Origin of the sequence: Microbacter margulisiae, assembly GCF_014192515.1 — a bacterium.
In the GTDB taxonomy this organism is placed as follows: domain Bacteria; phylum Bacteroidota; class Bacteroidia; order Bacteroidales; family Paludibacteraceae; genus Microbacter; species Microbacter margulisiae.
The window spans coordinates 2,191,516-2,248,727 of record NZ_JACHYB010000001.1 but is presented as its reverse complement, the minus strand read 5'-3'; the positions used below and the strand labels follow the sequence as shown (position 1 = coordinate 2,248,727).

Annotated in this window: 46 protein-coding genes, 2 tRNA genes and 2 pseudogenes (1 of these 50 running past the window's edge); 40 read left to right on the top strand and 10 right to left on the bottom strand. The window is 40.3% G+C overall.

Going from position 1 to position 57,212, the window contains the following annotated elements; translation table 11 throughout:
• The first annotated feature begins 436 nt into the window (after positions 1-436).
• The 28 genes from miaB (at position 437) to FHX64_RS09080 (ending at position 37,687) form a co-directional block, all read left to right on the top strand.
• Entirely contained in the window at positions 437-1,810 is a 1,374-nt protein-coding gene (miaB, locus tag FHX64_RS09215) for a tRNA (N6-isopentenyl adenosine(37)-C2)-methylthiotransferase MiaB (RefSeq protein ID WP_183413474.1), read from the top strand.
• 63 nt (positions 1,811-1,873) lie between these two features.
• Complete coding sequence (locus FHX64_RS09210) at positions 1,874-4,354, top strand: YfhO family protein (protein ID WP_183413473.1); 2,481 nt, start codon at positions 1,874-1,876, stop codon at positions 4,352-4,354.
• Positions 4,355-4,484: 130 nt separating this feature from the next.
• The gene (locus FHX64_RS09205) at positions 4,485-5,363 is read left to right on the top strand and encodes a cell division protein FtsX (protein ID WP_183413472.1); all 879 of its coding nucleotides are present in this window, start codon (positions 4,485-4,487) and stop codon (positions 5,361-5,363) included.
• Positions 5,364-5,400: 37 nt separating this feature from the next.
• The gene (locus tag FHX64_RS09200) at positions 5,401-5,676 is read left to right on the top strand and encodes a DUF3098 domain-containing protein (RefSeq protein ID WP_183413471.1); all 276 of its coding nucleotides are present in this window, start codon (positions 5,401-5,403) and stop codon (positions 5,674-5,676) included.
• A complete protein-coding gene (locus FHX64_RS09195; protein ID WP_183413470.1) occupies positions 5,673-6,476 on the top strand; it encodes an undecaprenyl-diphosphate phosphatase in 804 nt (267 codons plus the stop codon). Before FHX64_RS09200 ends, FHX64_RS09195 begins: the two co-directional genes overlap by 4 nt.
• Positions 6,477-6,497: 21 nt before the next feature.
• A complete protein-coding gene (truB, locus tag FHX64_RS09190; RefSeq protein WP_183413469.1) occupies positions 6,498-7,193 on the top strand; it encodes a tRNA pseudouridine(55) synthase TruB in 696 nt (231 codons plus the stop codon).
• Between the two features lie 185 nt (positions 7,194-7,378).
• Complete coding sequence (gene queA / locus FHX64_RS09185) at positions 7,379-8,428, top strand: tRNA preQ1(34) S-adenosylmethionine ribosyltransferase-isomerase QueA (RefSeq protein WP_183413468.1); 1,050 nt, start codon at positions 7,379-7,381, stop codon at positions 8,426-8,428.
• Between the two features lie 51 nt (positions 8,429-8,479).
• The gene (locus FHX64_RS09180) at positions 8,480-10,381 is read left to right on the top strand and encodes a YgiQ family radical SAM protein (RefSeq protein ID WP_183413467.1); all 1,902 of its coding nucleotides are present in this window, start codon (positions 8,480-8,482) and stop codon (positions 10,379-10,381) included.
• Positions 10,382-10,519: 138 nt separating this feature from the next.
• Positions 10,520-11,257 (top strand): acyl-[acyl-carrier-protein] thioesterase, encoded by a 738-nt coding sequence (locus FHX64_RS09175; protein WP_183413466.1) that lies wholly within the window; start codon positions 10,520-10,522, stop codon positions 11,255-11,257.
• A 57-nt stretch (positions 11,258-11,314) separates the two neighbouring features.
• Entirely contained in the window at positions 11,315-12,361 is a 1,047-nt protein-coding gene (gene ilvC, locus FHX64_RS09170; protein WP_183413465.1) for a ketol-acid reductoisomerase, read from the top strand.
• Between the two features lie 100 nt (positions 12,362-12,461).
• The gene (locus FHX64_RS09165; RefSeq protein WP_183413464.1) at positions 12,462-13,589 is read left to right on the top strand and encodes a hypothetical protein; all 1,128 of its coding nucleotides are present in this window, start codon (positions 12,462-12,464) and stop codon (positions 13,587-13,589) included.
• A gap of 157 nt (positions 13,590-13,746) precedes the next feature.
• A complete protein-coding gene (locus FHX64_RS09160) occupies positions 13,747-15,030 on the top strand; it encodes a glycoside hydrolase family 57 protein (RefSeq protein ID WP_183413463.1) in 1,284 nt (427 codons plus the stop codon).
• 182 nt (positions 15,031-15,212) lie between these two features.
• Positions 15,213-15,283, top strand: a tRNA-Gln gene (locus FHX64_RS09155).
• Between the two features lie 137 nt (positions 15,284-15,420).
• The gene (locus FHX64_RS09150; RefSeq protein ID WP_183413462.1) at positions 15,421-15,945 is read left to right on the top strand and encodes a KdsC family phosphatase; all 525 of its coding nucleotides are present in this window, start codon (positions 15,421-15,423) and stop codon (positions 15,943-15,945) included.
• A gap of 29 nt (positions 15,946-15,974) precedes the next feature.
• Positions 15,975-16,862: a glucose-1-phosphate thymidylyltransferase RfbA gene (rfbA, locus tag FHX64_RS09145; RefSeq protein ID WP_183413461.1), complete on the top strand. Its 888-nt coding sequence runs from the start codon at positions 15,975-15,977 to the stop codon at positions 16,860-16,862.
• Positions 16,849-17,412 (top strand): dTDP-4-dehydrorhamnose 3,5-epimerase, encoded by a 564-nt coding sequence (rfbC, locus tag FHX64_RS09140; protein ID WP_183413460.1) that lies wholly within the window; start codon positions 16,849-16,851, stop codon positions 17,410-17,412. The genes rfbA and rfbC overlap by 14 nt, the downstream gene beginning before the upstream one ends.
• Before the next feature lie 24 nt (positions 17,413-17,436).
• Entirely contained in the window at positions 17,437-18,312 is an 876-nt protein-coding gene (rfbD, locus tag FHX64_RS09135; protein ID WP_183413459.1) for a dTDP-4-dehydrorhamnose reductase, read from the top strand.
• A gap of 24 nt (positions 18,313-18,336) precedes the next feature.
• Entirely contained in the window at positions 18,337-18,885 is a 549-nt protein-coding gene (locus FHX64_RS09130) for a helix-turn-helix domain-containing protein (RefSeq protein ID WP_183413458.1), read from the top strand.
• Positions 18,886-18,915: 30 nt separating this feature from the next.
• The gene (gene gldG, locus FHX64_RS09125) at positions 18,916-20,622 is read left to right on the top strand and encodes a gliding motility-associated ABC transporter substrate-binding protein GldG (protein WP_343053499.1); all 1,707 of its coding nucleotides are present in this window, start codon (positions 18,916-18,918) and stop codon (positions 20,620-20,622) included.
• Between the two features lie 86 nt (positions 20,623-20,708).
• Positions 20,709-21,593 carry an AraC family transcriptional regulator gene (locus tag FHX64_RS09120; RefSeq protein WP_183413456.1) on the top strand — a complete coding sequence of 295 codons (885 nt, stop codon included), beginning with the start codon at positions 20,709-20,711 and terminating at the stop codon, positions 21,591-21,593.
• 621 nt (positions 21,594-22,214) lie between these two features.
• Complete coding sequence (locus FHX64_RS09115) at positions 22,215-25,499, top strand: SusC/RagA family TonB-linked outer membrane protein (RefSeq protein ID WP_246392362.1); 3,285 nt, start codon at positions 22,215-22,217, stop codon at positions 25,497-25,499.
• 19 nt (positions 25,500-25,518) lie between these two features.
• Positions 25,519-27,306 (top strand): RagB/SusD family nutrient uptake outer membrane protein, encoded by a 1,788-nt coding sequence (locus FHX64_RS09110; protein WP_183413455.1) that lies wholly within the window; start codon positions 25,519-25,521, stop codon positions 27,304-27,306.
• A gap of 76 nt (positions 27,307-27,382) precedes the next feature.
• Positions 27,383-28,312: a hypothetical protein gene (locus tag FHX64_RS09105; protein ID WP_183413454.1), complete on the top strand. Its 930-nt coding sequence runs from the start codon at positions 27,383-27,385 to the stop codon at positions 28,310-28,312.
• Positions 28,313-28,655: 343 nt separating this feature from the next.
• The gene (locus tag FHX64_RS09100; protein WP_183413453.1) at positions 28,656-30,803 is read left to right on the top strand and encodes a glycoside hydrolase family 31 protein; all 2,148 of its coding nucleotides are present in this window, start codon (positions 28,656-28,658) and stop codon (positions 30,801-30,803) included.
• 60 nt (positions 30,804-30,863) lie between these two features.
• Complete coding sequence (locus tag FHX64_RS09095) at positions 30,864-31,940, top strand: glycoside hydrolase family 5 protein (RefSeq protein WP_183413452.1); 1,077 nt, start codon at positions 30,864-30,866, stop codon at positions 31,938-31,940.
• Positions 31,941-31,949: 9 nt separating this feature from the next.
• Positions 31,950-34,886, top strand: coding sequence for a beta-galactosidase GalA (gene galA, locus FHX64_RS09090; RefSeq protein ID WP_246392360.1), 2,937 nt, complete (start codon positions 31,950-31,952; stop codon positions 34,884-34,886).
• A 110-nt stretch (positions 34,887-34,996) separates the two neighbouring features.
• The gene (locus FHX64_RS09085) at positions 34,997-36,388 is read left to right on the top strand and encodes a sialate O-acetylesterase (protein ID WP_183413451.1); all 1,392 of its coding nucleotides are present in this window, start codon (positions 34,997-34,999) and stop codon (positions 36,386-36,388) included.
• A 15-nt stretch (positions 36,389-36,403) separates the two neighbouring features.
• Complete coding sequence (locus FHX64_RS09080; RefSeq protein ID WP_183413450.1) at positions 36,404-37,687, top strand: glycoside hydrolase 5 family protein; 1,284 nt, start codon at positions 36,404-36,406, stop codon at positions 37,685-37,687.
• Between the two features lie 593 nt (positions 37,688-38,280).
• Here FHX64_RS09080 and FHX64_RS09075 read toward each other — a convergent pair.
• Both FHX64_RS09075 and FHX64_RS14465 read right to left on the bottom strand, forming a co-directional pair.
• A pseudogene (locus FHX64_RS09075) lies at positions 38,281-38,925 on the bottom strand (IS4 family transposase); the annotation flags it as partial.
• A complete protein-coding gene (locus tag FHX64_RS14465) occupies positions 38,925-39,458 on the bottom strand; it encodes a DUF4372 domain-containing protein (RefSeq protein ID WP_425487954.1) in 534 nt (177 codons plus the stop codon). The gene FHX64_RS14465 and the pseudogene FHX64_RS09075, both read right to left, overlap by 1 nt.
• Positions 39,459-39,652: 194 nt before the next feature.
• On the opposite strand from FHX64_RS14465, the gene FHX64_RS09065 reads away from it, so the two are divergent.
• Positions 39,653-39,907 carry an ATP-binding cassette domain-containing protein gene (locus tag FHX64_RS09065; protein WP_183413449.1) on the top strand — a complete coding sequence of 85 codons (255 nt, stop codon included), beginning with the start codon at positions 39,653-39,655 and terminating at the stop codon, positions 39,905-39,907.
• Between the two features lie 135 nt (positions 39,908-40,042).
• Here FHX64_RS09065 and FHX64_RS09060 read toward each other — a convergent pair whose 3' ends face one another.
• From FHX64_RS09060 to FHX64_RS09035, 6 genes are all read right to left on the bottom strand, one after another.
• A complete protein-coding gene (locus FHX64_RS09060) occupies positions 40,043-41,131 on the bottom strand; it encodes a M20 family metallo-hydrolase (protein WP_183413448.1) in 1,089 nt (362 codons plus the stop codon).
• A 25-nt stretch (positions 41,132-41,156) separates the two neighbouring features.
• Positions 41,157-42,203, bottom strand: a complete 1,047-nt coding sequence (gene ribD / locus FHX64_RS09055) for a bifunctional diaminohydroxyphosphoribosylaminopyrimidine deaminase/5-amino-6-(5-phosphoribosylamino)uracil reductase RibD (protein WP_221202174.1) — start codon at positions 42,201-42,203, stop codon at positions 41,157-41,159.
• Between the two features lie 97 nt (positions 42,204-42,300).
• Positions 42,301-42,864: an aminoacyl-tRNA hydrolase gene (gene pth / locus FHX64_RS09050; RefSeq protein WP_183413447.1), complete on the bottom strand. Its 564-nt coding sequence runs from the start codon at positions 42,862-42,864 to the stop codon at positions 42,301-42,303.
• Positions 42,865-42,906: 42 nt separating this feature from the next.
• Positions 42,907-43,461 (bottom strand): 50S ribosomal protein L25/general stress protein Ctc, encoded by a 555-nt coding sequence (locus FHX64_RS09045; protein WP_183413446.1) that lies wholly within the window; start codon positions 43,459-43,461, stop codon positions 42,907-42,909.
• A 187-nt stretch (positions 43,462-43,648) separates the two neighbouring features.
• A complete protein-coding gene (locus tag FHX64_RS09040; RefSeq protein ID WP_183413445.1) occupies positions 43,649-44,074 on the bottom strand; it encodes an ACT domain-containing protein in 426 nt (141 codons plus the stop codon).
• Between the two features lie 33 nt (positions 44,075-44,107).
• On the bottom strand, positions 44,108-45,406 hold the full coding sequence (locus FHX64_RS09035) for a phenylacetate--CoA ligase family protein (RefSeq protein WP_183413444.1): 1,299 nt from the start codon (positions 45,404-45,406) through the stop codon (positions 44,108-44,110).
• 542 nt (positions 45,407-45,948) lie between these two features.
• Between FHX64_RS09035 and FHX64_RS09030 the strand changes: the two genes are divergently transcribed.
• Together FHX64_RS09030 and FHX64_RS09025 are read left to right on the top strand one after the other, a co-directional pair.
• Complete coding sequence (locus FHX64_RS09030) at positions 45,949-46,182, top strand: hypothetical protein (protein ID WP_183413443.1); 234 nt, start codon at positions 45,949-45,951, stop codon at positions 46,180-46,182.
• A gap of 87 nt (positions 46,183-46,269) precedes the next feature.
• A complete protein-coding gene (locus FHX64_RS09025) occupies positions 46,270-46,974 on the top strand; it encodes a M48 family metallopeptidase (RefSeq protein ID WP_183413442.1) in 705 nt (234 codons plus the stop codon).
• Here the strand turns inward: FHX64_RS09025 and mltG are convergent, their stop codons facing one another.
• Positions 46,975-48,015, bottom strand: coding sequence for an endolytic transglycosylase MltG (mltG, locus tag FHX64_RS09020; protein WP_183413441.1), 1,041 nt, complete (start codon positions 48,013-48,015; stop codon positions 46,975-46,977).
• 145 nt (positions 48,016-48,160) lie between these two features.
• Between mltG and FHX64_RS09015 the strand changes: the two genes are divergently transcribed.
• The 8 genes and pseudogenes from FHX64_RS09015 (at position 48,161) to FHX64_RS08985 (ending at position 56,084) form a co-directional block, all read left to right on the top strand.
• Positions 48,161-48,247, top strand: a tRNA-Ser gene (locus FHX64_RS09015).
• Positions 48,248-48,427: 180 nt separating this feature from the next.
• Entirely contained in the window at positions 48,428-48,850 is a 423-nt protein-coding gene (locus FHX64_RS09010; RefSeq protein ID WP_183413440.1) for a PaaI family thioesterase, read from the top strand.
• Complete coding sequence (locus FHX64_RS09005; protein WP_183413439.1) at positions 48,847-49,977, top strand: isochorismate synthase; 1,131 nt, start codon at positions 48,847-48,849, stop codon at positions 49,975-49,977. The genes FHX64_RS09010 and FHX64_RS09005 overlap by 4 nt, the downstream gene beginning before the upstream one ends.
• A gap of 15 nt (positions 49,978-49,992) precedes the next feature.
• Positions 49,993-51,681: a 2-succinyl-5-enolpyruvyl-6-hydroxy-3-cyclohexene-1-carboxylic-acid synthase gene (gene menD / locus FHX64_RS09000; protein WP_183413438.1), complete on the top strand. Its 1,689-nt coding sequence runs from the start codon at positions 49,993-49,995 to the stop codon at positions 51,679-51,681.
• Complete coding sequence (gene menB, locus FHX64_RS08995) at positions 51,678-52,502, top strand: 1,4-dihydroxy-2-naphthoyl-CoA synthase (protein ID WP_183413437.1); 825 nt, start codon at positions 51,678-51,680, stop codon at positions 52,500-52,502. The genes menD and menB overlap by 4 nt, the downstream gene beginning before the upstream one ends.
• Before the next feature lie 17 nt (positions 52,503-52,519).
• Positions 52,520-53,533 (top strand): annotated as a pseudogene (locus FHX64_RS14420) (o-succinylbenzoate synthase); the annotation flags it as partial.
• Positions 53,534-53,602: 69 nt separating this feature from the next.
• Positions 53,603-54,706, top strand: a complete 1,104-nt coding sequence (locus FHX64_RS14415; protein WP_343053509.1) for an AMP-binding protein — start codon at positions 53,603-53,605, stop codon at positions 54,704-54,706.
• A 130-nt stretch (positions 54,707-54,836) separates the two neighbouring features.
• Entirely contained in the window at positions 54,837-56,084 is a 1,248-nt protein-coding gene (locus FHX64_RS08985) for a nucleoside permease (protein WP_183413435.1), read from the top strand.
• Positions 56,085-56,092: 8 nt separating this feature from the next.
• Here FHX64_RS08985 and FHX64_RS08980 read toward each other — a convergent pair whose 3' ends face one another.
• Complete coding sequence (locus FHX64_RS08980) at positions 56,093-56,896, bottom strand: alpha/beta fold hydrolase (protein WP_183413434.1); 804 nt, start codon at positions 56,894-56,896, stop codon at positions 56,093-56,095.
• 283 nt (positions 56,897-57,179) lie between these two features.
• Here FHX64_RS08980 and FHX64_RS08975 point away from each other — a divergent pair, with 283 nt between their 5' ends.
• Positions 57,180-57,212, top strand: partial view of a metallophosphoesterase family protein gene (locus FHX64_RS08975; protein ID WP_183413433.1) — the start only. 783 nt of this gene lie beyond the right edge of the window; the window shows 33 of its 816 coding nt (coding positions 1-33); it begins with the start codon at positions 57,180-57,182; the stop codon falls past the right edge of the window.

The window sequence follows — 57,212 nt, the reverse complement described above, 5'->3', positions numbered from 1 at the left end:
TAGCGTGGAACTCCGGTATTATACTTCTACAAACTTTCTGGATAATTATATTAATTGGGACTCTAATTACAACAGAGTAGCCCTTATAGTTGGGATCCGGATATTCGGAACAAGGACAAAATATCAGAAATAACGTATTTATCCTTAGTGATTTAAGTAGGAAATAATATTGTAAATCTTCCCGATTGAAATCAATAAAGTTCCTCTCTTGTGTTAGAGGAATTTAGGGAACGGCTTTAATATTGGGATGCACATGTGCCTCAGTATCTATGTATTTTGGTCCATTCCAGGAAAGATTTCTGGAATATCATTGTTTCTTGGGCAGAGTTAAAGATTACCGGATGAAGAGAAACGATCCCTTTTCCTCCCTTTCCCGCGTCATGGAACAATATTCAAAAAATGCGTATCTTTGCCACAAATTAAGTGCTTACTATTCATGCAATCAACATACAACAAAGATACAGAAGAGACAGGAACGCCTGCTCTTCCTAAAAAATTATACATTGAAACTTATGGATGCCAGATGAATGCAGCAGATTCGGAGGTTGTGGCTTCCATCCTGAAAATGGATGACTACGAGCTAACCGATCAGCTGAACGAAGCGGACGCTATCCTGATGAACACCTGTTCCGTGAGGGACAATGCAGAGCAGCGTGTCATCCACCGTTTGCAGCAGTTTGACAGCCTGAAAAAGAAAAAGGAACGGTTGATCGTAGGCGTTATCGGCTGTATGGCCGAGAGGGCAAAAGAAGATCTCATCAATCATTATGGTGTTGATGTAGTTGCCGGCCCTGATGCCTATCTTGATCTTCCGCATCTGATGCAAAGCGCGTTGCAGGGCGAAAAAGCCATCAATGTGAATCTCTCCACAACAGAGACGTATAGCAAAGTGCTTCCGGCACGTATTGGGGCTTCTATTTCGGGATATGTTTCCATTACGCGGGGATGCAACAATTTTTGTTCTTACTGCATAGTGCCTTACACCCGGGGGCGCGAACGCAGCCGTGATGTGGAAAGTATTTTGCAGGAAGTGGCCGATTTGCAGCAAAAAGGATACCGCGAAGTGATCCTCCTGGGGCAAAACGTGAACTCTTATTTGTCGCGTCAACCCGATAGCAACATTGATTTCCCCGCATTGCTGAAACTCGTTGCCGAAGCAGCTCCCGGATTGCGTATCCGCTTTACAACATCACATCCCAAGGACATGAGCGATAAAACACTGGAAGTTATGGCGGCTTATCCGAATTTATGCAAAAATATCCACCTTCCCGTGCAGTCAGGAAGCAATCGCATATTGCACAAGATGAACCGCAAATACACACGCGAGTGGTATCTGGACCGTATTGCAGCTATCCGGCGGATCTTACCTGAAGCGAGCATCACGACGGACGTTTTTTGCGGATTCCCGACAGAGACGGATGAAGATCATGAACAGACCCTTTCATTGATGCGTGAGGTGGGTTTCGACGCCGCCTTTATGTTCAAATATTCGGAAAGGCCGGGCACTTTTGCCGCAAAACATTTGCCGGACGATATCTCCGAGCCGGTAAAAGTGAAACGGTTGCAGGAGATCATTGATTTGCAAAACCAACTCTCGGCCGAAAGCAACAAAGCAGCTATTGGCAAAACCTTTGAGGTGTTGGTGGAAGGATTTTCAAAAAGGTCGCGTGAACATTTCTTTGGAAGGACATCCCAGAACAAGGTGGTTGTTTTCCCCAAGGCGGGTTATCACATCGGCGACCGGGTTGAGGTACGCATTACCGATGCTTCGTCGGCAACCCTCCAGGGAGAACCCATAATGCATTCATAATTATTTCAAAACACTTGAAGAGTCATCAGATATTGCCGTAAAACATTAAAAAACACAGCACAAATGAACAAACAAATTTGGTCGAAATCAGTACCGCACCTTGTGGCAATTCTTTTTTTCATTATCGTTTCTTATATCTATTTCAGTCCGGTTATTGAAGGAAAGGTCGTGATTGGCCATGATAACCAGACATGGGCGGGCATGTCAAAAGAAACAATGGATTATAATGCCACCCATAAAACGCCTACGCTATGGACAAACAGTATGTTTGGCGGAATGCCGACCTATCAGATTGCAATGAAAACACCTGCCGACGCAGTGAGCTTCATTTATTCCTTTTTTACGGTTTTCCCACGTCCGGTTTACTACCTGATATTATATCTAATCGGTTTTTATATCCTAATGCTTGCTTTGCGCATCAATCCGTGGCTGAGCATGATAGGTGCGGCGGCGTTTGCTTTTGCTTCATATAATTTTATCATCATTGCCGCCGGACATAGCAGCAAGGCGATTACAATTGCCTACATGGCGCCTGTGATTGGCAGCGTGGTGATGGCTTTCAGGGAACGACGATGGCTCGGGGCAATATTGACTGCTATCTTCCTGGGACTGGGCATTAAAGCAGGACATTTCCAGATTGTCTATTATGTGCTGATTATTATTCTTATCCTGGGCATTTCGGAACTGATTTACAGCATAAAAGACAAACAGTTTGGTGACTTTCTGAAAACACTTGGCGCATTGGGCATCAGCCTGGTGCTGGCTGTAGGGATTAATGCCACAACGTTGCTTACCACTTATGAATATGGCCAGTATTCGATGCGGGGACAAGGATCATCGGCCTCTCAAAATCACCAGAGTAACAAAGGCGGACTGGATAAGGATTATATTACCCAATGGAGTTATGGGATTGGAGAAACATTAACATTGCTGATCCCCGATTTCCGTGGCGGTGCAAGCGATGGAACATTGACGGAGAATTCGGCAACGGGTCAGAAGCTCGACGCTTTGGGAGCGGATGCTTCACAGATAATGAGTACTCAAAAATGGCCGCTTTACTGGGGGAACCAACCAATGACCTCAGGCCCTGTTTATGTAGGGGCTATTGTTTGCTTCCTTTTTGTCCTTGGATTGTTTTTGGTGGAAGGACGTTATAAGTGGTGGCTTCTGGCAGCTACTATCCTGTCTGTTATGCTGGCATGGGGTAAAAACTTCGGACTGATGACAGACTTCTTTATCGATCATGTACCTATGTATAATAAGTTCCGAACGGTATCCATGATTCTGGTCATTGCCGGATATACCATGCCGATTTTGGCCGTGTTGGCCATACAGCGTATTGTGAAGGGCGAATATGATCAGGAAAAATTCAAAAAAGCGCTTTACTGGTCATTGGGCATCACGGGAGGTCTGAGTTTGCTTTTTGCGCTGATACCTTCGCTGGCCGGTAATTTTATGTCACCGTCAGATAACCAGTTTACCGGAAATTATGCTTTCCTGCAAAACACATTGCCAATAGACCGTGAATCGTTGCTTCGCTCTGACGCGTTCCGTTCGTTCATCTTCATCCTGTTGGCAGGAGCTGCCATCTGGTTGTTTACAAAAAAGAAAATCAATACCTCATGGCTTTACATCAGTCTTGGTGTTTTGATTTTACTTGACATGTATCCCGTCGCAAAACGCTATCTGAACGATAGCAACTTTGAATCGAAGACAGTTGCTGCAAGCATTAAACCCAGTGTTGCCGATAAAGCCATTTTGCAGGACACAACGTATTATCGTGTGCTGAATTTATCGGTAAGTCCGTTTAATGATGCCTCGACTTCCTATTTTCATAAGAGCATCGGAGGTTATCATGGCGCAAAATTGCGCGAATATCAGGATTTGATAGACGCACAACTGATTCCTGAAATTGAATCCATCTTTAGTTCGTTCAAACAGGCCAAAACAGCAGCAGACATACAACAGCCCCTGGCAGCACAGGTAGTGTTGAATATGCTTGATATGAAATACCTGATCTACGATCCGCAGGCTCCCCCGATCCTTAATCCATATGCTAACGGAAGCCAATGGCTGATCCGGAAAGTCGTTACGGTACCCGATCAGGCAGCTGCCCTTCAGAAAGTAGGACAGATTGATACCAAACATGAGGCAGTAGTGACACAATCTGTGGCAACTACTCTGCCATCGTCATTCGGGAGCGATACTACAGCTACAATTACCCTGCAGAAATATGAACCCAATAAACTGGTCTATGATTATCAGTCAAAGAGTCCCCAGATTGCTGTCTTCTCGGAAATTTATTATCCCAAAGGATGGAACGCTTATATTGACGGGAAGAAGGTGCCGTTTGTCAAAGCAGATTACCTGTTGCGCGCAATGGCGCTTAATGCAGGTCAGTATCAGATTATGTTCCGGTTTGATCCGAAATCATATTCACTTGGAAATGCCATTTCGATGATTTCTTCTATCCTGTTGATCCTCTTTGTGCTGGGTGGTCTGTTTTTGCTTTTCAGAAAATGCAGGAAAAAAAGAGAACAATAAACGATTGATTGGTTAGCTTCGGATAAATAACAGACATAAAACGCTATCTTTGCAGGCGTGAAACCAACCCGGTTTTCGGGAAGGATTATTCTGAAGCATTTACAGGAAACACGGTTAAAGCAGAAAGAGAATGTCACATCGTGCATCAAGGCAAAAAAAGCGGTTTTTTAACTTGCATGTTATCTCCACGATAAGTATTGCATTTGTACTTTTCCTCATAGGACTCATCTCCATACTGGTTATTATTGGGAATGATGTATCAAACTATGTGAAGGAAAACGTGAACATGTCAGTTGTCATCGAGGATAGCATTTCCCCGCATGATTTGCAGGTGGTGCAGCAATTGATTCAAACAATGCCTGGTGTAAAATCCTATGAATATATCAGCAAGGAGCAGGCCTTAAAAGATCATATCCGCGATTTGGGAGAAAATCCTGCCGATTTTCTGGGCTACAATCCTTTGCTGGCTTCTTTTGAAGTGAAACTGACCTCTTTTTATGCTAATACAGACAGTGTGTCCCATATCGAGAAACGGTTGAAAAAATATGCCGGCGTGAAGCAGGTTATTTACCAAAAAGATATTATCCAGCTGGTAAATGATAATTTAACCAAGACAGGCTATTTCCTGATGGGGATAGCGGCTATTCTGATCTTTATTTCGACGGTATTGCTGAATAATACGATCCGGTTGAGTATTTATTCCAAGCGGTTTGTGATTAATACCATGCGTTTGGTAGGCGCTAAGGCATGGTTTATCCGCCGGGCGTTTGTGTGGCGGTATTTGTGGAACGGACTCATTGCCGCTGTAATAGCGCTGGCGTTGCTTGGTGTTGCTGCCTATTATGTTCAGATTGCCCTTGGCGTCAACTTTAATCTGTACAACCTTCGTGTTGAGCTGATGGTTAGCGGGGTAGTAGTCCTGTTCGGATTGCTGATCAGCTTCTTTGCTGCCCTTTTTGCCGTAAACCGCTATATACGGATGCGAACTAATGATATGTATTTTATTTAGTCCATAGTATTTACCAAAACATTAATACTTTCTACTGATGAAACAGACAAAACAACCGGTAAAAACCGATGAAACGCAAAACCAGAGGGATTTTGCCCTGGGAAAGACCAATTGGATTTTAATAGGCGTTTCTGTGTTTATGATCATTTTAGGTTTTCTTCTCATGACAGGCGGTAAGTCAGGATCGGTATTTAATCCGGATATTTTTAGCACACGACGCATCACTGTTGGCCCAATGATTTCTTTATTTGGCTTCTTATCTATGTTCTTTTCTATCATGTGGCGTAACAAAAAGGAGGACGAGAATAAATGACCTGGTTACATACCCTCATCTTATCGGTTATAGAAGGCCTTACCGAATTTTTGCCCGTTTCATCAACTGGTCACATGGCTTTAGCCGGAGCTTTTATGGGCATTGATAAAAACGCTTTTACTAAATTATTTATTGAGAATATCCAGTTTGGAACCATTTTATCGGTGGTTGTTGTGTATTGGAGAAAATTTATTGACTTCAAAAGCTGGCATTTTTATCTCAAATTAATCCTGGCATTGATTCCTTCTGCTGTGGTTGGTTTGTTGTTGAAGAGTTATATCGACAACGCCCTGCAAACTCCGTTGATGATTGCGTTTACCATGTTCGGAGGTGGCTTTGTCCTTTTGTTCGTTGACAAATGGTTCCTGAATCCAACGATTCATTCCGAAGAAGAAATTCCTTATAAAAAAGCATGGATGATCGGTGTGTATCAGATATTATCGGTTGTGCTTCCCGGATTGAGCAGAAGCGCTTCGACAATTATCGGCGGGATGCAACAAAAACTGACGCGTAAAGCCGCTGCCGAGTTTTCGTTTTTTCTTGGAGTGCCTACCCTGGCAGGCGCATTTGTAGTAAGCTTTTGGGATGCTTATAAGAAAACTCCTGAATTGCTGACGCACCATAACCTTATGCTGCTCGCAGCAGGTAACTTTATCGGGTTTGTGGTAGCTATCTTTGCCATCAAAGGTTTTATTGCTTATTTAACCAAACACGGATTCAAATTTTTCGGCTATTACCGTATTATCTTCGGTTTTATCATTATTGTACTGTTACTATTGCACGTCCACGTTGACTTTTAATGCGATACGAAATTTTTTTACATGGATTTTATCGAAGGAGAAGTTCTTTATTTCAATAAACCCCTGCATTGGACTTCATTTAGCTTAGTCAACAAAATTCGTTGGTTAATCAGTAAACAGCTTAAAGTCAAAAAAATAAAGGTAGGCCACGCCGGAACGCTTGATCCTCTTGCAACCGGCGTGATGATTCTTTGTACCGGGCGGGCCACCAAACTGATTGAATCTTTTCAATATCAGACAAAAGAATATGTGGCAACGCTTTTTCTGGGCGCCACTACGCCTTCATTCGACCTTGAAAAACCAATTGATAAAGAATATCCCACAAGCCATATCACAAGAGAATTAGTAGAGACTAAATTGCAACAGTTTATTGGCTCTATAGAGCAGATTCCACCCGTTTACTCCGCCGTGAAAGTGGATGGGAAAAGAGCGTATGAATATGCACGTGAAGGTGCCGATGTAGAGCTGGCTTCAAAAACGCTGGTCATTGACGAGCTGGAAATCCTTGCTTTTGACCTGCCTGTCTTAAAACTTCGTATCGTGTGTAGCAAAGGAACTTATATCCGGGCTTTGGCAAGAGATATCGGGCAAGCACTCGACAGCGGAGCTCATCTTACCGAACTTACACGCACACGCATTGGAAATGTTACCATTGACCAGTGCATGACGCCGGAGGATTTTGAAAAGTTCCTTAAATTACCACAAAAGGAGCCCTAAAGTTTCCTTGTTAGCACATTCTCAGTCAAATGTTACGGTAATTTAACCGTTTGTCTATTGACATTGCCTATCTGCAAAGCGTACTTTTGCACACAATTTGCTGTTTTGTAATCTCATCTGTGATCTATTCTAATAAGCTTAATCAAATAATCGCGAGATTCTTTATTATCTAATTAATTCATATTATGAAGCTTTCCCAGTTCAAATTTAAATTACCTGACGAATTAATCGCCCTCTATCCTACTAAACACAGAGACGAATCACGCCTTTTAGTCTTACACCGAAAAACCGGAGAAATTGAACATCGCTATTTTACCGATATCCTTGCTTATTTCAACGATCAGGATGTATTTGTTTTTAATGATACACGGGTATTTCCTGCCCGTTTATACGGGACAAAAGATAATTCCGAGGCAAAAATCGAAGTTTTTTTGTTGCGGGAATTAAATCATAACCTGCGCATGTGGGATGTGCTGGTTGATCCTGCCCGTAAAATTCGTGTCGGGAACAAACTTTATTTTGGACAAAATAATGAGTTGGTTGCCGAAGTCATTGATAACACAACCTCACGTGGCCGGACTGTCCGTTTTCTGTATGATGGTGAATATGAAGACTTCCGAAAGACCCTTTATGCTTTGGGAGAGACTCCTCTTCCCCGTTTTATTCAACGGCAAGTTGAGCCGGAAGATGCGAGTCGCTATCAAACGATTTTTGCCCGAAACGAAGGTGCTGTCGTTGCTCCCACTGCAGGATTGCACTTTAGTCGCGAGTTGATGAAACGTCTTGAAATTTTAGGCGTAAACTTTGCTTTTCTAACGTTGCATGCCGGTTTGTGCAATTACCGTGAAATTGATGTTGAGGATCTGACCAAGAACAAGATGGATTCCGAGCAAATGTTGCTTACCCCGGATACTGCGCAAATTATTAATTTAGCAAAAGAATCAAACCGCAACGTTTGTGCTGTAGGTACAACTGTTTTACGGGCTATTGAAACATGCGCCTGTACTAACGGGACTGTGAAACCTTACGACGGATGGACGAATAAATTTATTTTTCCCCCTTATGATTTTGGTGTAACTGAAAGCCTGATCGCCAATCTTCATCTTCCTTATTCTCCCCTTTTAATGGCTACTTCAGCTTTTGGAGGATATGATAATGTAATGAAAGCTTACAGCGTAGCTGTGGAAGAAGGATATCGCTTCGGAATCTATGGTGATGCGATGTTGATTATATAACATTAAACAGAGTGCATATTGTTGCCTGATGTGCATTTAAAAAACATATTATTGCAAGAATCATTTCAAAATAACTGGCTTCCCACAACGAAAAAAGAAGTAGAACAACGTGGTTGGGATGCGTTGGATGTTATCCTTTTCTCCGGCGATGCATATATTGACCATCCCTCGTTCGGTGCGGCTGTAATCGGACGCACTTTAGAAGCGGAAGGTTTACGTGTGGCAATTGTTCCTCAACCGAATTGGCGGGATGATCTCCGGGATTTTAAAAAACTGGGAACGCCTCGTCTCTTTTTTGGTATTTCAGCAGGCTGCATGGATTCCATGGTAAATCATTATACTGCGAACAAACGACTGCGATCCAATGACGCATATACGGCCGGAGGTGTTTCAGGGTTTCGTCCCGATTACACAACGATCGTTTATTCAACAATTCTGAAAAATTTATTCCCGGACGTTCCGGTTATTATCGGGGGAATTGAAGCATCCATGCGCCGCTTTACGCATTATGACTATTGGTCGGATCAATTAAAGAAAAGTATTTTACTTGATAGCAAAGCCGACTTGCTGGTGTATGGCATGGGGGAGAAATCAATTATAGCAATTGCCCGTGCATTACAACAGAATCGTTCGGTTACCGGTTTGCAGACAATTCCACAAACGGCCTTTGTGGTTTCTTCAGATCATCAAAATGTGGAAGAATTGAACGCTGAAACAATCGCTCTTTTTTCTCATGAAGCATGTTTGGCAGATAAACATAAATCAGCGCAGAACTTTAGAATTATTGAAGAAGAATCCAATAAGATAAAGGCTGCGAGGCTGACACAACGTTGCAATAATGAGTTGGTGGTGGTGAACCCTCCTTACGAAACCTGGACACAAGAAGAAATTGATGCTACTTACGATTTACCTTACACCCGGCTGCCACATCCTAAATATAAAGATAAAAGAATTCCTGCCTACGATATGATCCGATTTTCTGTTAATACGCATCGTGGTTGTTTTGGTGGATGTTCTTTTTGTACCATTTCCATGCATCAGGGGAAACAGGTACTTTCCCGTTCCGAAAAATCTATTTTCAAAGAAATAGAACAACTGGGTAAATTGCCTGAATTTAAAGGCATTCTTACGGATTTGGGCGGACCATCGGCAAACATGTATGGCTTACGCGGCATAGACCAGTCAATTTGCGAAGCATGTAAACGGCCCTCGTGTATATTTCCTGCTATCTGCAGGAATCTGGACCGGAACCATTCAAGAATGATTCGTCTTTATAAAGCTGTCGATCAATTACCCTATATCAAGAAAGCTTTTATTGGCAGTGGCATTCGTTATGATTTGCTACTCCAGCCTTCAGGTAACAGTGAGGTTGATAAAAGCCTTACTGAATATACAAAGGAGGTTATTCAGCATCATGTTTCAGGCCGGTTGAAAGTGGCGCCTGAACATACATCTCCACAAGTTTTAAAACTGATGCGCAAACCTTCGTTTGAATTATTCAAACAGTTTCAGCAGAAATTTGAGCAATATAATCGCGATGCTAACCTAAAGCAACAGCTTATTCCCTATTTTATTTCAAGTCATCCCGGATGTAGTAATATGGATATGGCGGAACTTGCTGTAATAACCAAATCATTGCATTTCAAACTGGAACAGGTGCAGGATTTCACTCCCACACCCATGACCTTGTCCACCGAGATGTATTATTCAGGCATCAATCCCTACACGGGAGAATCGGTTGAAACGCCAAAACAGGCCAGCGATAAAATATCGCAACAACGATTCTTTTTCTGGTACAAACCGGAATACAGACAATCTATTTTGCATGATTTACGAAAAATGAATAGAAATGATTTGATAGATAAATTATTAGATTACCATTATACGGGTAAAAACGACATTGGCCGATCTTCGTCTACACATAAAAAACAAGTTGTGAAAAGAAGAAAATAGAAGTACGCGGAAAAACTGTATTGGAGAATTATGTGTTTTGCTTAAAAAAGTGTACCTTTGCAGGGATTTTAGCTTCCAATTTTAAATCAATATCAATGATATTTGATCGTATTGTAAGCAATCGATAATTAAGGAGGAATGGGTTTATTAGGGCGATATACATTTCAATTGCAGCCACAGGATGGTGACTTCATGGAGCAACTTTTTGCTTATTCCCTTGGAGATTATATCCTTCAGGCGGCAGGGAAAAATGCAGACGATAACGGATTTGGCGTTAGAGAGCTAAATCGTGAAAATTATACCTGGGTGTTGATCCGGATGGGAACTGAAATTCTTCAGATGCCAACCATTTATCAACAGATTACAATAGAAACCTGGATTGAAAGCATCCGGTTCGCTTCGACGACACGTAATTTTACGGTACGTAATGAGCAGAATGAACCTATTGGTTATGCTACGACAAATTGGGCAATGATTGATGTGGAAACCCGAAAACCTGTTGATTTGGCAAAGTTGCCAAGCCTGACGCATTATATTGGTGGAAATCCCATTCCTGTTGAATCGACAGTTAAGCTGCCGTCGGTAGATGGAACTCCAATCAACAGACATAAAGTTCAATATAGTGATATTGACTTTAACAGACACGTCAATAGTATGAAATATTTGCAATGGGTGCTCAATGAATATTCCATTGACTGGTTTGCTGAACATGCGATTAAAAGATTTGATATCAATTTCTTGCACGAAGCTTTATATGGTGAAGAAGTGATGCTGTTTCGCCATGCAAAAGAAGACAAAGATCAGTTTCAGATTAGCCGGTTCGTTGATGAAGAACCGCTTTGCAAAGTGCAGATTAAATGGAAGAAAAACGAATAAGAAACGCTCCGGAATTGCAAGGAGTGAAATACTTTTATCAACTTAATACTAAGTAATATGGCTGTAATGAATTTTGGGGGTGTAAACGAGAATGTTGTTACCCGCGAAGAATTTCCATTGGAAAAAGCACGTGAAATATTGAAGAATGAAGTGATTGCTATAATCGGATATGGAGTACAAGGCCCCGGTCAAAGCATGAATTTACGCGATAATGGATTCAATGTTATTGTCGGACAACGTAAAGATTCCAAAACATGGGATAAAGCTGTCGCTGATGGATGGGTTCCGGGTCAAACATTGTTTGAAATTGAAGAAGCATGCCAGCGTGCAACTATTATTCAATATCTGCTTTCAGATGCTGCCCAAATTGCTGTTTGGCCTCTGGTGAAGAAACATTTGACGGCTGGCAAAGCTCTTTATTTTTCACATGGGTTTGCTATTACGTACAAGGAACGTACAAATATTATTCCTCCGGCAGATGTTGATGTAATTCTTGTTGCTCCGAAAGGATCTGGTACTTCCCTTCGACGTATGTTCCTGCAAGGCCGTGGATTAAATTCATCCTATGCAATTTTCCAGGATGCCACCGGGCATGCTTATGAACGGGTTGTTTCTCTGGGTATTGGTGTAGGTTCAGGCTACTTGTTTGAAACTACGTTCCAACGTGAAGTATATTCTGATTTAACTGGTGAACGCGGAACCCTGATGGGAGCAATTCAGGGTATTTTTGCTGCACAATATGATGTGTTGCGTGCTCACGGACACACACCTTCCGAAGCATTTAATGAGACTATTGAAGAATTAACGCAATCTTTGATGCCTTTAGTTGCTGAAAACGGAATGGATTGGATGTATGCCAATTGCTCTACAACAGCTCAGCGTGGTGCACTTGACTGGTGGAAGCCGTTCCGTGATGCTGCAAAACCTGTATTTGAAAAACTTTATGCCGAAGTTGCCTGCGGAAATGAAGCACAGCGCTCCATCGACTCCAACAGCCAGACGGACTATCGTGTAAAATTGGAAGAAGAGTTAGCCGCTATGCGCAATAGTGAAATGTGGCAAGCTGGTGCTGTAGTTCGGAAGCTTCGTCCAGAAAACAATTAATGTGTTTTGAAACAACGTATTGCAATAGGCCGTTCTGTCCAGGAACGGCCTATTTGTTTAATAACTTTTTTGTATATTTGCAGCCACAAGAAAATCAACCATGTCAATAGAAATACGAGAAGTACAGACGAAAAAAGAATTAAAACAATTTGTCTTGTTTGGCATTCGCCTCTATTCAAACCATCCATATGCTGCACCTCCTTTGTTGATGGATGATATGACTGTGTTGAACAAAGAAAAAAATCCTTCCTTTGCTTTTTGTGAAGCCCGCTATTTTATGGCTTTTAGAGATAATAAAATGGTAGGGCGTGTAGCTGGGATCATTAATCATCGGGCTAATGAACGGTGGAGTTATCAACATGCGCGTTTTGGCTGGCTTGATATGATTGATGATTTGGAAGTGACGAAAGCACTTTTAGAGGCAGTTGAAACTTGGGCAAAAGAGAAAAAAATGACGGCGATTCATGGACCTGTAGGGTTTACCGATTTTGATCGCGAAGGTATGCTCGTTCATGGATTTGACAAACCGGGCACGATGGCAACCAATTATAATTTTCCTTATTATCCTGAACATTTGGCTGCATTAGGTTATCAAAAAGATATAGACTGGAAAGAATATAATATCCAGATACCAAAGGTATTTCCTGAAAAGCATTTTCGAATTGCTAAAATTGTAAAAGAAAAATACCAGTTAGAAGCGTTACATTTTCGCTCGACAAAAACGTTGGCAAAAAATTACGGAAAAAAAATCTTTGATTTGCTGAATGTTTGCTACAGTGATTTGTATGGTTTTTCTCTTCTTTCTGACGAACAGATACAATTCTATATTGGTCTTTATTTGTCATTAGCACGGCTTAATTTAGCCAGCATCATTGTGAACAAGGAAGATGAAGTTGTGGCTTTTGGTTTTTCCCTTCCTAGCATGACGAAAGCCTTGCAAAAAGCAAAAGGAAGACTTTTTCCCTTCGGATTTATTTACCTACTCAAAGCGCTTTATGGAAAAAGTAAAGTGGTTGACTTATATTTAATGGCAGTACGCCCTGATTACCAGGTAAAAGGAGCCAGTGCAATGTTATTTGCCGAACTTATGCCCGAATATGCGCGTGAAGGTTTTGAATATGCCGAAAGTAATCCTGAACTGGAAACGAACCAGAAGGTTTCTACTCTTTGGGATAGCTTTGAAACAAAGCATGTTAAAACCAGAAGAGCCTTCATAAAAGAGCTATAGCATTTTTTCTATTTCACACGATGGCACCCTTGTTATAAAAGAGGTGCTTTTTTTGTGTTTTGCTGAAAAATAACTTACTTTTGTGTGTGGCAATATTATTGGAATTGCCCATGCTAAAAGTTTTTCCGGAATTTTTTAATTACAAAACCTCTTCTTAATGAAAACCATCTGTTTCTACTTTCAACTGCATGTCCCGATGATGCTCCGCCGGTATCGTTTTTTGGAAATAGATCAAGATCATTATTATTACGATGATTTTGCCAATGAAGCTAATGTACAACGATTAGCAAAAACATCGATTTTGCCGCTCAATTTATTGCTGTTGGAACTGATCAGGACTTCGAGAGGAAAATTCAAAATTGCGCTTTCGATTTCCGGAGTAAGCATTGAACTTTTTGAGCAATTTGCGCCAGAGGTAATGGAGAGTTTTTCCGAATTAGCCAAAACCGGTAATGTGGAATTCATTGCAGAAACATATGCTCATTCGTTGTCGTCAATGTTTGATCCGGATGAATTTACGCAACAGGTTCAGCAACATAGCAATACTATTTTTGAGTTGTTTGGAATAAGGCCTACTACGTTTTGCAATACCGAAATGATTTATTCGGATGAAATAGGAGAGATGATTTATAATTTGGGATTTAAAACCATTTTAACTGAAGGTGCCAAGCAATTATTAGGCTGGAAAAGTCCAAATTTTCTTTATGGACATGCGGTCATTCCCGATTTGAAAATTTTGGTTCGTAACATGCGTCTAAGTGATGATATTGGTTTTCGTTTTTCCAATAACAGTTGGTCTGATTTTCCTCTGACTGCTGAAAAATTTATGGGATGGATTAAATCAACCGACGCTTCGGAGCAAATTTTCAATATTTGTATGGGATATCAGACTTTTGGAGAACGCCAGAAACCCGAAAGCGGCATTTTTGAATTTCTAAAAGCAATTCCATTTCATGCACTTGCCAATCGTATCACATTTTCAACTCCTTCCGAAATAGCTCAAAAGTTTAATCCAATTTCTCCTATAACTGTTATTTATCCTCATTCATGGAGCGGCGAAGAAAAAGATGTTAGTCACTGGACTGGAAATATCATGCAAACGGAAGCATTACAAAAGCTGTATGCTCTCGGGGAACGCGTTCGCCTTTGTTCTGACCGAAGCATAAAAAGGGATTGGCTGTGTCTTCAGGGATCTGAAAATTTTCATTTTATGACGACTAAACCATGGAATAGCTTTGTTATCTGGCCCCAGTATGAGTCACCATATGATGCCTTTACAAATTATATGAATATTCTATCTGATTTTATTCATCGGGTTAAAGAAGAATATCCGTCAAGTATCGACAATGAAGAATTGAACGCCCTTTTGACGACTATTTACAATCAGGAGATAAAAATTGCCAAGTTAGAAAGTCAGCTTGGATACAATAACAACGAATAAAGAATAATTGTATGCCGTATGTGTGTGTTTTGATGTAGCTTTTACATCGTTAGAACGGTGCGCCGTGCTAAGAATCAAATTAGAGAAGGCTTTGGTTTTATTGAGATAAAAAATTGTGCAAAAATTTTGTGGAAAGACATAATTCCATTAACTTTGCACCGCTTTTATAAGAAAAGCGAGCTTGTCCCGTGGTGTAATGGTAGCACAGCAGATTTTGGTTCTGTTAGTCTGAGTTCGAATCTTCGCGGGACAACTTAAAATAAGGCCGGTCGTTTGATTTTCAAACAATTGGCCTTATTTGTTTTATATAGTTCATTTTTCTCATTGGTTTTAATCAGCGATTTCGTTACAAGTAATAGATTTTAACTTCATATCTGCATCATTTAATGTATGGCAAATTTCAAAGAATTACTGGCTCAGGTCAAAGCATTTGTCTTTGATGTTGATGGAGTATTGTCACATTCAACAATACCTTTGCATCCTAATGGAGAACCGATGCGAATGGTTAATATTAAAGATGGCTATGCCATTCAGCATGCTGTAAAAAAAGGATTTCATGTTGCTATTATAACAGGTGGTAATACAGCAGCTGTGCGTTTACGTTTTGAACGGCTTGGCGTTTCGGATATTTATATGGCTTCTGATTTCAAAATGAAAGATTTATTGCATTTTATGCAACTTCATAATCTGGCGAAAGAGGAAATTATGTACATGGGAGATGATATCCCTGATTATAAAGTGATGAGCTATGTCGGCATTCCTGTTTGCCCTGCTGATGCTGCTCCTGAAATCAAAGCCCTGTCTTTGTATGTTTCTCCCTGTAATGGAGGTGAAGGTTGTGCCCGCGATGTTTTGGAACAGGTAATGAAAGTCCAGGGTAAATGGATGGATGATGATGTGGCTTTTGGGTGGTAGTTTAGGTGTTCAAACAAAATTATAAACTCATGAAAGGTATTATTTTAGCAGGAGGATCTGGTACCCGTCTTTATCCGGTTACCAAAACTATTTCGAAACAGATTATTCCAGTATATGATAAACCAATGATTTATTATCCGTTATCTGTTTTGATGTTAGCCGGAATTCGTGAAATATTAATTATTTCTACTCCACAAGATATTCATTTATACAAAGATTTGTTTGAAGATGGCTCTTCCTTTGGACTCAATATTACTTATGCCATTCAACCGTCACCCGACGGATTGGCTCAGGCTTTTTTGATAGGAGAAGAATTTATTGGGAGTAGTCCAGTCTGTATGATTTTGGGAGATAATATCTTTTACGGATACAACTTCTCTTCTCAACTGATGGATGCCGCAGCTTTAAAGGATGGAGCCATTGTTTTCGGATATTATGTCAACGATCCGGAGCGATATGGTGTGGCAGAGTTTGATGCTAACGGTCGTGTGCTGAGTCTGGAAGAAAAGCCGATAAATCCTAAATCAAATTATGCTGTGACAGGCTTGTATTTCTATGGAAACGATGTGGTTGAAAAAGCCAAAGCGTTGAGTCCGTCTGCTCGGGGAGAATTGGAAATTACCGATTTGAATCGTCTTTATTTGCAAGAAAATCGACTGTCGCTTAAAATGCTTGGACGTGGTATGGCATGGCTGGATACCGGAACGCACGATAGTTTGCTGGAAGCTTCAAACTACATTGCCACTATTGAAAACCGACAAGGTCTGAAAGTTGCTTGTATTGAAGAGATAGCATTCCGCATGGGATTTATTGACAAAGACCAATTGATTCAATTGGCCCAGCCATTGCTTAAAAACCATTACGGACAATATTTGCTTAAAATCGCTCATGAGCCTAAAGAATATGGAAATAATTAAAACACAAATTCCTGATTTGCTGATTGTTAAAAATCGCTTTTTCAAAGACGAACGTGGCTTCTTTATGGAGCACTATAATAAAAAACAATTGGCTGAACATAATATTCATATTGCTTTCTGTCAGGATAATTTGTCTCAATCGAGTTACGGTGTTATTCGTGGGTTGCATTATCAACTTGCTCCTCACGCGCAAACCAAGCTCGTGTCGGTAATTGTCGGAAGAGTATGGGATGTTGCTGTCGATTTACGTAAGGGATCGCCTACTTTCGGACAATGGGTTGGCATTGAACTTTCGGATGACAATAAAACACATTTTCTTATTCCGCAAGGATTTGCTCACGGTTTTTCGGTGTTAAGCGAGACAGCCATTTTTAGTTATAAATGTGATCAATATTATAATCAGCCGGCTGAAAGAGGTATTCGGTTTGATGATCCTGCTTTGGCTATTGATTGGCGTATTCCAACAGATCAAGCTATTGTTTCTCCAAAGGACAAGATTCATCCTGACTTCGCAGAGGCGGAAATGAATTTCAATTTTATATCCCATTAATTGTAATTATTTAATAATCAAATCATGGTGACGATTTTAGTAACCGGATCAAATGGACAGTTAGGGAACGAAATCCAACGATTGGCGCCGGAATTGGATGATATGAACTTTGTATTTACAGATGTTGATACACTGGATATTTGTAATAAAGAAGCTTTAGAACAATTTGGTTCCCGGTATTCTTTGGACTTTATCATTAATTGTGCAGCTTATACAGCTGTTGATAAAGCAGAAGATGATGTAGAACTGTGTTATGCAATTAATCGTGATGCTGTACGCAATATCGGAGAAGTAGCAGCTTCTGTTGGTTGTAAAGTTATTCATGTTTCGACTGACTATGTTTTTAGCGGAAAAACGTATCATCCGTATGTAGAAGATATGCAAACGGCTCCTGAAACAGTTTATGGTAAATCAAAAGCCGAAGGAGAAGAAGAATTGCTTCGTGTCTGCCTGGATGCTATTATCCTTCGCACATCATGGCTTTATTCCTCTTTTGGAAATAATTTTGTGAAGACCATGATCAGATTAGGCAAGGAAAAAGACACGATATCGGTTGTCTATGATCAGATTGGAACTCCAACATATGCTGCTGATCTGGCTGTTGCTATTGTACACATTGTGAAAGAAACCATTCGGGATGAGAATTATTTCAGAACTGGCACATACCATTTCTCAAATGAAGGCGTTTGTAGTTGGTATGATTTTGCTATAGCCATTCATCGCCTTGCGGGGATAAAATGCAATGTACAACCTATTGAATCTTCCGCTTATCCGGCTAAAGCTCCACGTCCTTTTTATAGTGTCCTGAATAAAACGAAATTCAAAAATACATTCCATATTCCTATTACACACTGGGAAGAAAGTCTGGGCCAATGTATTATCCGTCTTCAAACAGTGTGATGTTTTGTTGGTAAATTATTAATTATGAACGAATCAATTAAACAAATTGCTGCCCGGTTGCGCGGCTTGCGTGAAGCTTTGGCCATTGATATAGAAGAAATGGCTGCATCGTGTGAGTTGTCTGAGCAGGAATATCTGGCATATGAAAGTGGAGAAAAAGATATTCCAGTTGGATTGTTGCACACCATAGCTTCTCATTATGGCGTTGAGATGACTGCGTTGCTTTTTGGTGATGAACCACGTATGAATGCTTATTATGTAACCCGGAAAGGACAAGGGGTTGCTCTGGAACGTAGCAAAGCATACAAATATGAGTCATTGGCAGCCGGCTTTGCCAATAGGAAAGGCGATCCGTTTATTGTAACGGTTGAACCTTCGGATGCTCCATTTCCTTCAAATGCACATGCGGGTCAGGAATTCAATTATGTCATTGAAGGGAGCTTGTTGTTGCAGATCAATGGGAAACGAATCATTTTAGAAGAGGGCGATGCGATTTATTTCAATGCAGAACTGACGCATGGCATGCAGGCGCGTAATCATGTGCCAGTAAGATTTCTAGCTTTCATTTTGTAATTTACTAACTGTTTTTACACGAGTTCCCTCATGCAATGGTTCCGGTTTGGCGCGACAACGCGAAAGCTTATGTTTCAGTCTTTTTTGATCATAGCGTCTATTGTGGTTGTCAACATATTGTCTCGACATTATTTTTTTCGGATAGATTTAACATCGGATAAACGCTTTTCGTTATCTTCCAATACAAAGCATCTGATGAAATCATTGCAAGATCCTTTGAAAGTGAATGTATATCTGGATGGGGACTTAAATGTGGGCTTTTTAAGACTGAAAAATGCGACTGCCAATCTGTTGGATGAATTAAAAATTTATTCTAAAGAACCTATTGATATTCATTTTATTGACCCGACGAATCAATCTTCATCTGAAGCTCAGGCAAAAGCGTATGCAGCGCTTGAGAACAGAGGATTACATGCTACAACTGTGTATGAAAAGGATGGCAATGGGAAAGCTGTGGAAAAAGTTATTTTTCCCTGGGCGGAAATCATTGCCCATCATGATACGGTACCGGTGAATTTATTGGTTAACATTCCAGGAAATTCAGGAGATGAAAACCTGAATGCATCTGTTGAAGAGCTGGAATATCAAATTACGGATGCTATTCGTCGGTTAGAATCAAAAGAGATAGAGAAGATTGCTTTTCTGGAAGGCAACGGCGAGCTTTCAGAAGCAGAAGTGTATGATGCATCGACAGCGTTGAGCCGCTATTTTGAAATCGATCGTGGCAGCTTGGGTACTGATCCTAAAGCGCTGGATCCGTTTAAAGTTGTTATTATTGCAAAACCCAAAACACCTTTCACCGAGCAGGAAAAATTTATTATTGATCAATATATTATGCACGGAGGTCGTGTGTTGTGGCTTGTGGATGGAGCAAATATTGACACGCAGAATCTTACACGGAATGGACAAGCCACCATTTTGCCTCTGGATGTAAATCTGAGCGACCAACTTTTTTGTTATGGTGTGCGTATCAATCCGGACGTTGTGGAGGATGTTCAGTGTATAAATGTTCCGGTGAATGTTGCCCGCCAGAATGATCCACCACAGTTTAAACCCATGCCTTGGTTTTTCTCTCCGCTATTACTTACTTCTCCATATAATCCTGTTACGCGAAATCTTGGTGCAGTAAAGGCGGATTTTGCATCATCCATTGATTTGGTGGGAGACTCGGTTCATGCTAAGGCAGATATATTGCTGGTTACCTCTAATGCATCACATATTTTAGCACCACCTGCCTTTATTGATTTAAAGCATTTGCCTGATCCGGAAGATCAACATTATTTTAATATTCAAAATGTACCTGTTGCTGTGGCTCTTTCTGGAATTTTTACGTCCGATTTTGCTAATCAGATGGTTCCTGAAGGGATTGATCCTCATACACCCATTGCTCGCTTTAGTAAACCTACGCGCATGATTGTTGTGTCGGATGGCGATATAATTCGTAATGATGTTCAGGATAACCAGGGAAAATTACAGGCTTTGCCTTTGGGATATGACCGGTATTCTAATCGCCAATACAGTAACCGGGCTTTTATTGTCAATGCTGTACAATATCTGAGTGATCAGGATGGCTGGATGAATCTTCGTTCACGCCAATTTAAACTTAGGCTGCTTAACCGGCTGGCCAGCACCGAAGGAAAATTAACCTGGCAACTAATCAATGTGTTGGCCCCTGTGCTCTTATTGTTAGTTTTTGCTGCTCTTTATCTTTTTATCCGAAAGAAACGATTTCAATAAATGGCTATTGTTGTCGTGTTGGCGAAGTTCCATAGTCAAGAATTTACATTATCTTTGTCATCACCTTAAGATGATAAAAAAGTATCATGTTCAATAATACCATACTTCAGGAACTTACTCCGCTATCTGAGAAAGATTGTTTTTACATTGTCGATCGTACTAAATCAACATTTACTTTTCCATTGCACAAACATGCTGATTGTGAAATCAATTATGTGGAAAATGCAAGGGGGACGAGACGTATTGTCGGTGATTCTTTAGAGGTGATTGGCGATTATGATTTAGTTCTTATTACAGGTAAAGAACTGGAGCATACGTGGGAGAATTATCAGTGTTCCTCAAATGAAATTCATGAAATTACGATTCAATTTTCTCCAGAACTCTTTTCTCAGGGATTATTAAATAAAAACCAGTTCAAGAGCATCAAGAAGATGCTTGAATTAGCAGAAAAAGGATTAGTTTTTCCGTTAAACACAATTTTGGTTGTCAGACCTTTGCTTACCTCCCTTGCCCATGAGAAGCAGGGTTTTTATGCTGTTATTAGCTTTTTTACATTGCTGTACGAACTGTCATTAAGTAATGATGTGAGGACGTTGTCCAGTACTACATTTGCAAGATCTACCATCACAAATGAAAGTCGTCGTGTGCAAAAAGTGCATGATTATCTTACTTCCCATTTTGCTGAGGAGATTCGTCTGGCTCAGTTGGCCGAAAGTGTCAATATGACAGAGGCCTCTTTCAGTCGTTTTTTTAAACAGCGGACAGGTAAAAGTGTAACGGATTACTTATTAGATATTCGCATTGGGAATGCTATTCGTTTATTAGTTGATTCTTCACAAACCATAGGCGAAATTTGTTTCAGTAGCGGTTTTAATAATCTTTCTAATTTTAATCGTATTTTCCGTAAACGCAAAGGGTGCTCACCCAAAGAATTTAGAGATAACTATCATAAAAAGAAAGTGATAGTGTGACTTCGTCGAATGCTTGTTTGTTAAAAACGCTCCTTTTTTAACAAATATAGGAAAAGTATCATTTTTCGATAAAATTGTACTTGAAATTTGCGTCAAAGGCTTCTAACTTTGCGCAGTTCAGTTTCTTGTTTTCTTACCAAGATAAGAGAGCAGTTATAATCATATGTTTATTAGTGTGTTTTTTTTAGACAAGCCATTAGCTATTCACACTAGGGATGACAAATGATATGTATATAGCAAGATTTTATTACCATGTTAATTTAAACACTTAAAACCATGACATAACACGAAAAACTACACTTACACCACACAAAATCAACTAACACATCTGCAAAAACTCCAATTCAATTTGCTCTTTGTTTGTTTAGGGTAAATAGTATTTTGAGTAATGATCCTTACATCAGATAAGTAGAGAATAACAAATCGAAGTTGTCTGAGGTCACGTTAAGTCGGGTATCCGATGGTAATTATGCAAAAAATAGCGCGTTGCAAAATCAATATGTCTTGTCTTTTATAGCTCAATATTGGTTTTGGTACATTAAAATCACAATTTGCATTCATTATTAATTAACCATCACCTGTTGATGCAGGTGAGTATTCATTTAAAACATGAACAAATTTATGAAAAGAACCACAAAAGGTGGGAGAGGCACAACGATCCCTCTACCCAAACAGATGAAACGAGCTTTGATGCTATTATTGTTTATAGCGTTTGGTACCGGAGCTGGTGTTTATGCAGTAAATACTAATGCAGCTTCGGCACAAACAGATCAAAGTCAAGCAGAAAAAACGGTGAGCGGCAAAGTAGTTGACAAATCAGGTAATCCACTTCCAGGTGTCACTGTTGTTGTAAAAGGAACAACAAAAGGAACGATTACTGATGCAAACGGTGTGTTCAGACTCAATCAGGTACCTGAAAACGGTACTTTGCAGTTTTCTTTTGTAGGGATGAAAACGCAGGATGTGAGTGTTCATAACCGTTTGTCAGTAAATATAACTATGGAAGATGAAGCGATTGGCCTGAATGAAGTAGTCGCTATCGGGTATGGCGTTCAACAAAAGAAAGTAATGACAGGTGCGACTGTTCAGGTAACGGGTAATGATATTCAGAAGCTGAATACTGTTTCAACACTGGGTGCTTTGCAAGGTAGCACGCCTGGGGTTCAACTTACCAAGTCAGATGGCCAGCCTGGTGATAGCTATAAGATTGATATCCGTGGTATGGGAACAATTGGGAATGCTATCCCTTTATATGTGGTTGATGGAGTTGTTGTAGGAAGTATCGACAATTTATCTCCTTCAGATATTCAAAGCGTTGATGTATTGAAAGATGCTACAGCAGCCATTTATGGATCCCGCGCTGCAAATGGAGTAATACTTATCACAACAAAACAAGGAAAAACAGATGAGAAACCGACGATCACTTATGATGGTTATTATGGGTGGCAAAATGTTTATAAAACGGCTAACACCTTAAATGCTCAACAATATTTGACTATTATTAACGAAGGAATGGTTAATAGTGGCCAAATGCCGTATGATATAACCAAACTGGCAACAAGTTTGAATGGGAATGATTATGGAGCGCAAGTGCCACTTGTACCCAATGCAGCTGCTATTTTAGCAGGAACGAATAAAGGTACGAACTGGATGCAAGCTATTACCAATGACAATGCGCCGATTCAAAATCATTCATTGAACTTAACAGGTGGTAGTGCAAAATCAACTTATTCATTTGGATTGTCGTATATGTCTCAGGACGGGATTTTAGGTAAGCCGGTCGCTTCGCATTTTGATCGTTACAATCTCCGGATGAACAGTGATCATAAAATCATAACAAACAGTAATAGAGCTATTTGGAAAATAGGCGAAAATATCAACTATTCATTTAATGAAAAGAGTGGTATTGCTGTGAGCAATGGTTATTGGAATGATATTTATGACATGGAATCAGCTAATCCATTTTTGCCAATTTATGGAGCAAAAGGCTTGTACAGCTATCCTATTCCATGGGATCACCTTCAGAATAATCCTATTGCAACAATGATTTATACTCGTGGATTGAATAGTTCCAAGAATCATAATCTGACAGCAAGTTTTTATACCACGGTCTCTCCCATTAAAGGCCTTGAATTAACATCTCGTTTTAGTACCAATGTTTCTGCTGGAAGTTACCGCTCTTTTCAGCCAACATATGATTTAGGGTCTGTATCTACATCAACCACTGCTGTAGGCAATTCTGTGAACAATACCTCCCAAAGTATGTATGTGGGTTTAAACTGGATGTGGGATAATACGATCACCTATAACTTTAAGATTAATCAGGAACACAACTTTACTATTTTAGCCGGTGAATCGGCAGAGCGGGATAATCTTGGAGAATCAATGAATGCATCGAATCAGAATAATATTTTCAATAGTTTTGAATATGCTTATTTATCTAATACTCCTACCATTTCTTCGACTGGAGGTACTGTTGTTGGCGGTTCATCATGGGGCGGAGGAGGAATCCTTTCTTATTTTGGTCGTTTGAATTATGATTATAAAGGTACTTATTTGTTTTCTGCGGTAGTTCGAGACGATGGCTCTTCTAATTTTGCAGCAGGACACCGTTGGGGAACGTTCCCTGCATTTTCTGCAGGGTGGATTATTACTAATGAATCCTTTATGAAAAATACCCAATCGTGGTTGGATTTCTTGAAAATACGTGCAAGCTGGGGTAAAAACGGGAATCAGGCAATTCCTAATTTCAATTATTTATCAACGATTCAAACAGGAGGAGTTGGTGCAGGTAATTACTATACCTTTGGAGATAAGACAGCCCAAAGTGCAGGGGCTTATCCTAATATTATCCCAAATCCGAATGTGACGTGGGAAACATCAACCCAGACAGACATAGGATTTGATGCCAATTTATTTAATAGTCGCTTAACATTAAATTTTGACTGGTATAATAAGGCTACTGATAATTGGTTAGTACAAGCTCCTGTTCAGGCCGTTTATGGAACTAATGCTCCTTATATTAATGGTGGCAATATTTTGAATAGAGGTTATGAAATTAATTTAGGCTGGAAAGACCATATTGGTCAGTTCCAGTATAATATCAGTGGAAATATCTCCTTTAATCACAATGAAGTAACTAAGATTGAAGGTGGCGTTCCTATTTATGGACAAAAAGGTTTCTATGGGAACAATAGTTATTGGTATGTGGCAAAAGTAGGTATGCCGGCAGGATGTTTCTATGGATATAAAACTAATGGTATATTCCAGACGGAAGCTGATGTGCTTGCCTACAAAAATAAAAACGGAGGCTTAATTATGCCTAACGCTGTGCCAGGTGATATCCGCTTCGTTGATATTAATGGTGATGGCAAGATTGATAACAGCGATATGACAAATATTGGGAATCCACACGCTCCTTATACTTATGGAGTAACGATTGCTTTAAGTTATCAAGGATTTGATTTCTCATTTTTAGGTACTGGTGTTTCCGGTAATAAGATTATTCAGGCTACCGACTGGAATTCATTAAATGATCCGCTCGCTAATTATACAACGGGGATATTAAACCGGTGGCATGGACCTGGCACTTCGAATACAATGCCACGTGTTTCATTAAACGGGAACAATAACAATAATTATCTTTCTGATATGTGGTTGCAATCAGGTGATTATTTCCGGATTTCCAACTTAACATTAGGATATGATTTCAAACATATCTGGAAATCTATGCCACTCCAGCAAGCACGATTGTATGCAACCATACAAAACGCTTATACTTTTACCAAATATCGTGGAATGGATCCAGAAGTCGGATATGCTCCGGATAGTTGGTCTCAAGGAATTGATATAGGATATTATCCTTCACCAAGGACAGTTATGATTGGTGTTGATCTTAAATTCTAATCTATAAAATAATATTCGTATGAAAAAGATAGCAATATATTTATCTGCAGTCCTGATATTGACTTTATCAGGATGTTCCCAAAGTTTTCTGGATACGCAGGATTTGACAACAAAAACAACTGCCAATTTTTATCAAACACCTTCGGATGCTGCACAAGCACTGACCGCTATTTATTCATCCTATTGTTCGGCCATAGACCCTAATAATGGAGGTTCTATCTTTTTACTTTCCGAACAAATGTCAGATGAGTGTTTTAGTGGTGGTGGACAACATGACAATCAAGGAGCCATGGATCAATGGCAAGAATCAAAGACAGATCAATATGGAAGTACATGGGCTAATTATTATCAAGGCATTTTCAGGGCAAACAATCTGATTAAGTATATTGGTCAAGTAACTGGATGGTCGAATGAAGCGCAAAAGAATCAAATTGCAGGAGAAGCTCATTTTATGAGAGCCATGAATTATTTTGATCTGATGCGTTTGTTTGGTGGCCCGGTTAGCGGAACGATGACGGGAGTCCCTTTAATCACCGATCCGGCTTATCCTACAGCTAAAAGAGCTTCAGTAGATAGTTGTTATGCACAAATCGCTTCTGATCTTAAATTTGCCATTGACAGCATGCCTGGTGTTGCTTATAATTCATTAGATCCGGGGCATGCTACAAAGTGGGCGGCAGAGGCTTTGATGGCTCGTGTGTTTTTATTTTATAATGGAGAAGCTTATGGTCGAAACTACAGTCAACTTGGTTCGAATGCAACCATGCCTTTGGTTGGCGGCGGTAAAGTTACTAATGCTGAGGTTGTGGGCTGGATTGATGATTGTATTGCCAATAGTGGGTATGCTGTTGTGTCTACTTTCGGGGATTTATGGCCATATTCGTACAAAAGCGCTAACAACACCTATCCATATGCTATCAACAATGATTTGTCATGGGTTGGTGATGATGGTTCAAACGGTGGCAACAATCATGAAGCTGTATTCCAGATTGTATATTCAACTTTTGGAGGTTGGAACAACAATCAAAGTACCTCGTTTTGCAATAGCATAGATCTATTCCAGGGATGGAGATTGCAAGGAACTTTGCCTTTTGGTTACGGTTGGGGCTGGTGTACTGTTAGCCCGACGGTGTTCAACACTACTAGCTGGTTCTTGCCGGGGGATCTGCGTAAGGTTGGTTCGGTTTGTGATGTTACCGATCCCAATGAAGGGATTACACCTTCATATACTTGGGGTGGAGATTTATGGGAGGAAACCGGATATTGGCAAAAGAAATATGTTCCAATCAATGTAAAAGCTCCGGCTAGCGCAGGTGCCACTGGCAATATCTGGAACTATAGCCATGAAATTTATCCTACTTTAACGTATAATACATCTACAGATAACACTCAAAATTTGATTTTGATTCGTTTCTCTGATGTATTATTAATGGGTGCTGAGTTAGGCAGTTCAAAGGCTTTGACCTATTTGAATGATGTCCATGAACATTCTGGATTGCCTGCTTTAACCGCAGTTTCATTAGCAGCAATACAGCAAGAAAGAAAGGCAGAATTGGCTTTCGAAGGCGTACGTTACTGGGATGAACTTCGTTGGGGAACAATGGCTACTGATCTTGCTGCTGAAAGCGGAGCTACTATTTGGAATGCCGGAACTAAAACAACCTATACTCCTAATGTGACCCGTTTCAACGAAACAAAAGGGTTCTTACCTATCCCTGAAACACAAATCTCTCTTTCCAGCGGAGAACTCCAACAAAATGACGGATGGAATTCTACTGATGGAGACAGAACTTATCAGGGAAATTAAAATGATTATGGAGGATAGACTCATCACGGAATAATGAGTCTATCCTCTGAATAGTAACCATTAAAATGATATAACAATGAAATACAATAAATTATGGTATGGTATCGCAGCGTTCATGCTGTTGTTGCTTACTGCATGTAATCCAATACAAAGTAATGACGGTTCTCTTGGCGCTCTTATTCCTGCATCTCAATTTAAATTAGATGTACATGCTACAACAACTGGCGGGAATCAGATAGTAATGATAAATAACACACCTGATGTTGCAGGAATGTGGGTATCCGGGATTGGAACGTCTACTAGTCAGACTGATACAATTTTGCTTCCGTTTCTTGGTAAAAATACGATCTATTTTTATGGAACAACTGCTGGTGGTATCGTTAAGGATTCTGTGTCGATCACTATTTCTACTATAGATCATGCTCTCTCTCCAACTTGGACTTATTTGGCTGGCACAGGTTCAAAAACATGGGTGTGGGCTACTGATATTCCTGCTAATTGGGTTCCGGGCGGCAATGCAGCAGGCATGTGCTATGGCAATGGTGGATATCTTGCTAGTAATGCTGCTGCGTGGTGGACAAATGGTCTTTCTGCTTTACAAGGCTGGGGAGTCGCAACTGATCAAATGACTTTTGATTTGAATGGAGGAGCTAATTTTACGTTAATAACAGGGAATAATCAAATTCTTTCCGGTACTACTCCAAAAGGTTTACCAGCAGGAACTTATAAGGGTACATTTAAATTTGATATGTCTCAAACATTAACGACCTCGAATCCTCCTTCAGCTACGAATGATAATAACTGGTCTATAGGGACTTTAACATTATCAGGGGCAACTGTTAGTTTAGGGTATCAACCTAACTACAATGCTACTCCGATCTATACATATGATATTCTTTATCTTGATAATAATGTGATGATCTTGGGTGCTCCTGAACCAGGAGCCGGAGCTTGGGGAGTTGCCTGGTTCTGGATATTCAAACGTCAGGGATATACTTTTAGTTAATATGGCTTGTCCTTCATAGTTTAATAGTTAATCATGTAGTGTAAAGTAGAGATCCGTAAGTACATTTAAAAACAATGTGCTTACGGATACTATTTTCTTTGTCAGGCTTTTGGTTTGTATATTTGTTTTTGATTTTTCTCATCTTATGTGCATGTTGAAGAGCCATATTAAAAATTGTATTACAAATAACATCTTTGTCAGATTAAAGCAGGATGTTAGTAGGGTATTATTTGTACTATTATTTATTGTTGCTCCTGTTTCTAATAGTTTTTCGAAGGAATATAAGGAGGCCGGGGATGTTTTGGTGTTTAAGAATGTTTGTATTCAAATTCTTTCACCAACCATGTTCAGAATCTGGAAAGGAGATAAATTAAACCCTTCTGCACATGATTTAAGCATCATCAATTATCGATTCCCGAAAGTCTTTTTCAGTATTAAACAACACGGTGCAACCTATGTAATTCTGACTGACTCTCTACTTATCTGGTACAATCCGCACGAAGATTTTACGCAAGGTGGGATTCAAGTATCCTTAAGACGAAATCCTGTAATGATTCTTAAAAGGTTGGATGCACAAGATACCTTGAACTTAGGAGGTGTAATTCCATCTTTGGATAATTGCAATGGAGACCTGAAATATGCTGAGCAAAATAATATTCATTCCAAAAGCCATTTGCATCTCATTCCTGACGGAATACTTAGCAGAAGAGGTTTTTCTGTGTTCAGACATACGCAGGATACGCTTGCTTTGTATAACCCGGGAGATAGATACGAAGATCTGTATGTAATGGGTTATGGAGATGATTTTAGAGAGGCCTTTCACGATTTCTATCGTTTGTCTGGGAAAATTCCCATGCTACCAAAATGGTCGCTTGGCCTTATTTATTCTCGTTGGGCGGATTATACGGCAAACGACTATAAGCATATTGTCAATAAATTTCGCCAGGAAAGAATTCCTATTGATGCTATTGTTTTAGACATGTGCTGGCATACCAATGAATGGTATGGTTATCAGATTGATACTTGTAATTTTCCTGATCTAAAGGTATTTAATCTGTGGGCTGATAGCGTACATGTAGAAACCGGATTTAATCATCATTCCGGGGCAATTTATGCCAAAGATCCTCATATCATGGAGTTTTGTCGAAAGGCAGGCATTGATTATGCGAAATCTTTAATCCCGGGCATGTCATGGGAGCCGGATAAGCCGGATATTCATTATGATGTAAAGAACAAAAAACAATTCAAAGCCTTTTATGATATCTATATTTCTCCTCTGATTAAAGATGGGTTTGATTTTCTTTGGGTGGATGGCGAAAACTCCATCTATTCGTCTGAGTGGTATCAAAAGTACCTTGCTCAGGAGACTCATAAAAGAACTTTTATATTGAACCGGTTACATGCCGGCGTCCTTTGTAACCATCGCTATCCGGTAGGATTTTCCGGTGATACGTATATTAGTTGGAACACAATGGCTTATTGCTTGGAAAATAATATTGCTGGGAGTAATAATGGAGTCTATTGGTCTCATGATATCGGAGGCTATATGCCGCAAGGCTTGTCGGGATATATCCCAACAGGAGAGCTATTTGCCCGATGGCTTCAATTGGGAGCGATGTCTCCTGTTTTCAGGGTGCATGCCAAAAAAGCAGCATATTGGACTCCACCATGCAAGCCTGGGGAATTTGACTTTGGGTCAAGACTGCCTTGGCAATGGGGAGATACCGTTCTTCGTTCTGCAAGAGTTTCTATTCAGTTAAGATATAAGTTATTGCCCTATATATACACTATGACAAGGATTGCCCATGATACCGGGATGCCTTTGTGCAGGGGGTTGTATCTTGAATATCCCCAGTCAGGTCAAGCATATCGATATGATGAATATATGTTTGGAAATGATTTTCTGGTTGCTCCTATTTTACAGGCATCTTCTGATAAAAACGATTATACAACAAGAAATGTATGGCTCCCTCAAGGCAACTGGTATGATTTTTTCAACCAAACATTGTATAGCGGAAATCAACAAATATCCGTATCCAAGTCGTTATTTCAGTTTCCATTATTTGTCAAGGCAGGGGCTATTATTCCTATGTCTCCTTATTATAGTTATTCCGGTGTACCGTTGGATACATTGCTCATTTATGTATATACCCCTGTGAAGACAGGGAAAACCGTTTTTCGCCTTTATGAAGATGATGGCATTAGTTTTTCATATAAAAAGGGAGCATATAGATGGACTAACCTGGATTATATATATACAAATAAGGTGTCGCAGGAGATCCTGATTCACCCTGCAAAAGGAAATTTCAAAGGGAGTGTGAAGCAAAGGGCATATAAAATATTTGTGATAAATACACCACACCCAAAAAGCTTGCGTCTGAATGGGAAGCCCTGTACAAGTTGGAGTTGGGATGCTGCAACAAAAATGCTTTCAATCGATATTAAGCAACAGGATGTCCATGCCGATTTAATTGTAGAAGCGAACCTATAGCCTGATCCACTTAAAAATCGACAAAACAGTACACATTATTTTAGACCTAAACAGATACACATGAGAAAAAAAATTATCCTCTTATCCATGTTTATAGGGCTGATGGTAAATATTTCGCAGTCCGTGAGTTCGCAGACCGTACAACCTGCTTTTCATCACTGGTGGGAAGATAATACGGTTTATAATAGTACTCCCGCTCCCAATGCGAAATTGTTGCCCAGAATCAGTGTCAAAGGAAATCGCTTCGTAAACCCTCAAGGCATACCGGTTCTCTTTCGCGGTCTTTCCATTGCCGATCCTGATAAGATTGAACATCAGGGACAATGGAATAAAGCTCTGTTTGTTAGGATTAAACAACTTGGAGCTATGGTGGTGCGTATTCCAGTACATCCTATAGCATGGAGGGAAAGAACGCCGGCTAACTATCTGAAACTACTTGATCAGGCTGTTGAATGGTGCACCGAAACAGGGTTGTATGTGGACATCGATTGGCATTCCATCGGAAATTTGGATGAAGGTTTATTTCAAGACCCGATGTATGTGACCACAAAAGCCGAAACGTTTAATTTTTGGCGCACTATTGCACAACATTTCAGTGGTAATCATACTGTTGCATTTCTGGAACTTTTCAACGAACCGACCGATTATAATGGTAAACTTGGAAATCTGTCATGGGAGCAATGGAAGACCCTCAATGAAGAGTTGATTCAATTAATCCGTTCTTATGATAATCACAGCATTCCCTTGGTTGCCGGCTTCGATTGGGCCTATGATTTAACGCCGTTGCATTATGCTCCTGTCCATGCAGAGGGAATTGGCTATGTCACCCATCCTTATCCGCACAAACGTACTCCACCGTATGTCCCGAAATGGGAAGAAGATTTTGGATTTGCCGCCAATAAATATCCGGTAATTGCAACTGAAATCGGTTTTACATTGGGAGATGGAAGTATAAAAGATAATGGCGATTATGGAAAGGCAATTATTCAATACCTTGAAGGGAAAGGCATAAGTTGGATGTGGTGGGTGTATGATCCTCAATGGACTCCCGGCATGATTGAATCGTGGAACACATTTAAATTGACGGATTGCGGCAAATTCTTTGAAAAAGCAGCAAAAGGAGAAATTAATAAATAGAGCAGTTATATGATGTATAAAATCCACTCGTTCAAAGGCATTGTCTGCTTTGTGGGTATGTTGTTTTTGGCAACAGCTTCCTTTGGGAAAAACCAGGCAAAAGAAGGCAAATCCTCTTCTATTAGGGAGCATTTGCTTATGGACTTTGGTTGGCGATTTGCATTTGGGAATGCCATAGATGCAAAGAAAGATTTCAATTTTGGAACAGGTTATTTTTCATATCTGGCCAAAGCCGGCTATGGAGATGGGCCTGCATCTTCTGGTTTTGATGACCGTTGCTGGCGGTTATTAAATCTTCCGCATGACTGGGCAGTAGAAATGCCTTTTAGTCCTAAGGCAAGCTCAAGCCATGGGTACAAAACAGTTGGGAGAGGTTTTCCGGAAACCAGCATAGGATGGTATCGCAAAACTTTTTTTATCCCGGAAACTGATCTTGGCAAACGTATTTCTATCCAGTTCGATGGAGTTTTCCGTGATGCAAAGGTATTTGTAAATGGCTTTTATCTTGGGCATCATAGTTCCGGATATTTACCTTTTACCTATGATATTACCGATTATCTCAATTATGATGGGAACAATGTGGTTGTGGTTCGTGTGAATGCAACCAGGGAAGAGGGTTGGTTTTATGAGGGGGCAGGTATTTATCGCCATGTCTGGTTGGATATCACGTCACCCCTGCACGTGGCTCAATATGGTACTTTTATTACCTCTACCCTTACTAAAAATCATTCTGCCGATGTTATGGCGCGGGCTACACTTGCAAACGATGGACGGAAGAAGAGTGTGTTTGAAATCAGCCAGACGATCATTGATGCTAAAAGCAATCTCATTGCAACAAGAAAAATTGCTAACCTGAATTTAAAACCTGGTGAACATAAAGAATTTTATTGTGTTTTACCCGTCAAAAACCCTGAATTGTGGGATGTTAATTCTCCTTATCTGTACAAGCTGATTACAAAGGTTGTCTCGGATGATACACTTACAGATCGTTACACAACAACATTTGGGATACGCACTGTGAGATTTGACCCGGATAAGGGATTCTTTCTCAATGGCAAGCGTTTAGAGATTAAAGGAACCAACAACCATCAGGATGCTGCCGGGGTAGGCATTGCAGTTCCAGATGCCATGCAGGTTTTCCGAATCAAACGATTAAAAGAGATGGGTGATAATGCCATTCGTTGTTCCCATAACCCTCCTTCACCGGCTTTATTGAATGCTTGTGACAGTTTGGGAATGCTTGTGATTGACGAAAACAGGGAAGTAGGGACGAATCCACAACAACTTCATCAACTAAGGGAGATGATCTGCCATGATCGCAATCATCCTTGTGTATTTCTCTGGTCATTAGGTAATGAAGAATGGGCTATTGAGGGTAATATAAAGGGAGCCCGAGTTATCAGAACCATGCAGGACTATGCAGGACGATTGGATTCTTCACGGGCTTTTACCGCTGCTGTAAGCGGCGGCTGGGATAATGGGATTGGAATGGTCACTCAGGTAATGGGTTACAATTATATTGTACAAGGCAATATAGACGAACATCATGCTAAATTTCCATGGCAGTCGGGCATTGGAACGGAAGAAAGCAATACGATTGGGACACGGGGCGTTTATATTACGAATGATTCAACAGCACATATGGCACCGACAAACCGGATGCCGCAAAATGTCGGAACAGAATCAGGATGGAAATTTTATGCTGCACGGCCTTTCCTGGCTGGTTTATGCTATTGGACGGGATTTGATTACCGGGGAGAACCTACTCCCTATGGCTGGCCTCAGGTCTCTTCGCAATTTGGTATTTTGGATATGTGTGGATTTCCCAAAGATATTTTTTATTATCTAAAATCGTGGTGGGGAAAACAACCTGTTTTACATATTTCTCCTTATTGGAATTGGAATGTGAAAGAAGGTACGTCGATTCAGGTCATTGCCTACAGCAACTGTGATTCGGTAGAACTGTTTCTGAATCATAAGAGTTTGGGGAGTAAAATAATGCCTGTAAATTCACATCTGGAATGGCAAGTCCCGTATGAACGGGGGACTTTGTTAGCGCTTGGGTTTAAAAATGGAAAACAAATTATTGCCGACAGTGTACAAACGTCCGGACCTCCGGCGGCTATTCAGCTTATTCCGGATCGGTCTGTCATTAAAGCCGATGGAGCGGATGTCTCAGTAATTACGGTTCGGATGAATGATGCAAAAGCCCGATTCGTACCTGATGCTGATAATGAAATCTATTTTCATCTGGCCGGGCCGGGTAAAATTATTGGCGTTGGCAATGGAGATCCTTCTTCACACGAAAAAGACCGGTTTGTTGAAAACAATCAGATGGTGGCCATCGACAGCCTTACATTCCAATTAGTTAAATCACAACAAGATTATCCTGATGCTATCAAGACTTGGAATGATCGATATTGGCCTTCATTGACTACGGCTCAGGGTGACTACAACGTACAGCCGCACGACTCTCTCAAAGCATGCATTATTTGTGGTCAATTTTATTTGTCTTCGTATGAATCAAATACAACCATTGCTTTGTGGCCAAAAAGTCTTGGAGAAACAGAGAATGTTTATATCAACGGGCATCTTATCGCTAGCCATATAAAAAGGAATGATCCGGTTGTACGCTATGAGATTAATCATGCGATTCTTCATAAGGGAAAAAACATCTATACGGTTGTGGCAATTCCTTTAGAGAAAAAGTATCAGTATGAAAATTTGAATACTGATCCGGGTACTATTCAGGTATGTACGCCGGCTTCAACATGGCGGCGAAAAGCATTTAACGGCTTGGCGCAAGTGATTGTACAGTCAGGCAAGACGCCTGGAACTTTAACTTTGTCGGCAACATCCGATGACCTATCAACAGCAAAGATTATGATCCAGACAAAACCTTGTAAGTCATATCCTGAGATACAGTCTGCAATTCAAACAAAATAGTGTATATTTAGAAACTCACAAGGGGAAGGATGATTGTATTTATATATTATTGATTTGTAGTTATTTAATTGTGCTACCTTTATATTTGAACTAACTAAATAGATTTAACAATGAAAAAAGTATTATTTATTGCTTTGCTTGTTTTTCCTATGCTGGCAGTAGCACAGGCTCAGTTGCGGTTACCAGCTATTTTAAGTGATCATGCAGTGATGCAAGCTAATGCCAAGGAGAAATTATGGGGCTGGGGATCCTGCACTATTCCGGTAAAGATTATTTGTAGCTGGAGTCCGAGTGATACTATCTCGGTGATGCCGGCTAAAGATTGTTCTTGGGAGACATCAGTTAATACCCCGCAAACAGCAGGAGGCCCATATTCGATTACATTTATCAATGGACGGCAACGGATTGTGATCAGTGATCTTTTAATGGGGCAGACATGGCTTTGTTCAGGACAATCCAATATGCAGTTTAATTATACCTGGGGCGATCTGGATGCAGGGAATGTATTGCAAACGTGTAAGAATAATTCGATTCGGTTTTTTGAATTAGAAAGAAACTTTGGGGATTATCCGGATGAAGATTGCCAGGGAAAATGGGAAATCTGTGATTCGACTACCATGAAGAGTTTTAGCCTCATCGGATATTTCTTTGGAAAGGATTTGTTCGACCATCTTCATCAACCTGTCGGTTTGATTGGTTCTTATTGGGGAGGAACCTGTGTTCAGGCATGGACGCCCCGCCAGGCATTCCGCGATACAACATTGCGTCGAATGGCAGAAGATATATCGCCTGTCAGTTGGGCTCCGGTGGCTTATTCGACAATTTATAATGCCATGATTCACCCGATTATCAATTATACGATTGCCGGTACTATCTGGTATCAGGGAGAAAACAATACCGAGCGTCCGCTTTATTATGGGGATTTGTTTAAGGCTCTTATTACAAATTGGCGGAAAGCGTTTCATGATATTTTCCCGTTCTATTATGTACAAATAGCTCCATTTAACGGTTATCCGGGCATCAACGGGGCATTGTTGAGAGAACAGCAGGCGACTGCACTAACTCTCCCAAAAACAGGGATGATTACGATAGGTGATCTGGTGAACGATACGACCAATATCCATCCAAAACTGAAACAAGCAGTAGCAAATCGTCTGGCGAATCTGGTAATCAAAGAAATGTACGAAGGCTATGGGCTTCTTCCCTATCAACCTCATCTTGCTACGATGAAGATTGACAAACACAAAGCTATTCTAACCATTGCTTCCTATGGGAAACTTTCTGTGAAAGGTAAAACCATCCAAAGTTTTCAGATTGCAGGGGCGGATAAGGTATTTTATAATGCGCAAGCCAAATTGGAGAAAAATGGTTCGATTGTAGTGACATCTCCTTATGTGAAAGATCCGGTGGCTGTACGTTATTGTTTTACAAATGCTGCTGTCCCTAATCTGTTTGATACGAATGGATTGCCGTTAGTTCCTTTCAGAACGGATCGCTGGTAATGAAACGGTTTGATTATGCGTAAATTATTGCAGATTATTTTTTTGTTTATTCCAATAATGGCTATGGCTTCCGGAAATGACTTTGTTAGCATCCGGCATGGAGAATTGATGCGGAACGGGATTCCATATCGTTTTATCGGGGTTAATTATTGGTATGGTCCTTTGATTGCTGTTCCAAAAGGAGGCGATCGGGCACGAATGGAACGCGAACTGGATCAATTGAAGCAAGATGGCGTAACTAATGTGCGTGCTATGGTGGGGGTTGATGGCGTTTCAACGAATATTGCCCAATTGCCAGATGCTTTACAAAAGACGCCGGGTGCTTATGATAAAAATGTTTTAGCCGGTCTTGATTATTTTTTAGCTGCTTTGGCTAAGAGACACATGACTGTTGTATTATTTCTGAACAACAATTGGGAATGGACAGGTGGATTTGCCCAATATCTTGCCTGGACAAAGAATGTCCCAATGGAATATCCTGAAGTTGCCGGATGGAATAAATTTGAACATTTCATAAGTCAGTTTTATGGTTGTGAAGAGTGCCAGAAGCTTTTTAATGCGCATATTCATTTTATTGTTAATCATGTGAATGAATATACGCATGTGGCTTATCGAAATGACCCGACCATCATGGCTTGGGAGCTTGCCAACGAACCGCGCCCGGATGGAGTAGGGAATAAAACTGTTTACAAGAACTGGATCTATTCTGAATCAAAATACATAAAATCAGTGGATCATAATCATTTGGTGACAACCGGCACGGAAGGAGAGATGGGGACGGAAAATGATATCAATTTGTGGAAGGTCATTCACGAAAGTCCCGATATTGATTATGCAACGATTCATGTATGGGCTAAAAATTGGGGATGGATCAATTTTGATCATTTTGATTCAACTTATGTAAAAACAATGGCTAACATGAAGCAGTATGTCCGCGAACATGCTAAAATTGCACAGGAAATTCATAAACCGCTGGTAATTGAAGAAATAGGTTTCCCTCGGGATACGCAAAGTTTTAATCCTGCAACTCCTGCGACATACCGGAACGAATATTTTAAGGCATTGTTTGATATAATGCTGAAATGTCCAACGATACAAGGGATTAACTTATGGGCATTTGGTGGCGAAGGAAAAGCTTCCAATGACAAATATCAATGGCGAAAAGGAGATGAATTTACCGGTGATCCTCCCATGGAACAACAAGGCTTAAACTCTGTGTTCAGTAAGGATCAATCCACATTACAGCTAGTTAAAACATATAATCAGAAACTATCCAATATTGAAATATCAAACCCGTAAAAACGGAGTTTTTTAATTTTGAACAATCTTGTTATGTGTAGACATTGCTAATGGGTTATAAGGAAGATTGTGAAAAAACTCCCGAAGCGTACCAAAACAGGGATGTGGCGGTACGCTTTTTTTGTGAGAATGCTTACTTCCCGATTATGCAATATTCCTCCGAAAATTGACGATGAAACTGGGAAGTTCGGCAGGAATCAAATAACAGAATAACAGAGTAACCGATTTAATTGACAATGGACAGTTGACAATGGAAATCAACATATAGCGATTAGCTGTCAATGATTAAAGAATTCTTCGTTTTAGACTTTAGACCTTTGTTTTTCGTTTGTTGTTTCCCTATAAACTTTACACCTCAAAGCCATTCAATTAGTTTGGTTTTTATCCTGCAATTTTCACGAGTTTTTCTCCTGTTTTTGATGCTCCAAAATAGCCGATTCCACTGTCATACTTTTTTTACTAAGATATCCGGCTTGCTAATTTTGAGATAAATAACAGTATGTTAGTTGTTTGTTTTTGAATATTTATAAAACTAAGGTGCATTCCATCGCTTATTTGATGGTGTTGTTATTCTTTTTATCATTATTGTCCCATTAAACTTGGGACGTATTACAATCAAACAAACTTGGCTCATTAAGCCTAAAACGATCTTTGTCATTTTGAAATTTAGTTCTCTCGAAGAGGTCCCGAAGATGAGTTTTATCAGTTAATGACATACTCAATATCTGCAAGACCTCATAGGTACTTCTATCAAGTTGTATGTCTTTTTGGACAATTGCAACCAGACAGTAAGTACATATAGCCACGTAGATTTGAATCCGAACTGCGTTTTCAGTTGTACCCCAGAATTTCTTTATTTTCAGATGTTGTTTCAACCATTTGAAGAACAGCTCGATTTGCCAGCGGTTCTTGTAAAGTTCGGCAACATGAAGAGCTGAAATATGCATCGCATTGGTTAAGAAAACAAACTCACGTTCTTGTTCTTCATCCCAGTATCTGACCAAACGAAGAGTTCCCGGATAGTATTGACTTGGATAAAATCCCGTCAATTCAATCATCACATCTGAAAGCACATTTTTCGGTACTCTGCGTCTCCATTTGATGGATTTGTATTGCAGGTTCTTCTTGGCTCTAACAACAAAGAAAGCTTCTATCTGATGAATCTTATACAGCATTTTGAAGCTGTTGTATGCTCTGTCAAATATATAATATGATCCTGATTCATACGGAATTTCTTTCATTGCCTTTGAGTCATGTACCGACGCCTCGGTAATATGAAAGAAAGCTGGACCTGTGTTTCTACATCATACAATGTATGCACTTTGATTCCGCCTTTTTTCTTGCGAAACTTCGCCCACCAGAATACGGAAAGGCGCAAGTCAATCGTTGTTGAATCGAAAGCGTAGACATTACCACCAAGTTGGAAGATATCAGAAACTCGTTTCTCTCTGGCTTGTGTTATCAGGTAGTAAGCATACTCTTCAAAAATGTGATAATCTCTGTCTTGATTGGCTCTTGCCAGAGATGATTTTGAAACATTTTTGCCAAAACCCAAATGGTAAGATTTGGAGTGATGAGCATCAAGTGCGACGATCAAATCTCTCAGACTTTCTCGGTTGGACAGTTGTCCGAACATCAGAGCAAGCAGTTGATTCCAGCACGTGAAATGCTTTACATATTTGTCACCATCGAACTTGCGAACAATGCAGTTGAACTTATTCCGATCCAAGAAAGAGGCTAACTGGGCGAAAACGTATTTTTCCTTATGCATTTGCAAATCTGTTTAAGTATTGCAAAAGTGCAAACTGAAATCCGTTTAATCGAAAAAACCCAGTAATGAACTAAATTTCAAATATTTCAAATGTTTCAAAGAGCTTCCTTAGATTTTAATGGGACAGCAATGAGAAGAAATATATCCGTCACTTTTCATCAGAGAACAGGCAGAAAATAGGGATTATAGCCGCGATGATACATCCTGAAATCTTAATTCTGGACGAGCCTTTTAATTTCCTCGATCCTTCCTCGCAAATTGAGACGAAACATTTGCTTCAATCGTTGAATGCCCAATGTGGAACAACGATCATACTATCCAGCCATAATTTGAATTATGTAAGCGATGTCTCATCGCGTATTCTTTTAATGGAGAAAGGAAACATCATTCAAGATGTTAAGAATAACAGCCCGGAGAATATAGCTGCTATTTTCCGGTATTTTGATTGATCCTCCTGTAATTCGTTATGGGAAAAATTTACAGGGTAAAAAAATTACTGAATATCTCAGATTGGAGCTGTTCACTCAAGAGAGCAAAATTTGAGTATAACTCTTGTGTATAGAGGACAATTTAGCAACGACAATTTATTTGATAACCAATTGGTCTAGAAGCTGTATGTAAATTGCAATAGCTTCTTCTATTTCTGAGCGTTGGATAAATTCGTCTGCTTGATGTGAACGGGATGATTTTCCCGGGCCGATCTTGAGAGCGGGAAAATTCATTTTTGTCATATCCGATAATGTAGGCGATCCGTAACAAGTCCGTCCTATCCTGATAGATCGTTGAACAGCCGGATGGAGTATATCAATGTGGGATGAGCCAAGTTTTAAAGAGCGGGGATTTACTTCGCATGAGACGGAGTTTCTGATTTCTTCCAATAATCCCTGATTTGTATAGCGCTCATTACTGCGGACGTCAACTACAAACGTACATCGATCGGGAATGACATTATGTTGCGTGCCGGCCTGGATCATGGTAACGGTCATTTTGACCTCTCCCAGCCATTGGGATGTTTTTTCGAAACGATGTGATCGAAACCATTCTATTTCAGGGATTGCTTTGTAGATGGCATTGTCTCCAATGGCATGGGCGGCATGCCCGGATTGTCCGGTAACAGTACAATCGAGGACAAGTAATCCTTTCTCTGCAATGGCAGCGTTCATCTCGGTTGGTTCCCCAACAATAGCAAAATGAACGGGAGGAAGAATGGGTAGCAGTTTTGCAATCCCATTGTCTCCTGAAATTTCTTCTTCTGCCGTTGCTGCAAAAATCAAATTATAGGGTTGATTCTTTTCTATAAGGTGAAGATAGGCATGCAATAAACTTACAACTGAAGCTCCCGCGTCGTTGCTCCCTAATCCATAAAGGCGATCGCCTTCAAAAACTGCCCGAAAAGGATTCCGTTGCCATCCATTATTAGGTTTTACGGTATCTATGTGTGAATTAAGTAATATGGTGGGTTTTGACGCATCGAATCCCGGCGAAAGCATCCAAACATTATCGCCGGAACGATTTGCGACATACCCATGTTCTTCGATCCATTTTTCAAGAAAATCCGCTACTGCTTTTTCTTCGCGACTGATGGATGGGATGGCAATCATTTTGGATAAAAGGTCGATTGCTGATTGAGGTCCCAACTGTTCGGGAAAATCCAAAATACCATTTGTTGCCATACGAATGCTGTTTTAGTTGTATTGTTTATTCTTTTATGGGGGCAAACGTAAGAATTTGTGATGAATCAATGATCTCTTTTGCAATAATATTTCCTTGTAATGAGGGAACTTTTACTCCTTCATTCAACCAGACTGAGGCAATTTCCACACGGGCTTCATCCCAAATACCAGCCTGAATAAATGACTGGAGTATTTGTTGTCCGCCTTCTACGATGACAGAAAGAACATGTCTCCGAAACAGATCATCCATGATTTGCCGGATAACATTTTCTCCAAATGTGATGGAAACAAAGGTCACATTATGCCGATTTTCCTGAACCTGCTCTGTATACACAATTGTAGGAACAGTCTGATCGAAAATATGATAATCTTGTGGAATGCGCAATTGCCGATCGACAACAATCCGTAAAGGATTTTTTCCAATCCATTGATGGGAAGTCAATTTAGGATTATCTTTTATTGCGGTGGTAGTCCCAACCATGATTGCCGTTTCTTCCGTACGGGTTTTATGAACCAACATTTTTGTAAAGTCGGATGAAAGTTGTACGGGCGGAATGTTGCAATTGTCTGCACGTGGTCGGTCTAAATATCCATCTGCGCTTTGAGCCCATTTCAATATAACAAAAGGGCGCTTGTCGCGTTGGTACGTAAAGAAGCGTCTGTTAAGCCATTCTCCTTCTTTCGCTAATATTCCTGTGAGCACTTCAACTCCGGCATCTTTCAACATGTTTATGCCTTTCCCAGCTACCTTAGGGTTCGGGTCAATATTGGCAATCACGACGCGGGGAATCTTCTTCTCAATAATTAATGCTGCACAGGGTGGTGTTTGTCCATAATGTGAGCATGGTTCAAGATTTACATAAATGGTCGATTTTGAAAGAAGTTCCGGGCTTTTTACACTTGCAATGGCATTAACTTCAGCATGCGGACCTCCATAATGTCTGTGGTAGCCTTCGCCTATGACCTGATCATTGTAAACAATAACTGATCCTACCAATGGATTGGGAGCTACACGCCCCATACCATTTTTAGCCAATTGCAAACAACGTTGCATGTAGTGCATGTCGTTCATTCTCAAATCTCAATTAAGTGCAAAACTATAACAAAAAGCTGCAAATTGGGATGAATCAACGGTATTCTTGATTAAAAGAACGAAAATCAACGGATGCTTATTTATTATTATATTGATTCATCGTGTTTTGTATTCCGCTTAGACAGAAACTTTTAATGATTTCAATGGCCATTGAAATCTTGGGTTTGATCACGTTCCAATCATCGTTACTCCATTTTCCTAAAACAAAATTTATCTGCGCTCCACGAGCAAAATCGTTGCCAATTCCAAAGCGTAAGCGGGCATAATTTTGTGTATTGAGAACAGATTCAATGTGTTTCAATCCATTGTGTCCCGCATCACTTCCCTTTGGTTTAAGCCTTAAAGTGCCTAAAGGCAGAGCGATATCATCTACTACAACTAAAAGATTTTCCTGGAGAATATGCTCTTGTGCAAGCCAATAACGAATGGCATTGCCACTTAAGTTCATGTATGTGGAAGGCTTGAGTAAAATCAGTTTATGCCCTTTGAGGGATATCTCGCCAATTGCTCCATATCGGCGATCCGTAAAAACAATATTGGACGCTTCGGCAAAAGCGTCCAATACATTAAATCCTATGTTGTGGCGTGTATTTTGATATTCATCGCCAATATTTCCAAGTCCTGCAATTAAATATTTCACAAGAACAAAAATGTAAATAACGCGTTGGGCGTTATGTGATCTTTATTTCTTTGTTGCACGTGTTGCATTGACAGTGGCAACAATTGCTGTTTTCGGAGTAGTTAAAATCAAGTTAGGGAATGAAAGATCAATAATCTGGATTGTCTTTCCTAAGCCTAAATCTTCGACATTGATTTTGAGTTGTTCCGGGATATGATTTACCAAACCTTTTACCTTGATTAATCGTAAATTTTGTTGTAATTTACCTCCAGCTTTTACCCCTTCGGCTAATCCTTCAAGACGTACAGGCACTGCTATTTCAACAGGTTTTTCATTAGAAACTTCGTAAAAGTCAATGTGTAATAATTTGTCAGAAACAGGATGAAACTGAAGATCTTTCATGATTGCCGAATATTGCTTGCCATCAATGGTAAGTTCGACTAAAAAGATTTCAGGTGTGTAAACTAATTTACGAACATCTCCTGAAGTGACTTGAAAAGTAATGTTTGTTGATCCACCGTAAAGAACGCAAGGGATATTTCCGTTGTTTCTTACTGCATTAGTAGCCTTTTTGCCTACCCCTTCGCGGAGAGTACCGCCTAATTGAAAAGTTTTCATTGTTAAAATTGTTTGTGTTACTCAAAATTAAAGCTGTTGAGATTCAAGCTTTTGTGGCTAAATTTTCCCATCACACTTATGCCTTTTTTAGGCTGCACAAAGGTAATACTTTTTTTTGTTTTTACATAATCTGGGGAAACCTCTTATTCAATTAATGATCAATCTGTTACCAAAGTGGATCTTGAATTTAGGAATGGAGTTGGCTTCCTTGTCCCAATAGTTGATAGCCAAACTCGGCTAAGATTTTTGCAACCAAGGTGTTGTCGTTTGTTTTTATGACAGTTGCTGCATTTCCGTTGTGGGCAAATGCATACAGATATTCTATCTCAATATCAATACTATCAAGATGTTGTAAGGCCTGATACAAATTTCCAGGCTCATTTGGAATGACAAATCCAACCACCTGTGTGGTATGAACAGCAAATCCCTGTTCTTTTAATGCGATAAGCGCTATTTCCGTTTGGTCAACGATCATGCGGAGTATACCATAATCAGCAGTGTCAGCAATGCTAAACGCTGCAATATTGATGCCATTCTCGGAAAGTACCCGCGTAACCTCTGTAAGTCTTCCCTTTTTGTTTTCTAAAAAAAGCGATAATTGTTGCAAAAGCATAAGCGTTGATTTTGAAATGAATAAATGAGTTTATTAGTGAGGTCGTTTGTCGATCACACGTTTCGCTTTCCCTTCGGAACGCTCAATCGTTTTGGGTTCTACCAGTTTGATTTTGGCGCTAATACCCAGCGTGCTTTCGATATTGGCTTTGATTTTGTGCGTTAAAGCTTCGAGTTGGCGTATCTCATCGGAGAAAAACGTTTCGTTTACCTCAACTAAAATTTCCAATACATCCAGATTGTTCATTCTGTCAACAATGAGCTGGTAATGAGGTTCTGTCTCGCTCATTTCCAATAAAACAGATTCTACCTGCGAAGGAAATACGTTTACTCCCCTGATAATCAACATGTCATCAGTACGCCCCATAAATTTATGCAGACGGGCGGTTGTGCGTCCACAACTACATGTCTCAATTGTCATGGAGGTTAAGTCCCGTGTGCGATAGCGTAACAGAGGCATTCCTTCTTTGGTAATTGTTGTAAAGACCAACTCGCCAATTTCGCCATAAGGAACCGGCTGCAAAGTTTGCGGATCAAGAATTTCGGGGATGAAATGATCTTCAAAAACATGAAGCCCATTCTGATGTTCACATTCCATCGCTACTCCAGGGCCGATGATTTCTGTCAATCCATATATATCTAATGCTTTAAGATGCAATTTGTTCTCAATTTCTTTGCGCATCTCTTCCGTCCAGGGTTCTGCTCCAAAAATTCCACGACGCAACTTTAGTTCGGAAGGATCCATGCCGATTTCTTTCATGGTGTCAGCCAAATAAAGTGCATAAGAAGGAGTGCAGGCTAATACCGTTGATCCAAAATCATGCATGATTTGTAATTGCTTCTTTGTATTGCCTCCGGAAGCCGGGATCACTGTAGCGCCAATCTTTTGCGCTCCCTGATGAATTCCTAATCCTCCGGTAAATAAACCATATCCATATGAAACATGCACAACGTCATTATGGTCAACACCTGCTGCGTATAAACTGCGGGCTACCACTTCTGACCATATTTCAAGATCGTGACGCGTGTATCCACCTACAGTCGGTTTCCCTGTAGTACCGCTCGAAGCATGGAGCCTTATGATTTCCTGTTGTGGTACGGAGAAAAGGCCAAAAGGGTAATTATCACGTAAGTCTTGTTTAGTGGTTAACGGCAGGTATTTTAATTGATCAATGCTTTGAATGTCATCGGCTCCGATACCTTGTTCCTGAAATTTTTTGCGATAAAACGGTACGTTATAATACAACCGATTAATCATCGAATGTAATCGTTCGCTTTGGAGCCTGACAAGTTGCTCCCTGTTCATACATTCTGCATGTTCGTTCCAAATCATGATGAAGTTGTGGGAAGATAAATGAATTAATAAATAGTCGGTAAAAATGGACTTTTGATGTCAATTTTGCTGTTTTTGTGCTTGCAAACTTACATTTTTTCTTTTGATTTGCCAAGTGATATTGTGTGTTCCTGATCTATTTCAAGTATTGAATTAAGTGGTGTGAGGAATAGAAACCCGATAAATCGGTCCATGTTGATGTAATTATATTTTTCTGTAAATTAGATATATGCTTAATTGTTTTCTTGAATAGATGTTTTAAATAATTCGATGAATATGGTTTGTCAGATTTTTATTGATATGAATTTGCTATGATTTTTGATGCGATGTTGAAATCTTAAAATCTGATATCTTTTATGTAAATTACAAGCTTCTTTTCTGGATTAATATTCAGTATATCAATGATATGGATAAGATGTATTATAATGACAAATATCTTTAAGAATATTTAATCATTGTGGTGCGATAAAAATACAAATCGCCTCTTGCGATCTTAGAAACATGGCGTAATTTTGCATCGTCTAATTAAAAATTTATCCGTTATGAAAAAACAAGTTGTAACTGTTATGATGGCTTTAGCCATGATCGTTTCCGCATCAGCTTTTGCTCAGGAAGCTAAAAAAGAAATGAAGAAAGAAGTTAAAGCTAAAACCGAACAAGTAGCTAAGAAAGCTGAAAAGAAAGAAGTAAAAAAAGTAGCTAAGAAAGCTGAGAAAAAAGCTGCTCCTGTAAAAAAAGCAGTAAAGAAAGCAGAAAAAAAAGCTGAAGTAAAGTAATTATTGCTTCTTAGCAAAGCATTTCGAACGCCGCACAGTTATGATGCGGCGTTTTTTATATTATCTGTTTTGTCATTTTTGTGTATAATGTTGCCACTGCACGATCCTGAATTAGGAAGTATTCATTTCAAGACACATTTCCGTTCGACACATATTACGATTCGATTGGTAAATGACGGGCTTAGGATAACTATGCCATCCACTGATTTTTACAATGAAGCTCTATCATTGATTGAGAAAAATCGTTCGCAAATTCTGACTAAACAGAAAAAGAGAGATAATGGACATCAGATAATCGATGAAGGTCATCCGTTAAAGACATTGACTTTTACAGCACATGTTGTAGCTTCTGACCAGCCGAAGATATTCTTTAAATTAGCAGATAATGTGCTGACAATTGAATACCCGCGACAACGCGGAATCCAATCGCCTGCTGTGCAAAAAGTGATTCGGGAAGGGATTGTTTATTTCCTTAGGAAGGCGGCTAAACAGGTGTTACCGGAGAAAACCTTCCAATTGGCTATGCAAAGCGGATTGAAATACAGATCTCTTAAAATTCAATCCAGCACCACGCGTTGGGGTAGTTGTTCTTCGGTCAATAATATTAACCTTTCCTTATATTTACTGCTACTCCCTTCTCATCTTATTGATTATGTCATTGTTCATGAACTCTGCCATACTATAGAACATAATCATAGTGAGCGATTTTGGACTCATGTAGAACGCATATTGCCTGATTGCAAGGCTTTGCGAAATGAATTAAAGCATTTTTCTCTTTCTGCTTGGGCGTAATTATTGGTAAATTCCTCGTTTGTCTAACGCAGCGGCATATCTTGCGGCGTTCTTTTTTTGCTGTGCCCATGTTGTAGCAAAATAATGCTCTCCGTTTAAGGTTTCTTTGGCGCACATATAGAGATAATCATTGGGGGTGTAGTTTAAAACTGCTTCCACGCTTTCAATGCTTGGAATGCGGATGGGTCCCGGAGGCAATCCTTTATGCCGATACGTATTATAGGGGGATTGTACTTGTAGGTCTTTGTCTGTAATACGCTGCAATGCAAAGTCTTGTAATGCAAATTTTACAGTTGGGCACGATTGAAGGGGCATGTTCCGTTTTAATCGGTTTAAGTACAAGCCGGCAATAATCGGTTTGTCTTGTGCTCTGTTAGTTTCTTCTTCTACAATAGATGCTAGTGTAACTGCCTGAATCGGAGATAAATTCTCTGATTTAGCTTGGGCAAGCCTTTCGGGTGTCCAAAAAACCTTATATTCATGTTCCATTCGTTTCATCAATTGAGGCATCGAAATATCCCATAAAATATCGTACGTATTTGGGATAAACATAGCCACAATGGTAGCCGGTGTAAATCCGAAGCGTGTATCAAAATCTGTGTCGTTGAGGTGTTGAAGAATAGATAAAGAATCGAGCATCAATTGTTCCCCTAATCTTCCCGCTAACTGTTCTTTTGTCCTTATGTTATTGAATGTCAGATGAACAGGAGTCTGAATGTGTTTGGATAAATGATAAAGTAGCGTTTCGTTGTCCATTCCATCTGTAATAGCATATCGCCCACTGTGTATATGTTTTTCATATCCGATCAGGTTAGCTGCTTCAATGAATGAATGCATGTTTCTGACCACCCCTTTTTTCTTTAACTGATTGATAACATCAGTAAAAGTATCTCCCGGCCGTATATACAGATAGGTAGTTTCGTGGTTGGATGTGGCAAAATTGGAATGAAAATAATTATAGAGCTGATAGCCTCCGACTGCTATCAATATGATGATAATAAGACGAATAGTAAATGTCCGCAATGTGGCTCTTCTTTTCATAAATCGATTATTTTCGTGACTATCAAACAGGTTACAAAATTAGATAATGCTTTCTGCAATATTCAGTAAGATAATTTGAAAAAGCAAAAATAATTACTTACTTTTGCAGCACTTTTTGAAGTAAGCTACTCAACGAGTAAAGAAAGGTGAGGTGGGTGAGTGGCTTAAACCAACAGTTTGCTAAACTGTCGTACGGGTAACCGTACCGGGGGTTCGAATCCCCCCCTCACCGCTCTTATGAATTTCCTCTGTAATTTGTTATATTACAGAGGTTTTTTGTTTTTAGGGGTGTGTCCGGTGGCTTTTCTGCAAACAGACAACATACTGTTTGCAACGTTTTTTGATATTTGAGAATCTCCATTCCGCGTCATATTTGCTTAACTTTGTGTTCCCAAAATGAATTATTAAGTTTATGATAGATCATGATATCCCATTAAATCAGATAAATGAGATGTGCCGGGGATCTTTGTTGGATCGTTTAGGCATTGAGTTTACGTTTGTATCGAATGATAAGGTAGAAGCTGATATGCCCGTGGATTCGCGGACGATTCAACCGATAGGTATTTTACACGGAGGCGCTTCCATTGCGCTTGCAGAAACAGTAGCCGGATTTGGCTCTCAATGGATATGCGAATCGGATGAGACTGCTCTGGGTATGCAAGTCAGTGCAAGTCATATTTCTTCCGTGAGTTCCGGAACAGTTCATGCCGTTGCTTCTCTTATTCACCATGGCCGGAAAAGCCATGTGTGGAATGTTGATATTTTATCGGATGACCGGAAGTTAGTTTCGACCATCCGGGTTACTAATCTGATTGTAAAACAACCTCTCCTTTGAATTTTTTGCAACTACATATTGACACTATTGATCAATTAATAGGGAAAGAATTGGGGATAGCACTGTATCGGCTGCCCGGCTCAGAGGAACCTACCCTGTTGTTGTCCTTCCTGAATCAGATTGAACAACAAGATGATTATGCTGCTTTAAATGATGTTGAAGGCTTTGTGATGGCTCCGTTTTATTGTAATGCCTTGCATCCTGTTCTGGTTTTGCATCCGGAGGTGATCATCAGCGGAATCAAAAACATGGAGACTTTTTTGCAATCAGATGCGATGAAGAGGTGGGTTGCGCTCCCTCAGTCGCATTCTGCTGAATCAGCCTGCCAGGCAATCGATTCGGAGAAAAAAGCTTATGAGATTTCTTTTCAACGGTTTTTACAAGCATTGACCCTGAAGGAAGCGGATAAATTGGTGTTATCCCGTTATCATGTTGAATCCCGGAGTGAAAATATCAAACCGACTGAAACATTTCTGAAAGCTTGTAACCGTTATCCTGATGCCTTTGTTTATTTATGTTATACGCCAGTTTCGGGCCTTTGGCTTGGTAGCACACCTGAGATGTTATTAAGCGGCGTTGCTCCCCATTTTCATACAGTGGCATTAGCAGGCACAAAACCAGCTGCTATTGATGGTAAAGTGGTACGATGGGACACCAAAAACAGACAAGAGCAACAGTGGGTGGTTACTTATTTAAAGGAACTTTTTTCTGATCTGGAGATTGAATGGCATGAAAACCAGACACACACCATCAAAGCCGGGAATGTTATTCATCTGAAGACCTCATTTGATTTTGAGTTTAGCCAATATAACCATTTAGGCGATCTTTTGAAAAAACTCCATCCTACACCAGCCGTGTGTGGATTTCCGAAAGAAAAGGCTTACCGTTTTATTGTTGATAACGAGGGTTATAATAGAAAATATTACAGCGGATTTGTCGGAGTGCTTTCTAAAAACGATCAGACGAATTTGTATGTAAATTTGCGTTGTATGGAATGGACCCGGCATCAAACCATTCTTTATGCAGGAGGAGGATTGCTTGTGAGTTCCCAGCTTCATAAAGAATGGAAGGAAACCGAGGATAAATTGCAGACCATGCTTAATATCCTTCATGATGAAGCAAATTGATTAGAATGATTGTTTATGGCATATTCTGATAAAAAAAACCTTTTGGAACTGGTTGCATTGATGGATGCATTTGATATTCACCATGTGGTGTTGTCTCCCGGTTCCCGTAACGCTCCTTTGATTCATACATTTGTGGAGCATCCAGATTTTATTTGTTATACTATTGTTGACGAACGCAGCGCTGCATTTTTTGCATTAGGAATGGCGCAACGCTTACAGAAGCCTGTGGCTGTGTGCTGTACTTCAGGAACAGCTTTATTAAATTATAGTCCGGCAGTGGCAGAGGCATTCTATCAGGAAATTCCTTTATTGGTGCTTTCTGCCGATAGGCCTGCCGCATGGATTGGCCAAACTGATGGACAGACATTGCCTCAGCCCGGAGCTTTCGGATCATTAGTTAAAAAGAGTATCCAATTGCCTGAAATCAATACAGATGAAGAACACTGGTATTGCAACAGGCTCATTAATGAGGCTCTTATAGCGTTGACAAAGAATGGATTTGGTCCGGTACACATTAATGTTCCTTTATCGGAACCTTTATATCAGTTTACTGAGGCAGCTTTGCCTGTAGTCCGCGTTGTCAGGTTGGAGCATGTAACTTCAACATTTGAGGTGGCATTTTTTGCAAACGAATGGAATCACGTCAGGAAAAGGATGATTATTGTGGGGCAAATGGCTCCCCAACATGAATTGAAGGAAATCTTGTCTCTTCTTACACAAAAGACCGATGTTGTTATTGTTGCGGAACATCTTTCTAATTTGGCTATTTCTGAGGCAACAGGTCATTTTGACGCTGTTTTGTCCGCATTATCAGATGAGGAGCTGAATATGTTTATGCCTGATTTGGTGATTACGGTTGGCGGCCATATTACTTCAAAACGGATTAAACAAGTTTTGCGCAAGAATAAAAGCCCGCAGTTATGGGATGTCCGACCTAACGGACAGGTGGCGGATACATATCAATCACTTACCACCGTGATCCCGGTTGAATCAGATGTGTTTTTTACTCAATTACTGGAGTCTGTTAATGTTGATCAGGAACATTCTTTTTCGGAGCGGTGGAAACAACGCATATTGCAAACAAAGCAAATCCTTCAGCGTTATGTGCCAGCACAACCTTTTTCTGATTTGAAAGCTGTGTCTGCATTCATGCATGGCTTACCTGATAATGTAACGTTGCAGTTGAGCAATAGCTCCCCTCTGCGTTATGCTCAGTTGTTTCCCTTAAAACCCACCATTGAGATCTTTTCTAATCGAGGAACCAATGGCATTGACGGAGTCCTTTCCACTGCAGTAGGTTTTGCTGCTGAGAATCAAAAGCTGACTTTTCTGCTGATAGGCGATCTTAGTTTTTTTTACGATATCAACGGTTTGTGGAACCGTTATCTTTCTCCTCGCCTTCGCATTGTATTGCTAAATAATGGTGGAGGAAATCTGTTTCATCTGATCGGCGGTCCCCGAAAATCCTCGGCTCTCGATGAATCTATCGCTTATAAACATAACACGACTGCTAGGGAACGTGCTATAACACTCGGATTTCAATATCTTTCAGCGGGAGCTGAAGTGGAGTATGAATCGCAATTACCTTTATTATGGAATGCAAACACAGAACAGCCTATTCTCATGGAGGTATTTACACAAACAGAAGTGAATAGTGCCGTCTTTAATTCATTATATCAATCATTTAAAAATCATATAAAATGACAACTCAACGTACATGGACACCCATTAAAATCTATGAAGATATCCTGTTTGACTATTGTGAAGGCATAGGAAAAATAACGATTAACCGTCCCCGCTACCGCAATGCTTTTACCCCGACAACAGCAGCCGAGATCAGTGATGCTTTGCGTTATTGTCATGAAAATTCTGATATACAGGTGATTGTTCTTACAGGAGCCGGAGATAAAGCTTTTTGTTCAGGCGGTGACCAGAACGTAAAAGGCGTCGGTGGTTATGTCGGGAAAGATGGCATTCCCCGTCTTAATATCCTGGAAGTACAAAAACAAATTCGTTCGATGCCAAAGCCGGTTATTGCTATGGTTAATGGATATGCGATTGGAGGAGGACATGTACTACATGTGGTATGCGATCTTTCTATTGCGTCTGAAAATGCCATTTTCGGACAAACAGGCCCTCGTGTCGGAAGTTTTGATGCAGGATTTGGAGCTTCTTATCTGGCAAGCGTTGTAGGGCAAAAGAAAGCACGCGAGATTTGGTTCCTTTGTCGTCAGTATTCAGCACAGGAGGCTCTGGAAATGGGATTGGTGAATAAGGTAGTTCCGCTTGATCAATTGGAAGATGCCGTAGTGGAATGGGCAAAAATTATGATGCAACATAGTCCGATGGCTATGCGAATGCTGAAACTGGCTTTGAATGCCGATTTGGATGGTCAGGCTGGGTTGCAGGAATTTGCCGGAAATGCAACGTTATTGTATTATATGACGGAAGAAGCTCAGGAAGGGAAAAATGCTTTTTTAGAGAAGCGGGATCCCGACTTTAAAAAGTTTCCACAATTTCCCTGATCTATTCTTGATTGGTTATGTCCTATTCTTTTCGTATTATTCCATATGTGCTTCATTTTTACCAACCTGCTGGTACATCCCGTGGGGTGTATCTCAACAGGCAATCATGGTTTGTCCTGCTTTCATCTCCTGCGTATCCCTTGCGAACGGGCATCGGGGAATGTGCTCCATTGCCCGATTTAAGTTGTGATGCAGGTCCTGATTATGAGCATCACCTGAAAGCAGCCTGCCGCCATTTGGCAATGACTGGGATTATTGATGCCGAAGCATTACGTGCTTATCCTTCCATTTTATTTGGATTGGAGACCGCATTACGCCACTTGCAAACAGGGTCATTTGCGTTATGGAATACTCCATTTTCACGCCATGAAACAGGTATTCCCATCAATGGATTGATCTGGATGGGAACGAAAGAACGGATGTTAGCCCAGATTGAGCGAAAACTAGACCAGGGATTCCGTTGTGTGAAGTTAAAGATCGGCGCAATCGATTTTGAAGAGGAAATCACTCTGCTAAAGTACATCAGACAGCGTTTTTCGGCTTCGGAAATTGAACTGAGGCTGGATGCCAATGGTGCTTTTGCGCCGAAGAATGCTTTACAGAAATTGGAAAGATTGTCTCGCTTTTTCATTCATTCTATTGAACAGCCTGTTCGTGCAGGACAATGGGAGGCGATGGCACATCTTGTTAAAAACACGCCGATTCCGGTTGCGCTGGATGAGGAATTAATCGGGGTTAATATTCTCCAGGAAAAACAACGCTTGCTGGATGCCATCAACCCTCACTATATTATTCTGAAACCTTCCCTGCATGGAGGAATTCAGGGGTCAACCGAGTGGATTGATTTTGCACGGGAACGAAATATTGGATGGTGGATTACTTCTGCTCTCGAATCCAACATTGGGTTGAACGCTGTTGCTCAATGGTGTGCAACGTTGAATGTATCTATGCCGCAAGGACTTGGTACAGGCCAATTGTTTACAAACAATATTCCTTTACCGCTTACGATTCATAAAGATGAGTTATGGTATCAATCTGATTTATGCAAAGGTGTTAGGCAGTTGCAGGAGCAAATCTATGAAACGGACAGAGAACAGCAGGTGCTTTGGCTGGAAGGGATTCCTTATCCCAAAGAACTTGCTTTAGAGCTTGCTTCGCAGCGATTAAGCGATGCTACCATTCCAGAATGGGAACGGGCATTTTTCTCTTTTATTCAGATCTGGTGGAATGATTCTCCCACGCTGACGGTACAAACGTCAGGTTCCACCGGAACCCCCAAGCTAATTATCGTCGAAAAGGGACGCATGATGCAGAGTGCCATGCTTACCTGCAAATACCTTCAATTACAACAAGGAGACAAAGCGTTGTTGTGCCTCCCGACAGAGTATATTGCCGGAAAAATGATGGTAGTACGTGCATTGGTTGCAGGTCTTGATTTATATCGGGTAGTACCTTCCGGTCATCCATTGCAACATGTTCCGGATATGGAATTTGCTTTTGCGGCCATGATTCCGATGCAGGTATTGCACTCATTGCATGAAGCAGTTGGAAAGATCCGGTTGCAGCATATCAACCACTGTATTGTCGGAGGCGCTTCTGTGGATGCAACGCTGGAGGAAGAATTGCTTGCCATGCCGAACTCCTTTTATGTGACATATGGTATGACGGAAACTCTTTCGCATATTGCCATGCGGAAACTTAATGGAAAAGATGCATCCCCCTATTATCATGTTTTCCCTCAGGTACATCTTTCACTGTCGGATGAAGATACATTAATTATAAACGCGCCCCTGGTTGCGGAGGAGGTGATTGAAACAAACGATATTGCGCATATTCTTCCGGATGGAAGCTTTGAGATTCTGGGCAGAAAGGATAATGTCATCAATAGCGGCGGATTGAAATTTCATCCTGAACTACTGGAGAAGAAATTGCATGCGGTATTGCCTGATGCTTTTGTTGTGACCTCTGTACCTGATGTTGTGTTAGGGCAAAAGCTGGTCTTACTATTACAACGTAATAGTACTACGGAAAAGGGACAGCTTGATCTTGAAGCAATGAACTATAAAATGAGGTCTGTTTTGTCAGTTTATGAAATGCCCAAGGCTGTTTATGTCTGTGAAAAACTGCCTTTTACTCCTAACGGAAAGATTGATCGAAACGCTGCCAGAATCATGACAAAAGAGGCAAATCCGGTGACCGGATAAAGCTGTTTTGCCGATTGCCACAATGAATTTGTCACATTCTGAAAACTTTGTACCTTTGTTTCCCGAGGGAGACGGTATCTTCCTTTTTTTTACTGTTTTACTTTAATCATAACACCAAAAAATACACATCATGGGCATTAAATTTCGTTTGACGTTGATGACATTCCTCCAGTTTTTTATTTGGGGGGCATGGTTGATTTCACTGGGTGGCTATTTAGGCCGAAATTTAAATTTCGAAGGAGGACAAATCGGTTCCATTTTTGCGACATTAGGTATTGCGTCATTAATTATGCCGGGTGTGGTAGGTATTATTGCCGACAAATGGATAAATGCCGAGCGGTTACTCGGAATTTGTCATCTGTTGGGCGCTGCCTGTCTGTTTTATGCTTCAACGGTCACGGATTATGATCACATGTATTGGGCGATGTTGCTCAACCTGCTTTGTTATATGCCTACTATTGCACTGAACAATACAGTTGCTTATAATGCGCTGGAACAATACCATTATGATATTGTAAAAGAATTTCCTCCTATCCGCACCTTTGGTACCATTGGTTTTATTGTAGCGATGTGGGTGGTTGATCTCACAGGTTTTAAGAATTCGAGCGCTCAACTTTATATGGCTGGAATCTCGGCTGTAGTGCTTGGATTGTATTCATTTACATTACCCAAATGTCCGCCAGCAAAAAGCCAGAAGAAATCGTGGCTTTCAGCCTTTGGTCTTGATGCCCTGGTGCTTTTCAGAAGTAGTAAAATGACTATTTTCTTTTTATTTGCGATGTTGCTTGGAGCCGCTTTGCAGATTACCAACTCCTATGGCGATTTGTTTATCGGCAGTTTCAAAAGTATTCCTCAATATGCCAATGCTTTTGGTGTGAAACATTCGGTCATCCTGCTTTCTATTTCTCAGATGTCGGAAACACTTTTTATTTTGACGATTCCTTTCTTTTTGCGTCGTTTTGGCATTAAGCGTGTCATGCTGATGAGTATGCTTGCCTGGGTGTTCCGTTTTGGATTGTTTGGTGCAGGGAATCCCGGAACTGGATTATGGATGCTGATTCTCTCCATGATTGTGTATGGCATGGCATTTGATTTTTTCAATATCTCTGGATCGCTTTTTGTTGAAAAGGAAGCAAAGCCTGACATTCGGGGGAGCGCTCAGGGATTGTTTATGATGGTGACAAATGGAGCAGGCGCTCTGATCGGTGGATACGGAAGTGGAGCTATCGTTGATTTTTATTCAAAATATGCTCCCAATCATGATCTAATCAGCCGCAACTGGCCTGCCATCTGGTTTATTTTTGCAGCTTATGCGTTGGTAATTGCTGTGTTATTTGCGGTTTTCTTTAAATATAAACACACCCCGGATTTAGATTAACTTAGGGTTCAGTTATCTAAAGTGATTGTACGCAGAAAAGATCCAACGATAGCTGCGAAATGTTCGGGTTGATCATAATGGAGGCCGTGACCGGCCATGGGGATTTGTTCAACCTGAAGTTTTGAATTAAGCTGTTGCAGCTCTTCGGCAACATCCGGCGAAACCACTCCTTTCTCACCGAATATGAGTATCCCCGGTACATCAATCTTACGTACTAGCTGTTTATAATCAGGATTTGGTGGCGTGAGGGCTTCGAAAGCCGCCATACTGGTTTGAAGTTTTGCCAAGGCAATTCGCTCAATAGTATCCAATGAACGGTTGGGGTGGCTTCTTTTTAAATCCGCTACCAGCTCCTCGAAAGATTTACTGAGCATTTGTCGATGCTGATTGCGTACATCACTATTGCACACTTCATATTGAATGTTGAGGCTCAAAAATGTCGGATCTGCTAATATCACGCCACGGAGTAGCTTTGGTTTGCAGCTTGCTACTACGGTTGCAGTCATACCTCCCATGGAATGCCCAAGCAAAACGAAAGGCGGAAGCTTAAGGGAGTGAATTAAACCCGTTACATCCTTTGCATGGTCTTCGTAACGATAACCATGATTCGGAGCATCTGATCCTCCGTGACCACGCGCATCCGGCATAATGATGTCATATCCTTTTTCAAGAAGATTTGATACACCTTCCCAGCATGCTCCGTTTGCTGTTAATCCATGTAGTAAAACCAGCGTGGGTTTATTTCCTCCTGTTCTGGTATAATGTATGTTAATTCCGTTTACTGTACAGTCGGCTATGCTCCGATTAGTCATTGGTTTGTTCCTTCGGACGAAAAATCTGTGTTGAAGTTAATGTTATGACACATGATGGTATGCAAACGCATAATATACGACTTCCAAATATCGCTATTTTCTATATATCCTCATCTATTTTTCTTCCCATTTATAAGGTTTCTACCCCACATTATTTTTCAGAGCTTGCTACATATCTGAAACTCTTCCTATTTTTGCCGGATGAAATAGATGTTACGGGATTAATGTCCTTATAATATCTCATTCATTCCGACTATATGGTTATCTTCTTATTTTATTTTAGATGAAACGCTTCTCCTTTTTTATATTGTTGCTG

What these genes read in the sequence shown, in the direction of transcription:
- miaB (WP_183413474.1), top strand. Translation starts at nt 437, where the DNA reads ATGCAATCAACATACAACAAAGATACAGAAGAGACAGGAACGCCTGCT.
- FHX64_RS09210 (WP_183413473.1), top strand. Translation starts at nt 1,874, where the DNA reads ATGAACAAACAAATTTGGTCGAAATCAGTACCGCACCTTGTGGCAATT.
- FHX64_RS09205 (WP_183413472.1), top strand. Translation starts at nt 4,485, where the DNA reads ATGTCACATCGTGCATCAAGGCAAAAAAAGCGGTTTTTTAACTTGCAT.
- FHX64_RS09200 (WP_183413471.1), top strand. Translation starts at nt 5,401, where the DNA reads ATGAAACAGACAAAACAACCGGTAAAAACCGATGAAACGCAAAACCAG.
- FHX64_RS09195 (WP_183413470.1), top strand. Translation starts at nt 5,673, where the DNA reads ATGACCTGGTTACATACCCTCATCTTATCGGTTATAGAAGGCCTTACC.
- truB (WP_183413469.1), top strand. Translation starts at nt 6,498, where the DNA reads ATGGATTTTATCGAAGGAGAAGTTCTTTATTTCAATAAACCCCTGCAT.
- queA (WP_183413468.1), top strand. Translation starts at nt 7,379, where the DNA reads ATGAAGCTTTCCCAGTTCAAATTTAAATTACCTGACGAATTAATCGCC.
- FHX64_RS09175 (WP_183413466.1), top strand. Translation starts at nt 10,520, where the DNA reads ATGGGTTTATTAGGGCGATATACATTTCAATTGCAGCCACAGGATGGT.
- ilvC (WP_183413465.1), top strand. Translation starts at nt 11,315, where the DNA reads ATGGCTGTAATGAATTTTGGGGGTGTAAACGAGAATGTTGTTACCCGC.
- FHX64_RS09165 (WP_183413464.1), top strand. Translation starts at nt 12,462, where the DNA reads ATGTCAATAGAAATACGAGAAGTACAGACGAAAAAAGAATTAAAACAA.
- FHX64_RS09160 (WP_183413463.1), top strand. Translation starts at nt 13,747, where the DNA reads ATGAAAACCATCTGTTTCTACTTTCAACTGCATGTCCCGATGATGCTC.
- FHX64_RS09150 (WP_183413462.1), top strand. Translation starts at nt 15,421, where the DNA reads ATGGCAAATTTCAAAGAATTACTGGCTCAGGTCAAAGCATTTGTCTTT.
- rfbA (WP_183413461.1), top strand. Translation starts at nt 15,975, where the DNA reads ATGAAAGGTATTATTTTAGCAGGAGGATCTGGTACCCGTCTTTATCCG.
- rfbC (WP_183413460.1), top strand. Translation starts at nt 16,849, where the DNA reads ATGGAAATAATTAAAACACAAATTCCTGATTTGCTGATTGTTAAAAAT.
- rfbD (WP_183413459.1), top strand. Translation starts at nt 17,437, where the DNA reads ATGGTGACGATTTTAGTAACCGGATCAAATGGACAGTTAGGGAACGAA.
- FHX64_RS09130 (WP_183413458.1), top strand. Translation starts at nt 18,337, where the DNA reads ATGAACGAATCAATTAAACAAATTGCTGCCCGGTTGCGCGGCTTGCGT.
- gldG (WP_343053499.1), top strand. Translation starts at nt 18,916, where the DNA reads ATGCAATGGTTCCGGTTTGGCGCGACAACGCGAAAGCTTATGTTTCAG.
- FHX64_RS09120 (WP_183413456.1), top strand. Translation starts at nt 20,709, where the DNA reads ATGTTCAATAATACCATACTTCAGGAACTTACTCCGCTATCTGAGAAA.
- FHX64_RS09115 (WP_246392362.1), top strand. Translation starts at nt 22,215, where the DNA reads ATGAAAAGAACCACAAAAGGTGGGAGAGGCACAACGATCCCTCTACCC.
- FHX64_RS09110 (WP_183413455.1), top strand. Translation starts at nt 25,519, where the DNA reads ATGAAAAAGATAGCAATATATTTATCTGCAGTCCTGATATTGACTTTA.
- FHX64_RS09105 (WP_183413454.1), top strand. Translation starts at nt 27,383, where the DNA reads ATGAAATACAATAAATTATGGTATGGTATCGCAGCGTTCATGCTGTTG.
- FHX64_RS09100 (WP_183413453.1), top strand. Translation starts at nt 28,656, where the DNA reads ATGTTCAGAATCTGGAAAGGAGATAAATTAAACCCTTCTGCACATGAT.
- FHX64_RS09095 (WP_183413452.1), top strand. Translation starts at nt 30,864, where the DNA reads ATGAGAAAAAAAATTATCCTCTTATCCATGTTTATAGGGCTGATGGTA.
- galA (WP_246392360.1), top strand. Translation starts at nt 31,950, where the DNA reads ATGATGTATAAAATCCACTCGTTCAAAGGCATTGTCTGCTTTGTGGGT.
- FHX64_RS09085 (WP_183413451.1), top strand. Translation starts at nt 34,997, where the DNA reads ATGAAAAAAGTATTATTTATTGCTTTGCTTGTTTTTCCTATGCTGGCA.
- FHX64_RS09080 (WP_183413450.1), top strand. Translation starts at nt 36,404, where the DNA reads ATGCGTAAATTATTGCAGATTATTTTTTTGTTTATTCCAATAATGGCT.
- FHX64_RS14465 (WP_425487954.1), bottom strand. Translation starts at nt 39,458, where the DNA reads ATGCATAAGGAAAAATACGTTTTCGCCCAGTTAGCCTCTTTCTTGGAT.
- FHX64_RS09065 (WP_183413449.1), top strand. Translation starts at nt 39,653, where the DNA reads ATGATACATCCTGAAATCTTAATTCTGGACGAGCCTTTTAATTTCCTC.
- FHX64_RS09060 (WP_183413448.1), bottom strand. Translation starts at nt 41,131, where the DNA reads ATGGCAACAAATGGTATTTTGGATTTTCCCGAACAGTTGGGACCTCAA.
- ribD (WP_221202174.1), bottom strand. Translation starts at nt 42,203, where the DNA reads ATGAACGACATGCACTACATGCAACGTTGTTTGCAATTGGCTAAAAAT.
- FHX64_RS09045 (WP_183413446.1), bottom strand. Translation starts at nt 43,461, where the DNA reads ATGAAAACTTTTCAATTAGGCGGTACTCTCCGCGAAGGGGTAGGCAAA.
- FHX64_RS09040 (WP_183413445.1), bottom strand. Translation starts at nt 44,074, where the DNA reads ATGCTTTTGCAACAATTATCGCTTTTTTTAGAAAACAAAAAGGGAAGA.
- FHX64_RS09035 (WP_183413444.1), bottom strand. Translation starts at nt 45,406, where the DNA reads ATGATTTGGAACGAACATGCAGAATGTATGAACAGGGAGCAACTTGTC.
- FHX64_RS09030 (WP_183413443.1), top strand. Translation starts at nt 45,949, where the DNA reads ATGAAAAAACAAGTTGTAACTGTTATGATGGCTTTAGCCATGATCGTT.
- FHX64_RS09025 (WP_183413442.1), top strand. Translation starts at nt 46,270, where the DNA reads ATGTTGCCACTGCACGATCCTGAATTAGGAAGTATTCATTTCAAGACA.
- mltG (WP_183413441.1), bottom strand. Translation starts at nt 48,015, where the DNA reads ATGAAAAGAAGAGCCACATTGCGGACATTTACTATTCGTCTTATTATC.
- FHX64_RS09010 (WP_183413440.1), top strand. Translation starts at nt 48,428, where the DNA reads ATGATAGATCATGATATCCCATTAAATCAGATAAATGAGATGTGCCGG.
- menD (WP_183413438.1), top strand. Translation starts at nt 49,993, where the DNA reads ATGGCATATTCTGATAAAAAAAACCTTTTGGAACTGGTTGCATTGATG.
- menB (WP_183413437.1), top strand. Translation starts at nt 51,678, where the DNA reads ATGACAACTCAACGTACATGGACACCCATTAAAATCTATGAAGATATC.
- FHX64_RS08985 (WP_183413435.1), top strand. Translation starts at nt 54,837, where the DNA reads ATGGGCATTAAATTTCGTTTGACGTTGATGACATTCCTCCAGTTTTTT.
- FHX64_RS08980 (WP_183413434.1), bottom strand. Translation starts at nt 56,896, where the DNA reads ATGACTAATCGGAGCATAGCCGACTGTACAGTAAACGGAATTAACATA.